Source organism: Mycolicibacterium brisbanense (assembly GCF_001570425.1).
GTDB classification, from domain to species: domain Bacteria; phylum Actinomycetota; class Actinomycetes; order Mycobacteriales; family Mycobacteriaceae; genus Mycobacterium; species Mycobacterium brisbanense.
This window is the reverse complement of the sequence record NZ_BCSX01000021.1, coordinates 1-56281: the sequence shown is the minus strand read 5'-3', so window position 1 is coordinate 56281 and position 56281 is coordinate 1. Positions and strand designations below refer to the sequence as shown.

Annotated in this window: 57 protein-coding genes and 2 pseudogenes (1 of these 59 cut by a window edge); 17 read left to right on the top strand and 42 right to left on the bottom strand. The window is 67.3% G+C overall.

The annotated features are described in order from the left end of the window. The 10 genes from RMCB_RS10215 to dxr all read right to left on the bottom strand — a co-directional run. On the bottom strand, positions 1–294 hold the 5' portion of the coding sequence (locus RMCB_RS10215) for an alpha/beta fold hydrolase (RefSeq protein WP_029373327.1). Its footprint begins 270 nt before the window's first position; only the first 294 of its 564 coding nucleotides appear in the window; its start codon is at positions 292–294; its stop codon lies off the left edge, out of view. Between the two features lie 87 nt (positions 295–381). Then, positions 382–1044: a hypothetical protein gene (locus tag RMCB_RS10210; protein WP_029373326.1), complete on the bottom strand. Its 663-nt coding sequence runs from the start codon at positions 1042–1044 to the stop codon at positions 382–384. A gap of 9 nt (positions 1045–1053) precedes the next feature. After that, positions 1054–2553, bottom strand: a complete 1500-nt coding sequence (locus RMCB_RS10205; protein ID WP_062828694.1) for a cobyric acid synthase — start codon at positions 2551–2553, stop codon at positions 1054–1056. 79 nt (positions 2554–2632) lie between these two features. Further along, the gene (gene map / locus RMCB_RS10200; protein ID WP_062828693.1) at positions 2633–3490 is read right to left on the bottom strand and encodes a type I methionyl aminopeptidase; all 858 of its coding nucleotides are present in this window, start codon (positions 3488–3490) and stop codon (positions 2633–2635) included. A 29-nt stretch (positions 3491–3519) separates the two neighbouring features. Beyond that, positions 3520–4107, bottom strand: a complete 588-nt coding sequence (locus tag RMCB_RS10195; RefSeq protein ID WP_029373323.1) for a DUF1707 SHOCT-like domain-containing protein — start codon at positions 4105–4107, stop codon at positions 3520–3522. 46 nt (positions 4108–4153) lie between these two features. Then, entirely contained in the window at positions 4154–5974 is a 1821-nt protein-coding gene (locus RMCB_RS10190; RefSeq protein WP_062828692.1) for a penicillin-binding transpeptidase domain-containing protein, read from the bottom strand. A gap of 137 nt (positions 5975–6111) precedes the next feature. Then, positions 6112–6966: a GNAT family N-acetyltransferase gene (locus RMCB_RS10185; protein ID WP_029373321.1), complete on the bottom strand. Its 855-nt coding sequence runs from the start codon at positions 6964–6966 to the stop codon at positions 6112–6114. 55 nt (positions 6967–7021) lie between these two features. After that, on the bottom strand, positions 7022–8155 hold the full coding sequence (gene ispG, locus RMCB_RS10180; RefSeq protein ID WP_062828691.1) for a flavodoxin-dependent (E)-4-hydroxy-3-methylbut-2-enyl-diphosphate synthase: 1134 nt from the start codon (positions 8153–8155) through the stop codon (positions 7022–7024). Positions 8156–8186: 31 nt separating this feature from the next. After that, the gene (locus RMCB_RS10175; RefSeq protein ID WP_062828690.1) at positions 8187–9413 is read right to left on the bottom strand and encodes a M50 family metallopeptidase; all 1227 of its coding nucleotides are present in this window, start codon (positions 9411–9413) and stop codon (positions 8187–8189) included. Then, entirely contained in the window at positions 9410–10621 is a 1212-nt protein-coding gene (gene dxr / locus RMCB_RS10170; protein WP_062828689.1) for a 1-deoxy-D-xylulose-5-phosphate reductoisomerase, read from the bottom strand. The genes RMCB_RS10175 and dxr overlap by 4 nt, the downstream gene beginning before the upstream one ends. Positions 10622–10739: 118 nt before the next feature. Here dxr and RMCB_RS10165 point away from each other — a divergent pair, with 118 nt between their 5' ends. Continuing rightward, positions 10740–11480: a GNAT family N-acetyltransferase gene (locus RMCB_RS10165; RefSeq protein WP_201028277.1), complete on the top strand. Its 741-nt coding sequence runs from the start codon at positions 10740–10742 to the stop codon at positions 11478–11480. Here RMCB_RS10165 and sigI read toward each other — a convergent pair. Then, positions 11471–12343, bottom strand: a complete 873-nt coding sequence (gene sigI / locus RMCB_RS10160) for an RNA polymerase sigma factor SigI (RefSeq protein WP_062828687.1) — start codon at positions 12341–12343, stop codon at positions 11471–11473. The two genes, RMCB_RS10165 and sigI, sit on opposite strands and share 10 nt — an antisense overlap. An 81-nt stretch (positions 12344–12424) precedes the next feature. On the opposite strand from sigI, the gene RMCB_RS10155 reads away from it, so the two are divergent. Both RMCB_RS10155 and RMCB_RS10150 read left to right on the top strand, forming a co-directional pair. Beyond that, positions 12425–13270, top strand: coding sequence for an NmrA family NAD(P)-binding protein (locus tag RMCB_RS10155; RefSeq protein ID WP_062828686.1), 846 nt, complete (start codon positions 12425–12427; stop codon positions 13268–13270). Between the two features lie 11 nt (positions 13271–13281). Beyond that, the gene (locus RMCB_RS10150) at positions 13282–13722 is read left to right on the top strand and encodes a nitroreductase family deazaflavin-dependent oxidoreductase (RefSeq protein WP_062828685.1); all 441 of its coding nucleotides are present in this window, start codon (positions 13282–13284) and stop codon (positions 13720–13722) included. Between the two features lie 8 nt (positions 13723–13730). On the opposite strand, the gene RMCB_RS10145 is transcribed toward RMCB_RS10150, so the two are convergent. Then, positions 13731–14534: a DUF4097 family beta strand repeat-containing protein gene (locus RMCB_RS10145; protein WP_062828684.1), complete on the bottom strand. Its 804-nt coding sequence runs from the start codon at positions 14532–14534 to the stop codon at positions 13731–13733. Between the two features lie 23 nt (positions 14535–14557). Next, positions 14558–15037: a hypothetical protein gene (locus RMCB_RS10140; RefSeq protein ID WP_062828683.1), complete on the bottom strand. Its 480-nt coding sequence runs from the start codon at positions 15035–15037 to the stop codon at positions 14558–14560. 101 nt (positions 15038–15138) lie between these two features. Between RMCB_RS10140 and RMCB_RS10135 the strand changes: the two genes are divergently transcribed. Next, positions 15139–16461, top strand: a complete 1323-nt coding sequence (locus RMCB_RS10135) for a cryptochrome/photolyase family protein (RefSeq protein WP_062828682.1) — start codon at positions 15139–15141, stop codon at positions 16459–16461. A 76-nt stretch (positions 16462–16537) separates the two neighbouring features. Then, the gene (locus RMCB_RS10130; RefSeq protein ID WP_029373311.1) at positions 16538–16792 is read left to right on the top strand and encodes a DUF2631 domain-containing protein; all 255 of its coding nucleotides are present in this window, start codon (positions 16538–16540) and stop codon (positions 16790–16792) included. Positions 16793–16834: 42 nt separating this feature from the next. Here RMCB_RS10130 and RMCB_RS10125 read toward each other — a convergent pair whose 3' ends face one another. After that, complete coding sequence (locus RMCB_RS10125) at positions 16835–17401, bottom strand: hypothetical protein (protein ID WP_063979601.1); 567 nt, start codon at positions 17399–17401, stop codon at positions 16835–16837. 132 nt (positions 17402–17533) lie between these two features. Here RMCB_RS10125 and RMCB_RS10120 point away from each other — a divergent pair, with 132 nt between their 5' ends. Further along, the gene (locus RMCB_RS10120) at positions 17534–18241 is read left to right on the top strand and encodes a DUF427 domain-containing protein (protein ID WP_062828911.1); all 708 of its coding nucleotides are present in this window, start codon (positions 17534–17536) and stop codon (positions 18239–18241) included. Between the two features lie 32 nt (positions 18242–18273). Beyond that, positions 18274–18570, top strand: a pseudogene (locus RMCB_RS10115) (hypothetical protein). On the opposite strand, the gene RMCB_RS10110 reads toward RMCB_RS10115, so the two are convergent. After that, positions 18567–19820 carry a MinD/ParA family ATP-binding protein gene (locus RMCB_RS10110; RefSeq protein WP_072278443.1) on the bottom strand — a complete coding sequence of 418 codons (1254 nt, stop codon included), beginning with the start codon at positions 19818–19820 and terminating at the stop codon, positions 18567–18569. The pseudogene RMCB_RS10115 and the gene RMCB_RS10110 overlap by 4 nt on opposite strands. Positions 19821–19942: 122 nt before the next feature. Then, positions 19943–20140: pseudogene (locus tag RMCB_RS36490) on the bottom strand (alpha/beta hydrolase fold domain-containing protein); the annotation flags it as partial. An 83-nt stretch (positions 20141–20223) separates the two neighbouring features. Here RMCB_RS36490 and RMCB_RS10100 point away from each other — a divergent pair. Continuing rightward, positions 20224–21111, top strand: a complete 888-nt coding sequence (locus RMCB_RS10100; protein WP_062828680.1) for an SMP-30/gluconolactonase/LRE family protein — start codon at positions 20224–20226, stop codon at positions 21109–21111. Between the two features lie 99 nt (positions 21112–21210). On the opposite strand, the gene RMCB_RS10095 is transcribed toward RMCB_RS10100, so the two are convergent. The 3 genes from RMCB_RS10095 to RMCB_RS10085 form a co-directional block, all read right to left on the bottom strand. Continuing rightward, positions 21211–22467, bottom strand: coding sequence for a cytochrome P450 (locus RMCB_RS10095; protein ID WP_062828679.1), 1257 nt, complete (start codon positions 22465–22467; stop codon positions 21211–21213). A gap of 86 nt (positions 22468–22553) precedes the next feature. Continuing rightward, complete coding sequence (locus RMCB_RS10090; protein ID WP_029373305.1) at positions 22554–23501, bottom strand: carbohydrate kinase family protein; 948 nt, start codon at positions 23499–23501, stop codon at positions 22554–22556. After that, complete coding sequence (locus RMCB_RS10085; RefSeq protein ID WP_062828678.1) at positions 23501–24898, bottom strand: sugar porter family MFS transporter; 1398 nt, start codon at positions 24896–24898, stop codon at positions 23501–23503. Before RMCB_RS10085 ends, RMCB_RS10090 begins: the two co-directional genes overlap by 1 nt. Before the next feature lie 323 nt (positions 24899–25221). Between RMCB_RS10085 and glgC the strand changes: the two genes are divergently transcribed. From glgC to RMCB_RS10070, 4 genes are all read left to right on the top strand, one after another. Continuing rightward, positions 25222–26460 (top strand): glucose-1-phosphate adenylyltransferase, encoded by a 1239-nt coding sequence (gene glgC / locus RMCB_RS10080; RefSeq protein ID WP_062828677.1) that lies wholly within the window; start codon positions 25222–25224, stop codon positions 26458–26460. Between the two features lie 21 nt (positions 26461–26481). After that, positions 26482–28680: a glycoside hydrolase family 3 C-terminal domain-containing protein gene (locus tag RMCB_RS10075; protein ID WP_062828676.1), complete on the top strand. Its 2199-nt coding sequence runs from the start codon at positions 26482–26484 to the stop codon at positions 28678–28680. Between the two features lie 134 nt (positions 28681–28814). After that, positions 28815–28961, top strand: a complete 147-nt coding sequence (locus RMCB_RS36010; protein WP_165606271.1) for a hypothetical protein — start codon at positions 28815–28817, stop codon at positions 28959–28961. Then, the gene (locus RMCB_RS10070; RefSeq protein WP_029373301.1) at positions 28954–29505 is read left to right on the top strand and encodes a TetR/AcrR family transcriptional regulator; all 552 of its coding nucleotides are present in this window, start codon (positions 28954–28956) and stop codon (positions 29503–29505) included. Before RMCB_RS36010 ends, RMCB_RS10070 begins: the two co-directional genes overlap by 8 nt. A gap of 87 nt (positions 29506–29592) precedes the next feature. On the opposite strand, the gene rlmN is transcribed toward RMCB_RS10070, so the two are convergent. Beyond that, positions 29593–30690: a dual-specificity RNA methyltransferase RlmN gene (gene rlmN, locus RMCB_RS10065; protein WP_062828675.1), complete on the bottom strand. Its 1098-nt coding sequence runs from the start codon at positions 30688–30690 to the stop codon at positions 29593–29595. Positions 30691–30768: 78 nt separating this feature from the next. Between rlmN and RMCB_RS10060 the strand changes: the two genes are divergently transcribed. Continuing rightward, positions 30769–31674, top strand: coding sequence for a DMT family transporter (locus RMCB_RS10060; RefSeq protein ID WP_201028265.1), 906 nt, complete (start codon positions 30769–30771; stop codon positions 31672–31674). Here RMCB_RS10060 and RMCB_RS10055 read toward each other — a convergent pair. The 4 genes from RMCB_RS10055 to RMCB_RS10040 form a co-directional block, all read right to left on the bottom strand. Further along, positions 31633–32523, bottom strand: a complete 891-nt coding sequence (locus tag RMCB_RS10055; RefSeq protein ID WP_062828674.1) for a phosphatidate cytidylyltransferase — start codon at positions 32521–32523, stop codon at positions 31633–31635. The two genes, RMCB_RS10060 and RMCB_RS10055, sit on opposite strands and share 42 nt — an antisense overlap. Further along, positions 32523–33080 (bottom strand): ribosome recycling factor, encoded by a 558-nt coding sequence (gene frr, locus RMCB_RS10050; RefSeq protein ID WP_029373297.1) that lies wholly within the window; start codon positions 33078–33080, stop codon positions 32523–32525. Before frr ends, RMCB_RS10055 begins: the two co-directional genes overlap by 1 nt. A gap of 29 nt (positions 33081–33109) precedes the next feature. Then, positions 33110–33859 (bottom strand): UMP kinase, encoded by a 750-nt coding sequence (gene pyrH / locus RMCB_RS10045; RefSeq protein WP_029373296.1) that lies wholly within the window; start codon positions 33857–33859, stop codon positions 33110–33112. Positions 33860–34000: 141 nt separating this feature from the next. Continuing rightward, positions 34001–34690 (bottom strand): class I SAM-dependent methyltransferase, encoded by a 690-nt coding sequence (locus RMCB_RS10040; RefSeq protein WP_029373295.1) that lies wholly within the window; start codon positions 34688–34690, stop codon positions 34001–34003. A 45-nt stretch (positions 34691–34735) separates the two neighbouring features. Here RMCB_RS10040 and RMCB_RS10035 point away from each other — a divergent pair, with 45 nt between their 5' ends. Continuing rightward, positions 34736–35155, top strand: coding sequence for a MarR family winged helix-turn-helix transcriptional regulator (locus RMCB_RS10035; protein WP_029373294.1), 420 nt, complete (start codon positions 34736–34738; stop codon positions 35153–35155). Between the two features lie 19 nt (positions 35156–35174). Then, a complete protein-coding gene (locus RMCB_RS10030; protein ID WP_062828673.1) occupies positions 35175–36302 on the top strand; it encodes a glycerate kinase in 1128 nt (375 codons plus the stop codon). A 76-nt stretch (positions 36303–36378) separates the two neighbouring features. Here RMCB_RS10030 and RMCB_RS10025 read toward each other — a convergent pair whose 3' ends face one another. The 11 genes from RMCB_RS10025 to rpsB all read right to left on the bottom strand — a co-directional run bounded on the left by RMCB_RS10025 (position 36379) and on the right by rpsB (position 48138). Continuing rightward, the gene (locus RMCB_RS10025) at positions 36379–36840 is read right to left on the bottom strand and encodes a DUF350 domain-containing protein (protein WP_051244169.1); all 462 of its coding nucleotides are present in this window, start codon (positions 36838–36840) and stop codon (positions 36379–36381) included. Positions 36841–36860: 20 nt separating this feature from the next. Beyond that, complete coding sequence (locus RMCB_RS10020; RefSeq protein ID WP_062828672.1) at positions 36861–38024, bottom strand: glutathionylspermidine synthase family protein; 1164 nt, start codon at positions 38022–38024, stop codon at positions 36861–36863. Continuing rightward, entirely contained in the window at positions 38024–38554 is a 531-nt protein-coding gene (locus RMCB_RS10015) for a hypothetical protein (RefSeq protein WP_072278453.1), read from the bottom strand. The genes RMCB_RS10020 and RMCB_RS10015 overlap by 1 nt, the downstream gene beginning before the upstream one ends. A 276-nt stretch (positions 38555–38830) precedes the next feature. Next, entirely contained in the window at positions 38831–40813 is a 1983-nt protein-coding gene (locus RMCB_RS10010; RefSeq protein WP_062828671.1) for a primary-amine oxidase, read from the bottom strand. Then, positions 40810–42315, bottom strand: coding sequence for an APC family permease (locus tag RMCB_RS10005; RefSeq protein ID WP_062828670.1), 1506 nt, complete (start codon positions 42313–42315; stop codon positions 40810–40812). Before RMCB_RS10005 ends, RMCB_RS10010 begins: the two co-directional genes overlap by 4 nt. 25 nt (positions 42316–42340) lie before the next feature. Next, complete coding sequence (locus tag RMCB_RS10000) at positions 42341–43066, bottom strand: ABC transporter ATP-binding protein (RefSeq protein WP_062828669.1); 726 nt, start codon at positions 43064–43066, stop codon at positions 42341–42343. A gap of 6 nt (positions 43067–43072) precedes the next feature. Then, a complete protein-coding gene (locus RMCB_RS09995) occupies positions 43073–43639 on the bottom strand; it encodes an ABC transporter permease (RefSeq protein ID WP_062828668.1) in 567 nt (188 codons plus the stop codon). Further along, on the bottom strand, positions 43636–44817 hold the full coding sequence (locus RMCB_RS09990) for an ABC transporter permease (protein ID WP_062828667.1): 1182 nt from the start codon (positions 44815–44817) through the stop codon (positions 43636–43638). Before RMCB_RS09990 ends, RMCB_RS09995 begins: the two co-directional genes overlap by 4 nt. Before the next feature lie 145 nt (positions 44818–44962). Further along, positions 44963–46411, bottom strand: a complete 1449-nt coding sequence (locus RMCB_RS09985) for an amidase (protein ID WP_062828666.1) — start codon at positions 46409–46411, stop codon at positions 44963–44965. A 50-nt stretch (positions 46412–46461) separates the two neighbouring features. Further along, complete coding sequence (tsf, locus tag RMCB_RS09980; RefSeq protein ID WP_029372033.1) at positions 46462–47277, bottom strand: translation elongation factor Ts; 816 nt, start codon at positions 47275–47277, stop codon at positions 46462–46464. A 27-nt stretch (positions 47278–47304) separates the two neighbouring features. Beyond that, entirely contained in the window at positions 47305–48138 is an 834-nt protein-coding gene (gene rpsB / locus RMCB_RS09975) for a 30S ribosomal protein S2 (protein WP_029372034.1), read from the bottom strand. A 325-nt stretch (positions 48139–48463) separates the two neighbouring features. On the opposite strand from rpsB, the gene RMCB_RS09970 reads away from it, so the two are divergent. Both RMCB_RS09970 and RMCB_RS09965 read left to right on the top strand, forming a co-directional pair. Continuing rightward, the gene (locus tag RMCB_RS09970; RefSeq protein ID WP_062828665.1) at positions 48464–48958 is read left to right on the top strand and encodes a M23 family metallopeptidase; all 495 of its coding nucleotides are present in this window, start codon (positions 48464–48466) and stop codon (positions 48956–48958) included. Between the two features lie 94 nt (positions 48959–49052). Then, positions 49053–50018 (top strand): LLM class F420-dependent oxidoreductase, encoded by a 966-nt coding sequence (locus tag RMCB_RS09965; RefSeq protein ID WP_062828664.1) that lies wholly within the window; start codon positions 49053–49055, stop codon positions 50016–50018. Here RMCB_RS09965 and RMCB_RS09960 read toward each other — a convergent pair. The 7 genes from RMCB_RS09960 to RMCB_RS09930 form a co-directional block, all read right to left on the bottom strand. Further along, positions 50002–50880, bottom strand: coding sequence for an alpha/beta fold hydrolase (locus tag RMCB_RS09960; protein WP_062828663.1), 879 nt, complete (start codon positions 50878–50880; stop codon positions 50002–50004). The genes RMCB_RS09965 and RMCB_RS09960 overlap by 17 nt on opposite strands. Then, positions 50877–51764, bottom strand: a complete 888-nt coding sequence (locus RMCB_RS09955) for a tyrosine recombinase XerC (protein ID WP_062828662.1) — start codon at positions 51762–51764, stop codon at positions 50877–50879. Before RMCB_RS09955 ends, RMCB_RS09960 begins: the two co-directional genes overlap by 4 nt. Positions 51765–51854: 90 nt before the next feature. Further along, the gene (locus tag RMCB_RS09950) at positions 51855–52901 is read right to left on the bottom strand and encodes an oxygenase MpaB family protein (protein WP_062828661.1); all 1047 of its coding nucleotides are present in this window, start codon (positions 52899–52901) and stop codon (positions 51855–51857) included. Positions 52902–52925: 24 nt separating this feature from the next. Continuing rightward, positions 52926–53549 (bottom strand): TetR/AcrR family transcriptional regulator, encoded by a 624-nt coding sequence (locus RMCB_RS09945; protein ID WP_072278442.1) that lies wholly within the window; start codon positions 53547–53549, stop codon positions 52926–52928. Between the two features lie 68 nt (positions 53550–53617). Then, the gene (locus tag RMCB_RS09940) at positions 53618–54427 is read right to left on the bottom strand and encodes a DUF5995 family protein (RefSeq protein ID WP_062828659.1); all 810 of its coding nucleotides are present in this window, start codon (positions 54425–54427) and stop codon (positions 53618–53620) included. A gap of 45 nt (positions 54428–54472) precedes the next feature. Further along, positions 54473–55633 (bottom strand): lactate 2-monooxygenase, encoded by a 1161-nt coding sequence (locus RMCB_RS09935; protein ID WP_062828658.1) that lies wholly within the window; start codon positions 55631–55633, stop codon positions 54473–54475. 24 nt (positions 55634–55657) lie between these two features. Next, the coding region (locus tag RMCB_RS09930; protein ID WP_062828657.1) for a siderophore-interacting protein at positions 55658–56281 on the bottom strand (624 nt) is incomplete at its 5' end.

The window sequence follows — 56281 nt, the reverse complement described above, 5'->3', positions numbered from 1 at the left end:
CCGTGTTGCTGCCAATTCCCACGCCAGCTCGCCGCCGAGCCGGTCGCCGACCAGCACCGACCATTTGACGTCCACGGCATCGAGGATGCCGACGACCGATTTGGCGGTCAGCCGGGGATCGGGCGCGATGATGACGGTTCGCAGTGATGCCGTGTGCAGCCGTTGGCATACCGCGCCATATGCCGCGGGACCGTGATGGCCGGCACCGAGCAGCACGACTACCGAACCCTTGTCGGGGCCTGCCACGTCGACGGGCACCGAGAACCCATCGATCGTCGGCACGGTGGTCAGCATTGGGACAACCTACCGCCCGCATGCGCCGAGCGGGCGGAAATCAGCGGGTCCTTGACGCGAGCGTAAACGCTTCTCTCAGCAGTGATGTCACCGCGCTTGGATGCGGTGCACCTGCTGGTCGAACGCGTCGAGGAAGGTCTGCGGCAGCGTCGCTTTGACGGGTATGGAGGGGTTCTGCGTCGGGAAGGTCACTCCGAACACCGACCACGAGCCGATGTTCTCGAACGCGAAGTAGGCGCTGCTGTCCGACCCGCTCAACTGCATCGTCTGCTGGTAGACCAACTCCGCGGGCCGTTGCGCTTCCAGCTTGGTGGTGGTGATCGGAATGCCTGCGTCGCCCGGGTCGAAGAACGTGCGGAATTGCGCGCAGCGCTGCGCGGTCGCATCCAGCTGGTCCAACGGTAGCGGCGAGGTCAGCACGGTGATGACCATGCGGGCACCGTCGTAGGACAGCACGTATTTGCCTGCACTGCCGGGGCCGCGTTCGGCCGAGCGAGCGATCACCCGGGTGAGCCCGTCGGAGCAGCCCTCCGGATTCGACAGCATCGACGGCGGCGCACCCGTCCCGTCGGGCTGGCCGGGTTTTTCGACGATGCGGTCGTACTGCACGCCGGCCGGGAAATCGGCGGCGGTCAGCAGCACCTTCTCCAGGGTGGCGCCCGGCCAGGTCGGCGTCCCGGACACAACGGACGCACACCCGGTGAGCAGCAGCAGGGCCAGCAACGGCACACCCACCCGAGCCCCGATCATGGGCCCAGGCTACCCAGTCGGCCCGTCCAGTGCCGTCCTCATGGTGGGTCGGCTCGGCGGCCCGTGGGCGAGCAGGTCCATGACGGCGTCGGTGTCGAGATGCTCCGCCAACAGATCGGCCATCAGATCCAGCTGCGCGTCGCGCCGCGCGGCCACGTCGACATCGTCGGCGACGACGAATCCGGCGCGCCCTGCGGCCCGCGCAACCTCGGTGAGCCAGGACCTGCGGACCGCGTCGTTGTCGAGCAGTCCGTGCCAGTGCGTGCCGTAGACGGCACCGCGCCGGACGCCCACGCCCAGCCAATCCTGTTCCTCGCACCCGACGACCCGGCCGTGATGGATCTCGTAGCCATACAGCGGAGCGTCCCAGCGGCGCAACGTCTTCTCGGGATCGAACACGATGTCGGCGGCCAACAGCCCGAGGGCCGCGACACTGCCTGCCCGGGACTCCACAGAGTCGTCGATCCGGCGGCACAGCATCTGGAATCCCCCGCACACGCCGAGCACCGCGCGGCCCTGCGCGGCGTGCGTGCGAATCGCCTCGGCGAGGCCACGCTCGGTCAGCCAGGCGAGGTCACTGACCGTGGCCTTGCTGCCGGGGATCACCACGACGTCGGCGCCGGCGAGGTCGGCCGCGTCGGCCACCCACCGCACGTCGACTCCGGGCTCGCAGGCCAGCGCCTCGACGTCGGTGGAGTTGGAGATGCGGGGCAGCCGGATGGCCGCGACCGTCAAGGTCTGCTCACCGCGTGGTGGCTGCGGCGGCCCGACGAGTCCGCCCGCCCGCACCGACACCGAATCCTCGGTGTCGAGCCAGATGCCGTCGTGAAACGGGATCACGCCGTAGGTCGGCCGGCCGGTCAGTGCGTGCAATTGCCGCAGGCCGGGTTCGAGCAGCGCCGGGTCGCCGCGAAACTTGTTGACGACGAATCCGGCGATGAGGGCCTGGTCGGCGGGTTCGAGGACCGCGACGGTGCCGTGCAGGTGCGCCAGCAGCCCGCCGCGGTCGATGTCCCCGACCAGGACCACCGGGAGCTGCGCTGCGCGCGCCAGCCCCATGTTGGCCAGATCTGTTGCGCGCAGGTTGATCTCGGCGGGCGACCCGGCGCCCTCGCAGATCACCACATCGAATTCGGCTCGCAGTGAGGACAATTCATCGGCCACCACGGCGGCGAGCCGCTCCCGGTGGGTGAAGTAGTCACCTGCGCACACTGATCCGGCGACGCGGCCGCGGAGCACCAGCTGAGAGGTGCGGTCGGACCCGGGCTTGAGCAGGATGGGGTTGAACCGGGTGTGCGGCGCCAGGCCCGCCGCGCGGGCCTGCATGGCCTGGGCTCGGCCGATCTCGCCGCCGTCGACGGTCACCGCCGAGTTGTTGGACATGTTCTGCGCCTTGAACGGCGCGACGCGCACTCCCCTGCGCGCCAACAGCCGGCACAGGCCGGCGACAACCATCGACTTGCCCGCGTCGGAGGTCGTGCCGGCGACGAGCAGTGCGCCGCCGCTCACTTTTCTTCGGCGAGCAGACACTTAGGTACCCGAATCCCGGGCGTGTCGGGTACTTTCACGTCTGCTCGCGGGAGAAGTCTCACGGCAAGGTCAGGATGTCGGCGCCGTCCTCGGTGACCACCAGCGTGTGCTCGAACTGCGCGGTCCACTTGCCGTCCTTGGTGGCCACGGTCCAGTCGTCGTCCCAGATCTCGTAGTCGAGGCCGCCGAGGTTGATCATCGGTTCGATGGTGAAGGTCATGCCCGGCTCCAGCACGGTCTCCACAGCAGGCTGGTCGTAGTGCAGCACCACCAGACCGTTGTGGAAGGTGGTGCCGATGCCGTGGCCGGTGAAATCGCGAACCACGTTGTAGCCGAACCGGTTTGCGTACGACTCGATCACCCGACCGACGATGGACAGGGCGCGTCCCGGTTTGACGGCCTTGATGGCGCGCATGGTGGCCTCGTGGGTGCGCTCGACGAGCAACCGGTGCTCCTCGGAGACGTCGCCTGCCAGGAAGGTGGCGTTGGTGTCGCCGTGCACGCCGTCGATGTAGGCGGTGACGTCGATGTTGACGATGTCACCGTCCTCGATCACGGTCGAATCCGGGATGCCGTGGCAGATGATCTCATTGAGCGACGTGCAGCATGATTTCGGAAATCCCTTGTAGCCCAACGTCGATGGGTAGGCACCGTGGTCGATCATGTATTCGTGGGCGATCCGGTCGAGCGCGTCGGTGGTCACCCCGGGCGCGACGGCCTTGCCCGCCTCGGCCAACGCCTGGGCCGCGATGCGCCCGGCGACCCGCATCTTCTCGATCACCTCGGGCGTCTGGACCCACGGTTCGCTGCCTTCTTGCACCGTCGGCTTCCAGGCGTACTCGGGACGCGGGATCGACTTGGGCACCGGCAGGGTGGGTGACAGCACGCCGGGACGCAGGGCAGAACGAACAGACATACGCGTCAGGGTACCGGTGTCGGCCCGCGTCAACTCTTGGTGCCGCGGCCGAACCACCCCTTGCGCGGGCCGCGGATGTCGACCGACCCGCACACCACCCGGCCGGTGAGGATCACGTGCGGAGTCCCGTCGGCCGGTGCGTCGCGTCGGCGATCGGTGGCACTGCCGACGATCACCTCGACATCGTCGATGGAGGCGCTGGCCCCGTCGGGCAGGCGCATCTCCAGCGAGCCGAATTTCAGGTCGAGCTCGACGACCACGATGGGTCCTGCGAAGCGAGCCCGGGTCAGGTCGAGTTCCACCGACCCCATCCGGCGCACGAGCGCGAGGCGCGTCGGGACCGTCCATTCGCCGTGGCGTTTGAGCGAGCCCATGACGCCGCGAAGCTCGACGCGGTCGGCCGCGGAGGCGACGATGGCACCCGGGCCGGGAAGGTCACCGACCAGCGCGTCGAGGTCGGCCTGCAGCCGCGCCCGGGACACCAGCGCGGACCGCTCCTCGAACTCGTCGATGGCGATGAGCCCGAGCGCGACGGCGTTGTGCAGCCGCCGCAACGTGCCGTTGCGGTCGGCGTCGGAGACGCGCAGCTCCACCGATTGCTCATTGATCCCGGTCATGACCTGTCCAGGTTACCGGGATTGGTGCTACCGCAGGTACCGCAGATCACGCCAGATAGTCGGGCGGCAGACCCTGGAACATCGTCTTGCACATCCGCACCGCGTACTCCGAGCTGCCACCGCCCACGATCAGGGCCGCGAAGGCCAGGTCGCCTCGGTATCCGGCGAACCAGGCGTGGGACCCGCCGTCGTATTCGGCCTCACCGGTCTTCCCGCGCACGTCGCCGAACCCGTTGATGTCCTTGGCGGTGCCGTTGGTCACCACCAGCTGCATCATCGGGCGCAGCCCGTCGATCATCTTCTGCGAGATCGGGGCGCCCGCGTCGTCGATGGTCGTCTGGTGCCCTTCGATCAACTGCGGCACCGGCGTCTTGCCCGCCGCGACCGTCGCGGCCGCGAGCGCCATGCCGAACGGACTGACCAGCACCTTGCCCTGACCGAAACCGTCCTCGGTGCGTTCGGCGAGGCTCACGGTCGGAGGTACCGAGCCGGACACCGTGCTGATGCCGTCGACGTGGTAGTCGGGGCCGATGCCGTACTGCTTGGCGGCCTCATTGAGCGCCCGCGGCGGCATCTTGCTGGCCAGCTCGGCAAAGGTGGTGTTGCACGAATTGGCGAAGGCCCGTGACATCGGCACCACACCGAGGTCGAACGCGTCGTAGTTGGTGACGATGCGGTGCCCGATCTCCAGCGTGCCGGGGCAGCCGAGCAGGGTGTTCGGGTTGGCCATGTCGCGGTCGATGGCGCCACCCGCGGTGATGATCTTGAAGGTCGACCCTGGCGGAAACAGGCCGGTGGTGGCGATGGGCCCGTCGGCGTCGGCGGCCGCGTTCTGCGCGACGGCCAGGATCTCTCCGGTCGACGGCTTGATCGCGACGATCATGGCCTTGCGCCCGGTGGTGTTCACCGCGTTCTGCGCGGCGTTCTGCACGGCCCGGTCGAGGCTGATGGTGACCGACGGTGCCGGGTTGCCGGGTACCTCGTTGAGCACGTCGACGTCGACGCCGTTCTGGTTGACGGTGACGACGCGCCAGCCGGCCTGCCCCGCGAGGTCGTCGACCACGGCCTTCTTGACCTCGTTGACGATCGCGGGCGCGAACGTCTCGTCGGTGGGCAACATCTCGTCCTGCGGCGTGACGACGACGCCGGGCAGTGCGGCGATCGCCGGGGCCACGCGGTCATGGTCGGATTGGCGCAGCGTGATCAGGCTCAACGGCTGAGCCGACGAGCTCGCCTGTTCGGCCAACTGCTGGGCATCCAAGGTCGGGTCGAACGGACGCAGCGCGTCGGCCACCGCCTTGGCCGTCGACATCAGCGCGACGCCTGCGGATCGTGCGTCGAGCCCGTAGTGGTAGAGGTAGCCCGGCACCAGCACGTCGGTGCCGCCGTGCTCGTTGACCGACGCGCGGCGCGGCTGGTCGGCGCGCAGGGCGAAGGTCTGGTGTTCACCCAGCCGAGGGTGCAATCCTGTTGCGCTCCAACGGACTTCCCAGTGCCCCTCTTCGCGCACCATGTTGAGCTGGCCGTCGTAGGTCCAGGTGCGGTTCTTCGGCAGATGCCAGGTGTAGCGGTAATTCACGCTGCCGGTGTCTTGCGAGTACTTCGATCCGAGGATCTGCGCGTCGAGCCGGGTGGCCTGCAGTCCGGACCAGGCCTCGGTCAGTGCGGTCTTGGCCTCGGCCGGTTTGTCCGACAGTGCCGCCGCCGCCGCGGCGTCGCCGGTGGCCAGTGCTGCGAAGAACTTCTCGGCGGCCGGTTCAGGTCCGTCCGGTCGCGGCGTACACCCGCTGAGCGCAACGGCCGCCAGAACCGTTGCCACGGTCAGCAGGCCTGCGGTCCGTGTTACTGATGATGTTCGCGTTGCCATTGAGGCTGATGTTATGAACGTGCACACCGGAATGGTTGGAGGCGCACCGTAATCGAACCGAGACGCGCATGTGAGCCCACCGTTGCGACTGCCAAGTCGGGCGTGCCGCGGCTGGGACAGGTTGGAGCGCCCGCAACTCAGTCCATCAAGACGGTCGCGAAAACGCCGACCTGGTCGAAACCGATCCGCGCATAGGTAGCGCGCGCGACCGTGTTGTAGTCGTTGACGTAGAGGCTCGCAATGCGACCCGAGGCGACCACCGCTGCCGCCAACGCCGCTGTGCCCGCGGTACCCAGGCCGTGACCGCGCCAGTCCGGGCGCACCCAGACACCCTGGATCTGACCGACACCTGGTGACTGCGAACCGATTTCGGCCTTGAATACCACTTCACCGCGTTCGAACCGGGCCCAGGCGCGACCCGCGGCGATCAGCCCCGCGATGCGACGGCGATAACCGCGGCCACCGTCGCCCAACCGCGGATCGACGCCGACCTCACCGATGAACATGTCGACCGCAGCCACCAGATAGGCGTCGAGCTCGTCCATCCGCACGGGCCGCACCGCCGGGTCGATCCGGCACTGCGGCATGGCGGTCAATGCCAGTAACGGCTGCTGCTCGCGCACGTCGCGCGCAGTACCCCACACCGATTCCAACCGCTGCCACATCGGCAACACCAGCTGCGCGTGGCCCACCAACGACGAGCACCGGCGCGGCACACTCATCGCCTTGTCGGAGAACGCTTTGAGATCGTCGAGGCTGCCCCGCAACGGGATCAGGTTGGGGCCTGCGTAACAGAGTGATTCGGTGACGTGCCGCCGTGTCCACAGCTCGCCGCCGATCGCGCCCGGTTCGAGACCGAACTCAGCGACGCGGGAGGCCACCATGCACGATCCGACCGGGTCTTCGTCGAGCACCTGCAGCACGGCGGCGGCGTCGCGCGCCACCGATACCCGTCGCTCGTCGACAAGGCGGAAAATTGGCGGAGCCGACATCGGTGATTCTCTCTGCTCAACCCGGGCGGTGGTGACCCTGCTCACAAGGTCACGTTCAGCTTACGGTCACCACCGGGGAACCGCTCGCATCACCCGAACCCTGTTGCTCGGCAAGTCGCATCGCCTCTTCGATCAGCGTCTCGACGATCTGTGCCTCGGGCACGGTCTTGATGACCTCGCCCTTGACGAAGATCTGGCCCTTGCCGTTGCCGGACGCCACCCCCAGGTCGGCCTCGCGCGCCTCGCCGGGGCCGTTGACGACACATCCCATCACGGCCACCCGCAGCGGCACCTCGAGCCCGTCCAGGCCCGCGCTCACCGCGTTGGCCAGCGTGTACACGTCGACCTGCGCCCGCCCGCACGACGGGCACGACACGATCTCCAGGCCGCGCGGCCGCAGGTTCAGCGACTCCAGGATCTGATTGCCGACCTTGACCTCTTCGGCAGGCGGAGCCGACAGCGACACGCGGATGGTGTCGCCGATGCCTTCGCTGAGCAGCGCCCCGAACGCCACCGCGCTCTTGATGGTGCCCTGGAACGCCGGGCCCGCCTCGGTGACCCCGAGGTGCAGCGGGTAATCGCACTGCGCCGCCAGCTGCCGGTAGGCCTCCACCATGATCACCGGGTCGTTGTGCTTGACCGAGATCTTGATGTCGCCGTAGCCGTGTTCCTCGAACAACGAGGCTTCCCACAGCGCGGATTCGACCAGGGCCTCCGGGGTGGCCTTGCCGTATTTCTTCAGCAACCGCGGGTCGAGTGAGCCTGCGTTGACCCCGATGCGGATCGGGATGCCCGCATCGCCGGCCGCCTTGGCGACCTCCTTGACCCGGCCGTCGAACTCCTTGATGTTGCCCGGGTTGACGCGGACGGCCGCACAGCCCGCGTCGATCGCGGCGAAGATGTACTTGGGCTGGAAGTGGATGTCGGCGATCACCGGGATCTGGCTGTGCCGGGCGATCTCGGCGAGTGCGTCGGCGTCCTCTTGCCGGGGGCAGGCCACCCGCACGATGTCGCAGCCCGACGCGGTCAGCTCGGCGATCTGCTGCAGCGTCGAGTTGACGTCATGGGTCTTGGTGGTGCACATGGACTGCACGGCGATCGGGTGATCGCTCCCGACGCCGACGTTGCCCACCATCAGCTGGCGGGTCTTGCGCCGGGGCGCGAGCACGGGCGGCAGCGGGGCAGGCATACCCAAACCGATGGATGTCACAGTGCCTCTCCTACTGGAAGATGCTGAGCGGGTTGACCAGGTCGGCGGTCACGGTCAGCAGCATGTAGCCGACCACGACCGCGAGCACCACGTACGTGGCGGGCATGAGCTTGAGGTAATTGACCGGCCCGGCGGCGACCTTGCCGCGAGCCGAACGGATCATGTTGCGGAGCTTCTCGTAGGTGGCGACCGCGATGTGGCCGCCGTCGAATGGCAGCAGCGGCACCAGGTTCACCGCGCCCAGCACGAAGTTCAGCTGGGCCAGGAAGAACCAGAACGCCACCCACAGGCCCGCCTCGACGGTTTCACCGCCGATGATGCTCGCGCCGACGACGCTGATGGGCGTTTCGGGATCGCGTTGTCCGCCGCCGATGGAGTGCACGAGCGCGCCGACCTTGGTCGGGATCTTCGCCAGTGACTTGCCGAGCTCGACCGAGAGGTCGCCGGTGAAGGTGAACGTCGCCGGCACGGCCGTCAGCGCGTTGTAGTGCGTGGGTCCGAACTGGGCGGCGCTCACGCCGATGGCCCCGACCTGGGCCGGCGTGGCCTCACTCGAGCCGTCCTTGGCGATGAAGCGCTGAGTCTGGGCGACGTCGACGGTGGTGGTGAACGGCTTGCCGTCGCGTTCCACGGTGATCTGCGTGGGGCCGGTGGCCTTGCGCACGGCGGCCGCCATCTCCGCGAAGGTCTTCACGTCCTGGTCGCCGACCTTGACCACGGTGTCGCCGGGCTTGATACCCGCCTGCGCGGCCGGGCTCGGACCGATGCACGGTCCCTGCTGACCCTTGCTGACTTCGCTTGTCAGACAGCCGGTTTCACCGACGACGGCACCGGTTGGCGCGTGCAGGTTGGGCAGGCCCCAGACCACCGCGATGCCGTAGATCAGAACCAGTCCGATGATGAAGTTCATGGCGGGCCCGGCGAAAAGAACCGCGACGCGCTTCCACACCTTCTGCCGGTACATCGCGTACGGCCGGTCCTCGGGCGCGATCTCGTCCATGGACGTCATACCGGCGATATCGCAGAATCCGCCAAGCGGGATGGCTTTGATGCCGTATTCCGTCTCGCCCAGCGCGTTGGGCCGCTTGGTCGACCACAGCGTGGGGCCGAAGCCGACGAAGTACCGCCGGACCTTCATGCCGGTGGCCCGCGCGATCCACATGTGGCCGCATTCGTGCAGGGCCACCGAGACCAGGATGGCCAGCGCGAACGCCGCGATACCCAGTGCGAACATCATTTGTTGACGAGACCTCTTCTGGTGAATTCCCGCTCGACGGCCCGCTGCGCCTGCTCCCTGGCCCAGCGTTGTGCGTCGAGTACGTCTTCCACGGTAGCGGGTTCGGCGGCCCACTGGTCGGCAGCGTGCAACACGTCACCGACGGTTTGCACGATCGCCGGGAACCGGATACGTCCGTCGAGGAATGCCTCGGCCGCCTCTTCGTTCGCCGCGTTGTAGACAGCGGTCAGGCAGCCACCGCCTTTGCCCGCTTGCCGCGCGAGGTCCACGGCGGGGAACACCTGGTTGTCCAGCGGCAGGAACTCCCAGGTCGATGCGGTGGTGAAATCGCAGGCGGACGCCGCGCCGGGGACTCGGGCCGGCCAGCCGAGGGCCAGCGCGATCGGCAGTTTCATGTCCGGCGGGCTGGCCTGGGCCAAGGTGGAACCGTCGGTGAATGTCGCCATCGAGTGCACGATCGACTGCGGGTGCACCACCACCTCGATGCGGTCGTAGTCGATGCCGAACAGCAGGTGGGTCTCGATGAGTTCCAGGCCTTTGTTGACCAGGGTCGCCGAGTTGAGTGTATTCATCGGCCCCATCGACCAGGTCGGATGCTTGCCGGCCTGTTCGGGGGTCACGCCGTCGAGGTCGGTCGCCGACCAGCCGAGGAACGGACCGCCCGACGCGGTGAGCACGATCTTGGCGACCTCTTCAGGTGTTCCGCCACGCAGGCACTGCGCCATCGCCGAATGTTCGGAGTCGACCGGCACGATCTGGCCCGGCGCGGCCGCCTTGAGAACCAGCGGACCGCCCGCCACCAGCGACTCCTTGTTGGCCAGCGCCAGGCGGGCGCCGGTAGCCAACGCGGCCAGCGTGGGTTTCAGCCCGAGCGCCCCGACCAGGGCGTTGAGGACGACGTCGGCCTCGGTGTTCTCGACCAGGCGGGTGACGGCGTCGGGCCCGGTGTAGGTGACGTCACCGATCTGCGCCGCCGCACCCGGATCGGCCACGGCGACGCTGGTGACGCCGGTTTCGGCGCGCTGCGCCGCGAACAACTCCGGGTTGCCGCCGCCTGCGGCCAGTCCCACCACTTCGAAGCGGTCGGGGTTGGCGGCTATGACCTCCAGCGCCTGGGTGCCGATGGACCCGGTACTGCCGAGGATCAACACACGCTGCCGCGCCGTCTTCCCCTGGTCGCTTCGCTCCTGCCCGCCGGATTCCGTCACCGCTACATTGTGCCGCTCTGCAGGCGGCTCCCCCCAACGAGTCAGCCAAAATTCGCTTGCCACCCCGCTTAGGTTCGAGAAGTCCTGCTGCCTCTTCTCCGAATCGAGCATGTCCACGTTGCCCGCGTTCTCAGCCACCGTCACCGACTACTGGCGGTCATGTTTCACCGGAGACGTCCTGTATCGGGATGACGACCTGACGGTCGTCACCAACCCCGGTCTGGAGGACGACACTCCCGTCATGGTGCTCAAACCGGGCGACGGCGGCCTGCGGGCCGTCTTGACGCCCGAGCTCGCCGAGCTGGCCGCGCTGCGTGGCCGCACCTCGCTGTCGGAGTCGGACTTCAGAGGTAGCCTCGCGGCCGCGGGGATCACTCTCAACGGCGCCGACTACGTGTTCTACTTCCCGCCGTCGGCGGGTCACTCGTTGACCGAGGAGCGCCCGGACGTACGCCGTTTGACCGAGCACGACAGCGCGGTGTTCGCGGAGTTCGAGTCGGCGGCCTCCGAACGGGATCGGGACGACGCGTACGTGGAACTCGATCACTGGGCCGTGTTCGGGGCCTTCGAGCAGAACAAGCTGGTGTGCGCGGCGAGCGCGTATCCGTGGGGCGATGCCCGCATCGCTGACCTTGGCGTGTTGACCCTTCCGGCATTCCGCGGAAAGGGGCACGCCCGCAACGTGGTTCGCGCGATCAGTAGGTACGCCTTCGAGCAGGGATACGAACCGCAGTACCGCTGCCAGCTCGACAACGCCGGATCGGTGGCGGTGGCCGATGCGCTCGGCTTGCAGGCGTTCGGCACGTGGGAGGCGTTGTCTCCGGACTGCGAGATCGGGTTCGATTCGGGTCAGGGCTGACCTGCCGCGAGTGCCGACGGGTCGGCCGTCGCGTCGATCTTGAGTACCAGGCCGTTCCTGATTGTCAGGACGACCACGGCGAACAGTCGGCGCCGGGCGTACGCGAGCAGCACGGGCTCGCCCGCGGCGCCGCCGACCAGTGTGGCGCCCGGCCCGAGGTAGCGCAGCAGGTTGGTGGCAACGGCGTCGCGACCGTGGTTGATCTGCTGCGGCGGCGCAGGATCGGCCAGTACGGTGCCGACGCCCCACACGCTGGGATCGAGCACGGCGCCGAGCGCCAGGACGTCGCCGGTGGCGCACGCGGCGATGAACTTCTCCAGGACCACGCGATGTTCGTCGGCCGTGACACCGCCCGTCTCCGCGTCGTTGTCGACCCGGTGTGGCGTGAGACCGGCGAACTTGATCCGGGCCCGCCGGGCCAGTTGCCTGCACGTGCCGACCGGCCTGCCGACAGTCTCGGCGATCTCGTCGAACGGCACCGCGAACACGTCGTGCAGCACGAACGCGACCCGCTCCCCCGGGCTGAGCCGGTTGAGGACCTCGAACAACGCCGTGCGCACCTGGTCGTCGAGCGTGGCCCGGTCGGCCGGGTCGGGCTCCGAGGATGCCGTCGTCTCGACCGTCCCCGGCTGCTCGAGGCGCGCCCGCGCCGAGCGCACCTGGTCCAGGCACAGTCGTCCGGCGACCACGGTCAGCCATGCGCGGATGTCGTCGAGCTGGCCGGCGTCGGTGCGCGCCAGTCGCAGAAACGCTTCCTGCGCAACGTCTTCGGCCTCACCGATGTCGCCGAGCATCTGATAGCAGAGATTGATCAGGTACGGACGGTGCTCTCGCCACGCCGCTTCGACCACTGCGTCGTTCATGCCGTTACGACGAAATAGCGCGCCGGAAAGTTACGGGCGCTCCGCGGTAACTTTTCGGCGGGCCGCCCCGTCCTTGATCGCATGAACACCACAATTCTCGTCACGGGCGCCACCGGCAACGTCGGGCGTCCACTCGTGTCCGAACTCCTCAGCGCGGGCGCACGGGTCCGCGCTGTCAGCAGGCATCCCGACACCGCGGACTTTCCCGCCGAGGTCGAGGTGGTGCCGACGGCGGCGGCCGGGTTGTCCGGGGCCGACGCGGTCTTCCTCAATTCCCGCGCACTGGGCGCCGAGCTCGCCGCGACGGTCGAACAGGCCCGCTCCGCCGGGGTACGCCGACTGGTCGCGCTGTCGGCGATCAATGCCGATGACGACGATGCCCGCCAGCCGTCGCGGGTGCGCGGCGACCGCAACCGCGAGTGCGAACAGCTGGCGGTGGCGTCGGGCCTGGAGTGGGTGAGCCTGCGGCCGACGATCTTCGCGTCCAATTTCGCGGGTATGTGGGCGCCGCAGCTCGCCGCAGGGGATGTGGTGAGCGGGCCCTATGCCGACGCGTCGATGGCGGTGATCGCCGACGCCGACATCGCAGCCGTGGCAGCGGTCGCCCTGCGCACCGACGACCTTGTCGGGCAACGCGTTCCACTTACCGGGCCGCAGGCGCTGACCAACACCGAACTGGTCGCGGCCCTCGGCACGGCGCTGGGCCGGCCGCTGCGTTACCAGGAGGTGCCGCCGGCCGCGGTGCGCGAGCGGTTCCGCGCGGTCGGATTCCCCGCCGCGTTCGCCGACGCGTATCTGGCGCTGCTGGCCGACACCGTCGGCAGGCCGGCACTGGTCACCCACGAGGTGGACAAGGTGCTCGGCCGTCCCGCAACGCCTTTCGTCAGATGGGCCGCGGACCACCGCGACCGGTTCAGCACCGAGTAGAGGAGCGAACGATGTCCGAACCCACCCCACCCCGTTGGCTCAAGCCGATGAACAAGGTGATGATGGCGGTGCAACGCCTGGGGATTCCGACCGGGCCCGCCATGGTGCTGACCGTGCCGGGGCGCCGCAGCGGACAACCCCGCAGTACTCCGATGACCCCGTTCGACCACGACGGAGGCCTGTACACCGTGGCCGGCTACCCGGGGTCGGATTGGGCGGCCAACGCCCGGGCCGCCGGGGCAGGCACCCTCACGAGGGGACGACGGTCGCGCCGGGTCCGCATCGTCGAGCTCAGCCCCGAGGAGTCCCGCCCGATCCTGCGCACGTTCGCGGTGAAGGTGCCGGTCGGCGTCGGTTTCGCCAAGCGCAGCGGCCTGGTGGTCGACGGCACACCTGACGAATTCGAGGCGCTGGCAGGACGATTGACGGTGTTTCGGTTCGACCCCGACTAGGGGTTGAGTCAGGCAGGCGCGGACGTCGCACGGCGGATCGAGATGTCACCGGAGCCGGTGCGGGCGTGCACCATCAGGGTTTCATCGCCGGCGGCCGGTCCGTCGGATGTTTCCAGCCGGTTGTCGACGGCACCGGATCCGGTGGTGAGTTCCAGGCGGGCGGCGGTGCCCTCCGGGATGCCGACTTCGACCTCGCCGCTGCTGGTGTGCGCGTCGAGCGCACCGGCGGCGGCGACGGCGACAGTCACCGATCCCGAAGCCGCGCGGACCTTCAGATTGCCGCGCAACGTTCCGACGCCGAGGTTGCCGCTGGCCGCCTGGAATGTCACGTCACCCTCGACATGGTCGACGCGCGCATCGCCCGACGCTGTGGCGATGCGGGCGTCACCTACCAGTCTGCCGATTGCGATGTCACCGGATGCGCTGTCCGCCTTGATGTTCCCGGTCACGGTTCCGACGCGCACGTCGCCGGAGGCGGTGGCGAACCGGCAGTCGGCGTAACTACCGTCGGCCTCGATGTCGGCCGACGCCGCGGATACCTTCAGCCGGGACCCGGCGGGCAGTGCTATGTCGATGCGCACAGCTCCGCCGCGCCCGAGCGACAGGATTCGGCGGCCCGCGCTGACGCTCAGAGCGCCGTCGCGGTAGTCGACCCGTGCCTGTTCGGCGATCCGGACGTCGGAGGGCCGACTCGGGTCGCGGGGCGCCACCTCGACGATGGTGTCGTCACGGTCCGAGGCACGCACGTGGACGACGCCGGCCACCACCTCGACGTCGGCCGATATGGGTTCGGGTGTGTGAAATGTGGTCATTTCGATCTCCTATCGGGTCGGATTCAGCGGACCCACCCGCTGAAAGATCTGCCGCCACTGCGGGTTCGGCCGGTGGACCCGCCGAGCCCCGCGCTCACCGAGCGCACCAGCCACGCGTTCACCGAGATGCCCTCGCCGCGCGCCGCGGCCTCGACACCGGCGCGCAGATTCTCGGGAAGCCGCAGTGTCACGCGCCAGGTGCCGCCCGCGTCGTCGTCGGCTGCGTCGCCGACCGAGGGCACCGACGGCATGGCCGTGGGTTCGGGGACTTCGACTGTGAATTCCGGATCCCTGCCGTTGAGCCGGACGTGTACGGCTCCGGGCGCGAGTTCCCGGGTGATCTGTTCGGCGGCCTCGGAGAGCGCTTCGAGTAGCGCAAGCCGCAGGGCCGAGTCCAGCGGCGCGGTCAGCCGTTGCGCGAGCGCCTCGGCGTCGGCGCCGCCGGCGGCGGCCGCGACAGCCAATTCATGCCGGACGGCCTCCACATAGGGCTGCAAATCCATGGTGTCATGGTGACATCATTATGACGTCACCACAAGTGTCACATTGGTGCGCGGGGGCGGCGTACCTCTCCAGACGATTCGGTTCGGGCACCATCGGGGGCATGCCCACCTTGCTGTGGTTCCGGCGCGATCTGCGCCTGTCCGACCACCCTGCTCTGCTGGCCGCTGCACAGGACGACGCTCAGGTGCTTGCCTGCTACGTGCTCGACCCGCGGTTGATCGCATCAGCGGGGACCCGTCGCCTGGGCTATCTATACCGGTCGCTACACGAACTGCGGGAGCGCCTGGATGGCAAGTTTCTGGTGGTGCAGGGCAGGCCCGAGGAGCAGATCCCCCGCCTCGCCCGGGCTGTCGGGGCGGCCTCGGTGCACATTTCGCAGGACTACTCCCCGTTCGGGCGTCGTCGCGACGACGCCGTCCGAACCGCCCTCGACGATGTGCCGCTGTGTGCGACGGGTTCGCCCTACCTGGTGTCGCCGGAGCGCATCGGCAAACAGGACGGGACGCCGTATCAGGTCTTCACTCCGTACTACCGGGCCTGGCGCGACCACGGCTGGCGCGCCCCTGCCGCCTCGGGGCCCGATTCGGCGCGGTGGATCGACCCCGCCGGGCTGCCCGGCGCCACCGAGATCCCGGACATCACAGGTCAATCGGACGCCCCGGCGGGTGAGCGCGCGGCCATGGCGCAATGGCGGGCGTTCGTCGAGACGTGGCTGCCGAACTACGCCACCGACCGTGACCGCCCCGACCTCGACACCACCAGCCGGATGTCGGCTCATCTCAAGTTCGGCACCATCCACCCGCGCACCATGGCGGTCGATCTCGGCGCCGACGCCGACGCGTATCTGCGGGAGTTGGCTTTTCGCGACTTCTACGCCACGGTGCTGCACCACTGGCCCGAAAGTGCCTGGCAGAGCTGGAGCCCGGGCATGGCCTCGATCGAGGTGGATGACGGCCCTGACGCGCAGCGGATGTTCGACGCCTGGACTGCCGGGATGACGGGCTTCCCGATCGTCGACGCCGGAATGCGCCAGCTCTCCCAGACCGGGTTCATGCACAACCGGGTCAGGATGATCGCCGCCTCGTTTCTGGTCAAAGATCTTCACCTGCCGTGGCAGTGGGGCGCGCGATGGTTTCTCGACCAGCTCACCGACGGTGATGTCGCCAACAATCAGCACGGCTGGCAATGGGTCGCGGGGTGCGGCACCGACGCCGCGCCGTACTTCCGGGTGTTCAACCCGACGACTCAGGGCGCGAAGTTCGATCCCGCCGGGGACTACATCCGGCGTTGGGTGCCCGAGCTCGCCGAGGTCGCCGACGTGCACAAGCTCGACGCGGGACGCCCGGCGGGCTACCCGGACCCGATCGTCGACCACGCCGAGGAGCGGCGGGAGGCGCTGCGCCGATACCAGCAGTTGAGATGACCGGTGCCGGTCGACATACGACGCAGTGTCGTATGCCAGAATGTCTGCAGTCCCTGCCCGACTGTGAGGAGCAACCGTGGCCAGCACCGAAGTGGAGCGACACAACGGCGTCGACGTCGAGGACGTCCCGTCTGCGGCATGGGGCTGGTCCAAGGAGAACATCAAGGTCATCCACATCGGTGGGGTGCTCTCCGCACTCTTCCTGCTGGTGATGATGCGGGGCAACCACGTCGGTCACGTCGAAGACTGGTTCCTCATCGGGTTCGCCGCGCTGATCCTGCTCCTGGTCGGTCGCGACTGGTGGCTGCGCCGCCGCGGCTGGATCCGCTGACCTGACGTCGCGCGGCGGCATAGCGCCGCGTCGAGACCGTCTTCAGCAGACCGGGACCATATCTTCGGCGAGCAGGCCTGACGATCGGCCGCCCAGCAGCAGTGTCTCCTCCGCGCCACTGGCTGTGATCGAATCGCCCACTGCGGCAAGGGCATGCGCTTTGAATGCCTGCGCGGCCACGCTGAGCCGGTACGGCGTGGCGCGTACCCCTCCGCCGAACAGACCAGGTGCACCGGACCCCCAGAACGCGACCTCGCCGTCACCGCGCCGCATGGCCGTCAAGACCCGGGAGCGCATGTCACTGTCCGCGTCGAACAGCTCCGCCTCGACCACCGTCGTCACGATCCGCTCATGCCTGGTCGAGGGCCATACTCCGTCCGGCTCAACAACTTTGACGCCGAGAATGCGCAGCGCACGCTCGTCGCGATGATCCAGCAGCGCAACGGTGACGCCCCAGCCTGCCATTCGCCGGTCGAACAGCCAGCCGCCGATGCTCGCGACGACGTCGGCGGCATCACGGGCCAGCACGTTCAGTTCGTATCGCAGCGCCTGGGCAGCTCGCGCCCGTGGCCGGGACCTGGTAGCGATCGGCGTATCGAACAGCGTCATGGTCTCACCGTCATTCGTCACTCCGGCTGTGTCACCCGTCATCCAACAGCGGGACATTTCTTCATAATTCTGTAAAGCTCCTATCGTCTCTGCCATCGTGTGCGGAGCGATGCCCGCATCGGAGGTGGCGCGGTGAGTCTTGTGGCAGGACATGGCCCGTTGGGCACACGGCCCGCCGGGTGGTGCACTCCCCCACTCCCCGGCGCGGTGGTCTACATCGAGCCGCATCCCCGCCGGATCGAGGCGTTCGTCGGTGGCGACACCCTGATCGACACCGAGCGCGCGTTGCTGGTGCACCGCGCGGGCCACGCACTGAGCTACGCGTTCCCGCACGAGGAGGTCGGCGAACTGCCGAGCCATCCGGTTGCCGAAGCGCCCGGGTATGTGGCAGTGGCGTGGGACGCCGTCGACGCATGGTTCGAGGAAGGCCGCCGGCTGGTCAACTATCCACCGAACCCGTACCACCGCATCGACTGCCTACGGACCAGACGCCGGCTGCGGGTTACGGCCGATGAGACCGTCATTGTCGACACCGACGACACTGTGATTCTCTTCGAAACCGCTTTGGCACCAAGGCTTTACGTCAACCCGGCACTCGTGCGCACAGATCTGTTGCACCGCAGCCAGACCACCGGCTATTGCAATTACAAGGGCGCCGCCACTTACTGGTCGGTGACACTCGGCGGTACCGTGATCGCCGACGCGGCCTGGAGTTATCCCGATCCGCCACCGGAGTCGTTGCCCGTCAAAGGATTTCTGTGCTTCGACCCCACCAAGGTGCGGGTACTCGCCGAGCTCCCGGGAGCGAGCGAAACCACGGCGCGCGGATGCGAACCCTGACAAGGCGTCGCCGACAGGGGGAAGGCAGACACTTGGGCATCGTGACCACCAGCTCCGAGACGATCTTTCGGCAGTCCGCGGAGACCGTGTACGACTTCGTGACCAATCCGGCCAACTGGACCAGGACCTATCGCCGATCTCATCTTCACCTGGCAACTCGGCGTCGCGGCCCGCCCGTGGCGGTGGATGTTCACGTCGGTCGGGCGGCTCGGCGTCGACAGCAACGGTGACGGCGGGCTGGACGGTCGCATGACGGTTTCTTCCGGATCGTGAACCCGGCTCACATCGATGCCTACCACGCCGCGGTGGCGCGGGAACTCGCCGGTTAAGTGGCGACGGGTCCGTCGAAATCGTCCGACAGCGCGGCGGCGAGCTCCAGGATCCGCCGCTGGAACCGCCGTCGAAGCAGGTCGAGGTGGATCTCGGTGCCGCCGGCGATGTGCTTGTCCCAGGGCAGCACGAACACCCGGCCGGGAGGCAGATGCTTCTGAAACTGCGTCACGAGCGCACCGGTGTCGACGTTGGGCCGGCGCGAGCCGACGTGATTGACCACCACGCACGTCCTGTTCAGCAGGTCACGGTGGCCGTTCTGCCACAGCCAGTCGAGCGTCACGGCGGCCTGGCGGGCGCCGTCGATCGAGGCGCTCGCCACGATCACCGCCCCCGAGACGGTGCTCAGCACGGCCCGGGCCGCGGGCTGGAACATGTCCGCGGCGCAGTCGGCGACCACCAGGTTGTAGTGCTGCGACACGATGTCGGTGGCCGCTTTCCAGTCGGCGTCGTTGAACGCGCGGGACGCGGCGCTGTACTCGAGACCGGACAGCACCTCGAGCTTCGATTCGTTCATGCTGGTGAATCCGCGGATGTCGTTGTAGCGCGACAAGTCTTTGGCGGCGAGCAGATCCGACACGGTCGCCGCCGACTGCCGCCCAACCCGGTCCGCGAGGTTGCCGCTGGCTGGGTCGGCATCGATGGCAAGGATCCGGTCACCGCGCACCTTGCTCAGCGTCGAACCCAGGGCGACCGTGACAGCCGTTTTCCCGACGCCGCCTTTGAGGCCGAAGACGCCGATCTGGTACGAGTCCCTGGCGTTACGACGGATGCGGGCATACAGGTCGAGTTCGTAGAGTTCGTCGCGGGAAAGCCCCAGATTCAGCCGGGTGGTGCGGTACAGCAGCCCGCGCCAGCCGCGCTGGGAGTGCATCTTGACCGTCGGACGCACGCCGACGCGCGCGAGATTGTCGACCGCGCGGTGCTCGCTCAAACCAACTCCGGTGTTGGGGCTTGCCCAGCCGTCGACCGACTGCAGCCCGTCCTGCAGGGGCCACGGCGGCCGCGGCGGGATCGGCTGGAGCTTGGCGGTGATCTCGGCCTCTGTCGGGTCCGGCGCCACGACCGAAAGCGCAGGTGCCTGGATCACCGGCGGGGCTCCCGTCGGCACGTCACCATGCCGGGACCCGCTGTTGGTCAGCGACGTGACGGATCCACCGAACAGGGCGTCGGCCTGGCCGTACGGCGCAGGTTCCCTGGCGTGTTTGGGGTCGCGGGAGTACACGAGCCGGTCGTTGTCGGCCGACATAGCTACCTCTCAATCGGTCAAACGCGCTGACGCGCCAAACACATCGTCCCACGGTGTAGTTGACACATTATTGTCCAGCCCGTTAACCGGACGCCACCTCAAGACAGGCCGCGCGGGCGAGATCACGACCGCCCGCGCGTCGGTGCGACGCCCTGCATGGTGTGCAGGTCCCGGCTCGTCTCCCAGTGCGGCAAAAGCGAATCGAAGCCGTGACAGGTGCCCGCAAACACGTGCAGTTCCGTGCTCACTCCGGCGGCCGGCAAACGTCGTGCGCAGTCGAGCGCCTCGTCGCGCAGCAGATCGGGTTCCGAGCAGGCGATCGCCGAATTCCGGCCCAGCCGCGGTTGACAGCAGCACCCCGCGGGCGTGACACTCAGGGTGGATTTTGTAAAGGTAGGTGGCGATGACGGTTGAAGCCGTACCGGTACGGACGACACAACTGGCCGACGGATTCTGCTTCGGCGAGGGTCCGCGCTGGTTCGAGGGGCTGTTGTGGTTCTCCGACATGCTCGGCCAGGCCGTGCACACGGTAACCCTGGGCGGCGCGTTGACGACGCTACCGCTGCCCGGACATGCCCCGTCCGGCTTGGGTTTTCGGCCTGACGGCGCCCTGCTGATCGTCTCCACCGAGCGCCGTCAGGTGCTGGTCTACGACGGTGACACCGTGGAGCTGTTGGCCAACCTGAGCTCCGTGGCCCCGGCCGCGCTCGGTGACATGGTGATCGACGCGCACGGCCGTGCATACGTCGGCTCGCAGGCTCGCCTCGGGGGCGAGCGCAGCGACGGGGAGTGTTCCGGCGGTGTCATCGTGCGCATCGACGGCGATCGCACGGTGCACGTCGTCGCCGATGCCCTCGACTTTCCCAACGGCATGGCCATCACACCCGATGGCAGCACCCTCGTCGTCGCGGAATCCACCGGGCGCCGGCTGACCGCGTTCACCATCGACGCCGAGGGCGGGCTCAGCGGCCGCCGGGTGTTCGCCGACGGGCTGGACGGCCCGCCGGACGGGATCGCGATCGACGCCGAAGGCGGGGTGTGGACCGCGTTGACGCTCGCGCACGAGTTCCAGCGCATCGTCGAGGGTGGCGCCGTCACCGACCGTGTCGACGTCGGAGAGCGCACCGCGATCGCGTGCACGCTCGGCGGCCCCGAGGGACGCACCCTCTTCCTGGTCACCACCACCGACGCTTACCCGCAGCGGTTGATCGGCACCAAGCTCTCGCGTGTCGAGGCGCTCATGGTCGATGTGCCCGCGCCGGGCGAGCACGAGCACGGCCACCACCACTGACAAGGCGCCCCCCTTCTCAGCGCGAGCAGACGTCAAAGTTCGCGACACGCCGCGTTTCGCGAACTTTGACGTCTGCTCGCCGGGAAAAGGCGAGGGGTCCTACCGGATGTGCGCGGGCACACGCTTGATGCCGTGGACGAAGCTGCTGTAGAGCAGCTCGGGTTCGCCGAACTCGATGCTCTTGATGCGGGTCAGCAACTCGCGGAACAGGTTTCGCAGCTCAGTCTTGGCGAGTTGATTGCCCAGGCAGAAGTGCGGCCCGCCGCCGCCGAAGCCGATCTGCGGGTTCGGCGACCGGCTCAGGTCGAACCGGTGCGGATCGGTGAACACCGACTCGTCCCGGTTGGCCGAACAGTAGAACAAGCCGACTTTGTCCCCGGCACCGATTGTCTGGCCTGCGATCTCGACATCCGCGGTCGCGAACCGCGCGAACTGCAGCACCGGCGTCGACCACCGGACGAACTCCTCGACCGCGAGCCCGATCCGGCCGTCGAAATCCTCCAGCAGCCAAGCCTTTTGATCCGGATGGGCGGCCAGGGCCATCATGGCGTGCGTCGTGGTCTGCTTGGTGGTGTCGTTGCCCGCCGAGGCGAGCAGGATGAGAAACGCGCCGATCTCCTCATCGGTGAGCCGATGACCATCCACTTCGGCGTTGACGATGCTGGTCATCAGGTCATCACCCGGATTGGCCCGGCGGAACTTCGCCAGTTCGACGCCCGTCGACGAGATCAACATGATCTCGTTGATCGTGTCCATGGCACGTTCTTCGATGCTGGAGTACTCGTCGTCGCTCATGCTGAACAACTTCTCGGCGGCCTTGGCGAGTGCGGGTTGGTCGGCCGCGGGTACCCCGAGCATGTCCGAAATGGTCTTCATCGGCAGCTGCGCCGAGCAGGCCTCGACGAAGTCCACCTCCCCCACCCCGATCAGGTCGTCGACCACCGCCGCGGCATTGCGATGAATCTGCTCCTCGATCCGGCGGACGTTGCGGGGCGTGAACGCCGAGCTGATCAATCGGCGGTAGGTGGTGTGCTCGGGCGGGTCCATCGCCAGGAAGAACGACGCGAACTTCTGCACGTCGGCAGGCATAGGGTCCAGCGCCACGCCGTGCGTGGAGGTAAACAGCTCCGGGTGCTGACTGGCGAACTGGATGTCGGCGCGGCGGGTCAGTGCCCAGAATCCGGGTTCTGAGACGTCGAAAAGCGTCGAAAGCGGCTGGTGCCAACTCAATCCGTCACGCGCTCGCAGTCGGGCGAAGGTGTGGTCACGTTCGGCGAACGGTCGGCTCCAGAAGTCGTGGGACGTGATGTCGAATGGACTGTATGCGCGTGCCTGCGGCGAGCCGACAACGGTCACGTGGATTCCTTCCGCCGGGGCGAGAACGAAATTCAGCGTGACAGTTGGTAGATATTTTGTAAAGGTGCGCGGTGCCGGCGATCAGGTCAGCGCAGCATCGGATCCGCGTCCTGAACTGCCTGCACCTCGGCCATCACCGGTGCGTATGCCCCGGAATGACTGACGGTCAACGCGCTGGTGATGATGGCGCGGTGCAGCGCGGGCTGGACGTCGGACCAGCTCACTGCGGCCAGTCGCTGTCGTGCGGAAGACGAGCCGAGCAGGCGGGCATCCATCAGCCCGGAGATCAACCCCGCCATGAAGGAGTCCCCGGCGCCGACAGAGTCGCCGACCTCGACGGTCAGCTGATCGAGGTGCAGCATGTCCCGGTTGTTGGCCAGCAGCGCGTAGGCGCCCCAGGGTCCGCGGGTGACCACCACCATCGCCGGGCCGCTGGTGACCCACCTGCGCATGACGTCTTCGACCGGTGTCTGCGGATACAGCCACGCCAGGTCCTCATCGCTGGCCTTGACCACGTCCGACAGCGCGACCATCCGCTCGACGCGATCCATCACCGCATCGGGCGATTTCATCAGCGCCGGACGGATATTCGGGTCATAGGACACGGTGCAGCTCCCCTGCATCCGGGCGGCGACATCGACGACCGCCGAACCTCCCGGTTCCAGGGTGACCGCGATGCTGCCGGTGTGCAGATGCCCGAACGACGACAGGTCCGGCAGCGGCGGCACCTCCCAGGTCAGATCGAAATCGTAAGTGGCATGGCCATGTTCGTCGACGTGCGCGAACGCGACCGGCGTCTTGTCCGCCGAGTCGGTGCCTGTGACGACCTCCAGGCCGGCGGCCTGCGCGCGGCGGCGCAGCATGTCACCGCGGTCGTCGGCGCCCCAATGGGCGCAGATGCTCGCCGGGTGACCGAGGGTGGCGATACCGACCGCGACGTTGAGCGGACTGCCACCAACGTGTTCCTCGATCGATTCGGGCCGGATGACGACGTCGATCAACGCCTCACCGAGACTGAGCACTCGGCCGGTCATCAGTGCCCCCTCGCCGTGAGCGGACCACCGGGTTCATGGGTGAGGCCGAGCTTGGCCTCCATCTCCTCCAGCGGCACACCCTTGGTTTCAGGCATGACCTTCAGCACCCACGCCAGCTGGCCGAGCATCGCGACGAAGAAGATGCTGAACGCGACACCCCCGCCGAACGCCCCGATGATCGGCGGAAACGCGAACGACGTGATCGCGGCGAACACCCAGTGCGTCAGGCTGCCCAGCGACTGGCCGCGGCCACGGATCCGGTTCGGGAAGATCTCGGAGATGAACACCCAGATCACCGAGCCCTGCCCGAACGCATGCGCGGCGATGAACACCATCAACCCGGCCAGCACCAGTACCGACGAGGTGGTGGTGAACTCGCCGCCACGAGCGTCCTCGTAGTAGAACATCACCCCCGCCAAGAACCCCAGCGAGATGAGATAGCCGATCGAGCCGACGATCATGAGCCTGCGCCTGCCGATCTTGTCGATCACGGTCAACGCGGCCATGGTCGCAACAAGATTCATCGCGCCCACGGCCACACTCATCCAGTACGCGGCACTGGTGCTCGCGCCGGCCTGCTGCATGACGCGCGGCGCGTAGTACAGGATCGCGTTGATGCCCGACATCTGATTGAAGAACGCGATCGCGACCGCGAGCAGGATGACTTTGCGGTGCCCGGGAGTGAAGAACGGTACCGACGGCGCATTCTCGGCGGCCGCCAGCGACGCCCGGATCTCGGCCATTTCGAAGCCGGCCTCCTCCGGTGTCGAGCACAGCCGGTTGCACGTCGCGGTGGCCTCATCCCACCGGCCCGCCGTCGCCAGCCACCGCGGGGTTTCCGGCACCGTCGGCAATAGAAGCAGGAACACCGCCGCGGGCAGCACCATCACGCCCAGCATCCAGCGCCACGCATGCTCGCCGTCGGCGAGTGCGCGGACCACGGCGTTGGACGCATAGGCCAGCAGAATGCCGAGCACGATGTTGAACTGCACCAAACCGACCAACCGCCCACGATGGGCGGCAGGGGCCACTTCCGCGGTATAGATCGGGGCGCACACACTGGCTGCGCCGACACCGAGACCGCCGAGGAACCGGAAGGCCATCAGCGTCTCCACATTGGTTGCCAGGGCCGAGCCCAACGCACCCAACACGTAGAAGACGCCGATCGCGTAGAGCACCTTCTTGCGGCCGTACCGGTCAGCGGGACGCCCCGCCGTCAAAGCCCCCACGATCGTCCCGATCAGCGCAGTCGTCACCGTGAAGCCCAACTTCGCATCACTGAGCGCGAAAACGTGCTGGATCTGCTCCTCCGCACCGGAGATGACCGCGGTGTCAAACCCGAAAATCAGGCCACCGAGCGCAGCGACAACGGCACTGCGAATCACCAGAGGTTTCATGAATGCTCAAACTAGAACCCTGCGTAGCGTGTTCGCAGGGCAATTGCGGAGTCTAGACCAATTTTTCGCATTTACGTGGCAATGCGTGTGGTTTCCGTTGTGTTCGGTTGGCTTTCGGCGTGCCGATCCGAATTACGCACGCGCGCAATCATCCCCGATCTTGTTCGACTAAAACGTGTTCGTCTGCGGTTGTCTGGGATTGCCTGCGAAAAAATCCTCGCGTGTTGATTTCGCCGACCCCGGCACAAATGTCGAGTTGCGCCTTTACGATTCAGTGTCCGCACGGAATTGGGCGCGGCGTTGTCGTTCGGAGGAGTTCTGAGATGGCCGATCCAAAAGTTCTCGGCATCGTCCTGGCCGGCGGTGAGGGCAAGCGCCTATCACCTCTGACACTGGACCGGGCCAAACCCGCGGTGCCGTTCGCCGGACTGTACCGATTGATCGACTTCGCGTTGTCCAACCTGGTCAACGCCGGGGTGCTGCGCATCGCGGTGCTCACCCAATACAAGAGCCACAGCCTGGACCGCCACATCACCACCACCTGGCGGATGAGCAGCATGCTCGGCAACTACGTGACCCCGGTGCCCGCCCAGCAACGGCTCGGCCCACAGTGGTATACGGGTTCGGCCAACGCGATATATCAGTCGCTGAACCTCATCTACGACGAAAAGCCGGACCTGGTAATCGTTTTCGGCGCCGACCACGTCTATCGCATGGACCCGCGCCAGATGATCGCCCAACACCTCGATGGTGGCGCGGCCGCGACAGTCGCCGGCATTCGCGTGCCCCGCAGCGAGGCCAGCGCCTTCGGCGTGATCAAGACCGGCCCTGACGGCCGTCAAGTCGAGGCATTCCTGGAGAAGCCGTCAGATCCGCCAGGGCTGCACGACTCCCCCGACGAAACCTTCGTCTCCATGGGCAACTATCTGTTCTCCACCGACGTCCTGCTCGATGCCTTGCGCACCGACGCCGAAGACTCCTCCAGCAAGCACGACATGGGCGGCAACATCATGCCGATGATGGTCGATCAGGGGCTCGCTCAGGTTTACGACTTCCAGAGCAACGAGGTCCCCGGCGCAGCACCCACCGATACCGGCTATTGGCGCGACGTCGGAACCCTCGACTCCTACTACGACGCCCACATGGACCTGTGCGCCCTCGTGCCGGCCTTCAATCTGTACAACCACGAATGGCCCATCCTCACTCACATTCCGCCGCACCCCCCGGCGAAATTCGTCCATGAAGACGACGGCCGCGTGGGCCGCGCCGTCAACAGCGTGGTGTCCAACGGCGTCATCGTCTCCGGCGCCCTCGTGCGTGAGTCGGTGCTGTCCCCAGGGGTCCGGGTGGAGGAGCACGCCCTCGTCGAACGCTCGGTGATCATGGACAACACGGTGATCGGGCCACACGCCGTGGTACGCAACGCGATCATCGACAAGGGCGTCGTGATACCCGCCGGAGTCCAGATCGGCGTCGACAAAGACCACGACCGCGCCCGCGGATTCGTGGTGTCCGACGGCGGCGTCACTGTGCTGGGCAAGTTCCAGAAGGTCACCGACTGAGGCGTCGATAGCCTGGGAGGCATGGCTGACATCTCCGCCCTGCCGTTGCAGCAGCGGGCCGCGCTGGGTAGCGGGGCCACCTTCTGGACCACCAAGGCCGTTGACGGCGTCCCGTCGATCGTGCTGACCGACGGGCCGCACGGCGTACGTAGGCAATCCGGTAGTGCGACAGATCATCTCGGCGTCGGCGCCAGCGAGCCTGCGACATGTTTCCCGCCCGCGGTCGGGCTGGCCCAGACCTGGGATCCCGCTCTGGTGGAGCGCGTCGGTGCCGCGCTCGGAGACGAATCCCGTTCTCTGGGAGTGCAGGTGCTGCTCGGACCGGGCGTCAACATCAAGCGGGATCCGCGCTGTGGACGCAATTTCGAGTATTACTCCGAGGATCCGCTGCTGGCCGGTGCGCTCGGGGCCGCATGGGTGCGGGGCGTGCAGAGCCGGGGCGTGGGCGCATCGGTGAAGCACTTCGCGCTCAACAATGCCGAATACGACCGGATGCGGGCCAGTTCCGACGTCGACGACCGAACGTTGCGCGAGATCTATCTGAGGGCGTTCGAGCAGGTGGTGCGCGAAGCGCAGCCGTGGACGGTGATGTGTTCGTACAACCGCATCAACGGCATCTACGCCACCGAGAACGCCTGGCTGCTCACGGGTGTGCTGCGTGACGAGTGGGGCTTCGACGGAGTCGTGGTCAGCGACTGGGGTGCGGTGCGCGACCGGGTCGCCGCGGTGGCGGCCGGGCTGGATCTGGAGATGCCGACCACCGGCGGGGTCACCGACGCCGACGTCGTCGCGGCGGTGCAGGCTGGAGCGCTCGACGAGGCAGTGGTGACCCAGGCCGCCCAGCGCGTGGCACAGCTGGTACAGCGCACCACCGAAAAGCCCTCCAGCGATGGATCTTTCGATGCCGAAGCACACCACCGCCTGGCACGCGAGGCCGCAGCAGCGGCCGTCGTACTGCTCAAGAACGACGGTGATGTGCTGCCGCTTGCCCCGTCGCGCTTGGCCGTCATCGGGCCGTTCGCGCAGACGCCGCGGTATCAGGGCGGCGGTAGCTCGCACGTGAACGCGACACGGTTGGACATCCCGCTCGACGAGATCCGTCGGCTCGCCGGGCCGCACGAGGTGACCTTCGCCGCGGGTGGGCCCGGCCCCGACGCGGTGGCCGCGGCCGTCGCGGCCGCCGCTGCCGCCGACACCGCAGTGCTGTTCCTCGGGCTGACCGCCGAGGAGGAGTCGGAGGGCTTCGACCGTGCCCACATCGACCTTCCTGACGAGCAGCTCCGATTGCTGCGCGAGGTCGTCGCGGTCCAGCCACGCACGGTGGTGGTGCTCGCCCACGGCGGTGTGGTCCGCCTCGATGCGGTGGCCGAGCTGGCCCCGGCGATCCTCGACGGTGCACTGCTCGGGCAGGCCGGCGGCGGCGCCGTCGCCGACGTGCTGTTCGGCGTGGTCAACCCGTCGGGTCGGCTCGCCGAAACGGTGCCGCTGCGGCTGCAGGACACGCCTTCGTATCTGAACTTCCCGTCCGAGCGCGGACATACGCTCTACGGCGAACGGATATTCGTCGGCTACCGCTGGTATGACGCGCGAGGCCTGGATGTCGCGTTCCCGTTCGGCCACGGGCTGTCCTACACGCACTTCGAGTACTCGCAGCTTCAGGTCGACGACGGCCTCGCGAAGGTGCGCGTGAGTGTGACCAACACCGGCGAGCGGGCGGGCCGGGAAGTCGTCCAGGCCTATGCCGCGCTGCCGGCGTCGGAGGTGAGCCGACCTCCGCGGTGGCTGATCGGATTCGCCGGCGTGACGCTGGCTCCGGGCGAGTGCCAGGTTGTCGAAATACGGGTCCGGCGAACCGATCTCGCGTACTGGAACGACGGCTGGCTGGTCGAGGGTGGTGACTACCGAGTGTCGGTCGGCGCGTCGAGCCGCAACCTACGGGTTGAGGCAACGGTCCACGTCGAGGGCGACGCGGTGACGACGCCGTTCACCGGTGAGTCGACGCTGGGTGAGTTGCTGGCCGATCCGTTCGCGGCCCCGGTGGTGATGGCCGCCGTCGCCGAGGTCATGCCCGCGGGCGGCAGCGCACCGGGGCTCAGAGTGGATCTGCTCCGGATGGCCGCATCCATCCCGATCGAGCGAATGATCGGGTTCTCTGGCGGAAAAGTCAGCCGAGCCCAACTCGACCAACTGCTGGCCACCATCAACTCTCAGCGGTCCTGACCGCCCGCGGGCATACCCCGGACTGCCCGAAATCCATTTACGGTATGGACACAATTTGTAAACTTGACGAATGCCCGCCACAGTCCGTCGGCCCGCCCCTGCCGTCGGCCTGGCGACCCCCATGGGTGGGTGGCTTGCAGACCGAGGACATCGCGCTGGACGACACCCTGCGCGCGGTGGCGGCGCTTGCCGACCGCGATACTGTGGCATTACTCAAGAAATTGCTGTGCTGGCCCTACCATTTGGGAAACCATCGTCGACCGAGGCTTGGAAGTGAATGAACCAGTACCCGCTCAGCGGGACGTCGAGGACACGTCGACGCGTCACCGGATCCTGGTGGCGACCGCCGAGGTGCTCGCCCGCAGCGGCCAGACCAAGCTGAGCCTGTCGGAGGTAGCTCTGCAGGCCGGGGTTTCCCGTCCGACGCTTTACCGCTGGTTTGCCGACAAACAGGAATTGCTCGACGCCTTCGGTCAATTCGAGCGCGAAATGTTCGACTCCGGCATCGGCGGCGCGACAGCAGGGCTGCGCGGAACCGAAAAGCTGGATGCCGCATTGCGATTCATCGTCTCCTACCAGCAGTCTTATTCGGGCGTGCGGTTGGTGGACATCGAACCTGAGGTCGTCATCGCGCAACTCGACCACATCATCCCGGTGATGCGGGCCCGCCTGCAGCGGCTGCTGTCCGGCCCGAACGCTGCCGTGAAGGCCGCGACCGCGATCAGGGTGGCTGTCTCGCACTACATCGTGCGCAGTGACGACGGCGACCAGTTCCTCGCACAGTTGCGGCACGCCGTCGGGATCAAACAGGCCGACGCGAACTAGCCTCACGCCCCTTGCCTGCCGACACTACGGTTTGTGGTTGGAAACCGCGGAAATCCCGGCATAAACCGTAGTCTCGGCGAGGAATGCTCAGCCCTCGGCCGCCAGCTGCCCGCAGGCCGCTGCGATCTCGCGCCCACGGGTATCCCGCACCGTGCACGAGACGCCCTTGGCCTGAACGCGTTTGACGAACTCCCGCTCGACCGGCTTGGGACTGGCGTCCCACTTGCTGCCGGGTGTGGGATTGAGCGGGATGAGGTTCACATGTACCAGCGGCCCCAGCTTGCTGTGCAGCTTCTTACCCAAAAGGTCAGCGCGCCAAGGCTGGTCGTTGACATCGCGGATCAATGCGTATTCGACGGACACCCGGCGGCCGGTGACGTCGGCGTAATAGCGTGCGGCGTCGAGGACTTCGTCGACCTTCCACCGGTTGTTCACCGGGACCAGGGTGTCGCGCAGCTCGTCATCCGGGGTGTGCAGGGACAGCGCCAGCGTGACGCCGAGGCGCTCGTCGGCCAGCTTGCGGATGGCCGGCGCCAGCCCGACCGTCGACACGGTCACCGACCGCGCACTGATGCCGAAACCGTTGGGTGATGATGCAGTGATTCTACGGACGGCGGCCACTACCCGGTTGTAGTTGGCCAGCGGCTCGCCCATGCCCATGAAGACGATGTTCGACAGCCGACCGTCATGTTCGTCACGCATGGCCGACGATGCGGCACGCACCTGTTCGAGGATCTCGGCGGTCGACAGATTGCGCTTGAGGCCGCCCTGCCCCGTCGCGCAAAACGGGCAGGCCATACCGCAACCCGCCTGTGACGAGATACACACGGTGTTGCGCTGCGGATACCGCATCAGCACCGACTCGAACGTCGTCCCGTCGCCCGCGCGCCACAGTGTCTTACGCGTCTCGCCGGCATCGCACTGGATCTGCTTGACCGGGTCGATGAGCCTCGGGAACAACGCCTCGGCGACCTGATCACGCACGGCGGCGGGCAGGTCGGTCATCTTCTGCGGGTCGGCGATGAGCCGGCCGTAGTACTGGTTGGCCAGCTGTTTTGCCCGGAATTTCGGTAGCCCCAGCTCGGCGACGGCGGCGGCGCGGCCCTCCTCGTCGAGGTCGGCGAGATGCCGCGGCGGCATGGCGCGTCGCGGTGCGTCGAAGACAAGCGGCAGGGATCCGGTCATGATTCTTTGTCAGTATCTCATCCCAACGTGGCCGAAATTGATTGGACGAGCACCGCAGTGCGTCAGCACCATGGCGTTATGGCCACAGCGAGCGCGCCCAGCCCCATGCCGTTGCGGACCGCGTCGACCCTGACGTTCTTCTACGCGTTGGGCTATCCGATTGGGGCACTGGCAGTTTCGGCCATGTCGCCGATGGCGGTGCTGGTGTTCCGGTTCGGTGTGGCCGGCGCGATCCTGAGCGGTTGGGCGGTGGCGGCACGGGTGAGCTGGCCCACAGGACGCACGCTCGTACATGTGCTGATCAGCGGCTTGCTGGCGCAGGGCGTGTTGTTCGGCTGCCTGTACCTGGCGCTGCTGCACGGTGCCCCGGCGGTGCTGGGCGCGGTGATCATCTCGATGAATCCGGTGGTGACGGCACTGCTGGCGGCGGCGTTCCTGGGTGAAGGGCTCACGTGGCGACGCGTGGGAGCGCTCACGCTGGGGGTGCTGGCGGTGCTGCTGGCGTGTGCCGGCCGGCTCGTGATGGTCGGCGGCGTGGACCCGGTGGTGCTTCTGCTGCTGGTGTCACTGGTGTCGGTGGCGGCAGGCGGCGTGTATCAGCAACGGTTCTGCTCAGGAGTGGACTTCCGGGCCACTGCGGCGCTGCAGAACGTGGTGTGCGTGGTGCCGGTGGCACTGCTCGCGGCGACGCTGCCGTTTACCGTGACCGATCCGTGGAAGGCCGCCGGGGCGGTGGCCGCGGTGGTGGTCTCGAACGCGCTGCTGGGGATGACGATCTACGTGCGGGCCGTCAACGACCACGGCGCGGCGGCGGTGGCGATGCTGTTCAGCGTCATCCCCGCGGTCGCGGGCCTGCTGTCGTGGGTGATGCTGGGTCAGCGGCCCGATGCCGGGATCGTGGCGGGCCTGGCGGTCGGCGCGGTCGCGTGCTGGCTGAATGTGTCAGGCCAACAGCGTCAAAACGATCCAGGTGGCGACGGCTGAGGGAAGCACCGAGTCGATGCGGTCCATCAGGCCGCCGTGGCCGGGCAGCAGCGTGCCCATGTCCTTGATGCCGAGGTCGCGTTTGACCTGGGATTCCACCAGGTCGCCGAGCGTGCCGGTGATGACGAGCATGATGCCGAGCGGCACGCCCACCCAGGCCGGTTTGTCGAGCAGGAACCGCACGGCCAGCACCGAGACGACGATGCCGAGCACGAGCGAGCCGGCCAGCCCCTCCCAGGATTTCTTCGGGCTGATGGCAGGCACCATCGGGTGCTTACCGAACAGCACTCCCGCGGTGTAGCCGCCGATGTCGGAGGCCACCACGCCCAGCATCAGGCAGAACACTCGGCCCGCGCCGTCGGGCGGGTAGATCAGCAGCACGCCGAACGCGCCGAACAAGGGCATCCACGCGGCCAGGAAGATCGTCACCGAGACGTCGCGGGTGTAGTTGGCCGGCGCCGCGGACAGGCCGCCGGACAGCAACCGCCAGATGAGGCACAGCACCACCGTGCCGCCGAATCCGCCCAGGGCGCCTGCCGCACCGAACGGCCAGGTCAACCAGACCATGGCCTGCCCGCCGATCAGCAGCGGCACGACGGGTACCGAGTAACCGCCTTCCCGCAGTCGCCGGACCACCTCGTGGGTGGCCACCGCCATCGCCGCGGCGACGACGCCGACCCAGACCTTGGGGGCGAACAGCAGAATGGCGATGACGGAACCGCCGAGGCCGACGCCGACGGCGATCGCTGCCGGCAAGTTACGCCCGGCGCGCCCCGCCTTTTTCACGGCCTCGTTCGTCGGCTCTGAAGCCGGTGTGTTTGCCACGGAACCCGCCTGCTGATCGGTCACTAGACCTCCAGCAGTTCGCCTTCTTTGTGCTTGACCAGGTCGTCGATCTGGGCGGTATAGGTGTGGGTGGACTTGTCGAGGTCCTTCTCGGCGCGTGCGACCTCGTCCTCGCCGGCCTCGCCGTCCTTCTTGATGCGGCTCAGCTCTTCCATCGCCTTGCGGCGGATGTTGCGCACCGACACCTTGGCGTCCTCGCCCTTGCTCTTGGCCTGTTTCACCAGGTCGCGACGACGCTCCTCGGTCAGCTGCGGAATCGAGATGCGGATGACGCTGCCGTCGTTGCTGGGGTTGACGCCCAGGTCCGAGTTGCGGATCGCGTCCTCGATCGGCTTGAGCTGCGAGGCCTCATACGGCTTGATGACCACCAGTCGTGCCTCGGGCACGTTGATGCTCGACAGCTGGGTGATCGGTGTCATCGAGCCGTAGTAGTCGATGTTGATCCGGGAGAACATGCCAGGGTTGGCGCGCCCGGTTCGGATCGACGCGAGATCGTCGCGCGCGACCGTCACGGCCTTTTCCATCTTCTCTTCGGCGTCGAAGAGAGTCTCGTCGATCACTTTGGGTTCTCCCGTCGCTGTCGCACCTGTCAGGTGGTGACCAGTGTTCCGATCTTCTCACCCGCCACCGCACGAGCGATATTGCCGTCGGTGAGGAGGTTGAACACGAGAATCGGCATGCGGTTGTCCATGCACAGGCTGAATGCTGTCGCATCCGCCACTTTGAGTCCGCGGTCGATGACCTCACGGTGGCTGATGGCGGTGATGAGCTCGGCGTCCGGGTTGGTGCGCGGATCGTCGGTGTACACGCCGTCGACCGCCTTGGCCATCAAGACCACCTCGGCCCCGATCTCCAGTGCGCGCTGGGCGGCCGTGGTGTCGGTCGAGAAGTACGGCAGGCCCATGCCGGCGCCGAAGATGACCACGCGGCCCTTCTCCAGGTGCCGCACGGCGCGCAGCGGGATGTAGGGCTCGGCGACCTGGCCCATGGTGATGGCCGTCTGCACGCGGGTGTCGATGCCTTCCTTTTCCAGGAAGTCCTGCAGGGCAAGGCTGTTCATCACGGTGCCGAGCATGCCCATGTAGTCCGAGCGGGTGCGCTCCATGCCGCGCTGTTGCAGCTGTGCGCCACGGAAGAAGTTGCCCCCGCCGATGACGACCGCGACCTGGGCGCCGGCGCGAACGATCTCGGCGATCTGGCGGGCCACCTGATGCACGACGTCAGGGTCGAGCCCGACCTGGCCGCCGCCGAACATCTCACCGCCGAGCTTCAGCAGAACCCGCGTGTAGAGGGGGCGAATAGGTGCTGCGGCCTGGCCGGCGACATTCGGATCCGCCATCGGTTTCCTCGGCACTCCTCGCATTAGAGAGCCATCCGGGGATACCCCAGGACGGCAAACCCATCCTGCCTTATCGAGGGCTGCGAGCGAAGTCCGGGTCAGATCTGGGGGCGAGCAGGTGTGTCGCCGGCCGGGCGATTGTCAGCCCAGGTGCGCCTGCAGCAGCCACGCGGCAACAGACTTGCGGTCGCCGCCTTCGTCACGGATGTCGGTGCCCGCGAAATCGGCGAAGCCGGCGAATGCGGCAGGAACGTTGGCGTGGATACGGGCCGGGCGGACGTCGTCGATCACCCAGTACTTGCCGACGATCTCGCGCAGCTCGTCTTCGGTGACCGGATTGGCCGGGCCGGTGTCACCCATGGTGGCCTTGTCGAAAACCAGCACGAAGTACGACGCGCCCGGTGCGGCGGCCCGCACGATCGACTGCTGGTATCCCTCGCGCAGCTCGACGGGCATCGAGTGGAACAGCGTGCTGTCGACAATGGTCCCGAAGCGGCCGTCGTAGCCGGTGAACGAGCTGATGTCGGCGACCTCGAAGGTCGCGTTGGTCAGGCCGCGCTTGGCCGCTTCAGCGCGGGCCAGTTCGATGGCGGTCGGCGACTGGTCGAGCCCCACCGTGGTGAAACCCTGCTCGGCGAGGTAGAGCGCGGTGGCCGCCTCGCCGCATCCGGCGTCGAGCACATCGCCGTGGAACTTGCCCTCGGCGATCAGTGCCGCGATCTCCGGCTGCGGCTCACCGATGCTCCACGGCGGGCGGACGCCCGCGAACTCGGGGGCTTCCCCGCGATAGGCGGATTCGAATACTTCTTGGGCTTCTTGTGATGAGGTCATAGGTCCGGTATATCAACGTGGTTGATATGTGTCAATATCATTGACATGGGTGACATCCTCGCCGACCAGCCGCTCGGTTTCCTGATCTACCGCGTGACCGCGGTGCTGCAGCCGATCGTGGCCGCGCGGCTGCAGCCCCTGGGATTGACCCTGCCCGAATTCGTCTGCCTTCGAGTGCTCTCCACAGCCCCCGGGCAGTCCAACGCCGAGCTGGCCCGCCACATCAACGTCTCGCCGCAGGCGATGAACAACGTGCTGCGAGGACTTCAGGAACGCGGCGTGGTGCGGCGGCCTGCCAGCGTGGCCTCCGGGCGCGCGCTGCCGGCCGAGCTGACGCCCGACGGCGCCGCGCTGCTCAAGCAGGCCGAGGCCGTCGTCCATGCCGCCGACGTAGCGGCGCTGGCCAATCTCAGCGCCGACGAACTGCACGAACTCAAGCACCTGCTTGCGCGCGCCGTCGACTGACGCTGATTATCCTCACGCAATGAAAATTGTCCTGGCCCCGGACTCCTTCAAGGAATCGATGACCGCGTCGCGGGCGGTCGCCGCGATGCGCGACGGTGTGCTGGCGGTATGGCCGTCCGCCGAATGCGTCGGAGTGCCGATGGCCGACGGCGGCGAGGGCACGGTCGACGCCGTCGTCGACGCCCTCGACGGTCAGCGCATCGGGGTCGAGGTCCGCGACGCGTTGGGCCGACCGACCCTCGCGCACTACGGCTACGTCGCGGACCAGGGGCTGGCGGTGATCGAGATGGCTGCGGCGTCAGGCCTGGAACTCATCGCACCCGCCGAGCGGGACGTCTTGGGCGCCAGCACCTTCGGCGTCGGACAGCTCATCGCCTCGGCACTCGATCACGGCGCCACCGACCTGCTGATCGGGCTCGGCGGCTCCGCGACCAACGACGGCGGTACCGGGATGCTCTCAGCGCTGGGCGCGGTGTTCTACGACCCGGACGACACTCCCCTGCCGCCAGGGGGCGCGGCGCTGGCCCGGTTGCAGCGCATCGACCTGTCCGGCCTCGACCCTCGGCTGGCCGAGGTCCGGATCAGGATCGCCTCTGACGTCACCGCTCCCCTGCTCGGCCCTGGTGGTGCCAGCGCGGTGTTCGGGCCGCAGAAGGGCGCCACCGCAGCCGATGTCGATGCGCTGGAGCACGGGTTGAGCCGCCTGGTCGCAGTGACCGAGTCGACGCTCGGCGCGGCCCATCCCGAGCGGGCCGGTGCCGGCGCGGCGGGAGGACTGGGCTTCGGACTGATGGATTTTCTCGGCGCCGAATGCCGCCCGGGCGTCGAGATGATCGCCGAGACCGTGCGGCTGGATCAGGCACTGGCCGGCGCGGACTGGGTGTTCACCGGCGAGGGCAGCGTCGACGCCCAGACGATGCTGGGCAAGACGCCGTTCGGGGTGGCCCGCGCCGCGGCCCGGGCCGGCGCCAAGGTGGTGATCTTCGCGGGACGGGTGGCGCCCGATGCCGACGTGCTGCTCGCCAACGGTGTGGACCGTATCGTCGGAATCACCGCTGCGGCAACGCCGATCGTACAGGCGCTGCGCGAGGGCCCGCAATCGCTCACCCGCGCGACGGCCGCCGTGTGCCGGGACATCGCGGGCTGATTTTCCCCGCGAGCAGACGCGAAACCCCCTATTTTTCGCCGAAAATGGGGGGTTTCGCGTCTGCTCGCGGGAAGAACTAGAGGATGGCGGCGGCGACGATCAGGCCGAACGCCAGGTACGAGGCCGTGACCACCAGCACCTCGGGGGTGAACTTCTCCTCGGCCAGCACGCGGCCGATGTCCACGCCCTTGGCGAACTCGATGAGCCGCACCGAAACCGCTTGTGCCGCAATGCCCAGCAGACCGAAGACGAGCGTGGTGATGAGGCCCTGGATCAGATCACCCGACGAGCTGTAGATCGCCAGCACGACGATCAGCGCCATCGAGATGACCCCCGACGCGGTGATCGCCGCCGCGTTGGGGCGCCCGGCCTGCACCAGAGCGCGCAGCGGACCCGGTGTGGTCCAGTCGATCACGAAGAAGCCGAGCACCATCAGCGCAATCCCCACGATGGTGTAGAGCACGATCGCGGCCGCGCCGTGGCCGACGACCGACCAGTAGTCACGGCTGAGCGCGACGACGGACACATCAGGGGTCATCAAGAGATTTCCTTCCGGAGTCACTGCGGAATTCGGTGTGGCACAAAGGCTGCGCCGTCATCGGTGACCAGCCCCGAGGTCTCGCGGATGCCGAGGCCGGCGGACTCGTCGCCGACGATCCAGGCACCCAGCGCGGGGCGCATGTCGTCGAACTGCGGTAGCGGGTCCAGCAATTGGTAGACGTAGCCTTCTTCGCCGTACACACCGCCGGTCTCGGTTTCGTAGCCGGCGCCCACGATGTTGATGTTGGCGCCTTCTCTGCCGAGCTTGGGTTTGCGCACGTACTCGGTCAGCTCGTGCGGGTCATCGATATAGGCGGGCAACAGATTTGGGTGGCCGGGGAACATCTCCCACAACACGGCCAGGATCGCCTTGTTGCTCAGCAGGGTCTTCCACAGCGGTTCCACCCACATGGTGGCGGGCAGCAGGTCGACCGCCTTCTGCCCGAAATCGTCGTCGAGCAGCCATTCCCAGGGATACAGCTTGAAGATCGAGGACATCGGGGCTTCCTCGAGGTCGACGAACCGGTGCAGGTCCTCGTCGTAGCCGATGTCCTCGATCGCCAGGCCGACGGTGTTCATGCCCGCCTCGGCAGCGCACTCCTGGATGTAGGCCAACGTGACGTTGTCTTCTCCCGAGGCGTCCGCCGAAGACCAGGTGAAGTGGGTCTCGCTGCCGGGCAACAAGTCCCGGATCTTGCCCCAGCGCTCAACCAGCTTCTCGTGCAACGAGTTCCACTGATCGTCTTCGGGAAACACGTCGGTCTTCCAGTACCACTGCAAGATCGACGCCTCCAGCAGGGTGGTCGGCGTATCGGCGTTGTATTCCAACAGAACTGGAGGCCGGCGTCCGTCGTAACGCAGGTCGAAGCGCCCATACAGATGGGGATCGCTTCGGCGCCAGGACTTTTCGACGTGCTCCCAGCTCCACTCCGGCAGCCCGAAGTCGCGGTAGCGCTCCATCAGAACCACCTGCTCGACGGCTTGCAGACACATCGAGTGCAACACCTCGACGCTGGCCTCCAGCGACAGCACCTCGTCCATGTCGAACACGTAGTGCACCGACTCGTCCCAGTACGGTCGGGCGGCGCCGGACCCGTCGCGCGCCGGGGTGCCGAAACACATTCCCTGAGCGGCGACAATGCCTTCCCAGCCCTGCCGCGGGGCGTGTCTTTCCCTGCGCATCAGCTACCTGAACTTCCGCTGCTCTTGGAACCGAAGCCGCCGCGGCTCACCGACGAACCCGACTTCGTGATCGACTGACCGGAACTGGTCCTCGCCGTCGTGCCCTTGGGGATCTCGATGGTCCCGCCACGGGCGATGCTGCCGATACCACCGCTGCTGCCACCGTAGTAGTAGCGGTACGGCGATCCGGCGTAGATGAATGTGCTGTGCGAGCCGGCATACCCGTCGCTGCAGTACGAGTCGGGTACCACTTCGTTGGTACCGTCCTTGACGCAGGTGGCAGAGACCTCGTTGGCCTGATCCTGATGCAGCAGGTAGTAGCCGAGCGCGACGGCGCCGACGACACCCACCACCGCGACCGAACCGATGAACACCTTGCGGCCGTGGGCCTGGCGCTCCTCGCGCTTCTGCTCCTGCAGCGCGGCCCACTGTTCGGCCGCCTCGCGGGCCTTGCGCGCCTTGTCACGCTGACGGGCCTCGGCGACGGTGGGTGGCCGCGGTTTTGTGACGCCCGGCTCCTGCCAGCGGATCGAGCCCTGCTGGGGCGGGCCGGAGTGAATGGGCTCGCCCGGCAGGACGACGTGGCCCGGCTGATAGTCCTCACCCGGCTGGAAGTCCTCACCTGGCTGGTTGTCCGGACCCGGACCCATGCACATCCCCCCGTTTCGGCGACACTCGCCGGTCATCATAGGAGGACACAGTCCGCGGTGTACCTCCACTCAGAAAAAGCATAGGGCGCACGGAGGTGACGCGCCGACACCGATCATCTGCCCGATCGGCGACTTGTGGGCGAAGCTGGTCGCGGTTCAGTGGTGGTGGCAGGCCGCCGGCGGTGACGGCGGCACATCCAGCGCCGGGTTCCCGTCGAAGAAGCCGACCGGCTTGAGCTTGAAGCCCGTGTAGTGACACGGCATGACCGGCCAGTCCTCGGGGCACACGACGTGATGCGCGCCGACGGTGTACCACAGCACGATGTCGGTGTCGGCGAGCGGTGCGTCGTCAGCCACGTACTGCGGCAGTCCTTGGGCCTCGGCGCACTGGTACATGTAGTCACCCGCCGCGTACAACTCCTTCGGGTGGTAGCGAGTGACCCACAGGTTGTGCTGGACGAACCGGGCCCTGTCGTAGATCACCGAGCCCTCATGCACCATGACCGGCACGATGTCCTTCGGCATCAGCTTGTATCCCACCGGGGCGCCGAACTCGTTGAGCTTGGACGGGTTTACCACTTTCCAGTACCGGCCGGTGGCGTACTCCCAGTCCCGGGCGCCTTCCGACTCCGAGGCCACCAGCGTGTCCCGGGTGATCCAGGCATTGTGGTGCGGGTTGAGCGCAGCATCGGGTTCGGGTATCGAATCCACTTCGTAGACGCTGTTCCCCGGCCCGTCGACGCTCATGTCCATCCGGAAGTTGAAGAAATGCTGGTGGTTGGGCCCGTACATGCCGGGCGCCACCATCTTGCCCCAGCGCGGCGTCTCGCCCTCGGCGATCGACCCGGTGGTCAGCACGCCCGTGAGCTTGACTTCCATCTCGATGGACGCGTCGTTGTAGAAGTACCAGAAGAACCCGTACTCGTAGTTGCCCACCGTACAGATCATCGAGATCACCAACCGGCGGGAACGCCGCACCTCGACCTCACCGGTTCGGAAGTCCGTGTGCTTCCAGGAGATTCCGTAGTCCTCCTCGTGCATGCAGATCGCATTGGGGATGGTGACGGCGTGGCCGTCGGAGTCGTTGACCGTGCCGTCGAAGTAGAAGATCTCGCCGAGACAGTCACAGCCGAGGGTCAGCGGGTTGGCGGAGAAACCCATACCCACCTCCCCCATGTCGAAGACGTTCTTGTTCCAGTGCGTCGGCGACGAATCACCGTACGGGACAACCATTTCCGACAGCGCCGCCCGATACATGACGGGCCGGACCCGACCACGGTCGTCGTACGTCACCTCATGCAGCACCAGGCCCTCCCGCGGGTTGAACCCGACGCGCAGCGACCACTTCTGCCATTTCACGTTCCATCCGTCGACGGTGAAGCTGGGGCCGTCGGGCTGGGTGATCTCGATGGTCTTGACGTCATCGCGGAATCCGGCGAACGCAGGCCGGTTGTCCGGCGAGAACATGAACTGCTCGGAGTAGTTGCCGCCCTTGCTCGGTAGCGCCACCACGCCGTGATCCTCGACGTCGATCACCGTCATCGAATCGAGGTCGAAGGTGACGATCAACCCTTCGACGGGCCGGGCGTAACCGTTCTCCGACGGCGCGGCACGCATGAACGTCAACGGGCGGCAGATCAACGGGGAGTTCTCGTAGTGATCCTGGGCCCCGTAGTAACCGGCGGGCCACGGATCGATCATGGCCAGGCTGAAATCCGTGACGCCCCGCTTCCGCATGCCCTCCTGCCACCGCGGGTCTTCGCGGACCCTCTCCTCCACCCCGGTCATGTGCTCGACGAGGTAGGACGGAAACCGTCCCGGGATCGGGGTCCACGAGTCGATCACCCGGGCATCGATGTCGACGACGGCTTCGTAGATCAGCTTGACCGCCGCGTCGTACATGATCACGAAGGCCTGGCGCGGCACCGGTAGGTCCGTGTCGAAGGTCAGCGTCGCGGTCTTCTCCGGTTCCGCCAGCTGGATCATCACGAATTTCAATGTGGGGCTGGCATATTCCGATCCCGTGATGACCGCCGCCGCTGCCTCGACCTCGGCTCCGGTGAGCGGATCGAGTGGATAGCGGACCGCGTCGGGGACACCGGGGCCAGGTGCGCTCAGCACAACGCTGTCCATGCTCATTTGGCGGTCTCCTCTTTCGTGAGGTCGAGAACGGCCAGGTGCGCCAGTGCGTCCTCCGCGCTGGTCTTGTGCGCCGCCCTGCGGCCGAAGATGTAGACGACGCCGCCCAGGGCGAACATGCCGACCGCGATGCTGCCCGTCCACGCCATCCAGGTGCCATCGGGCACATCGTGGATCCACGATTTGGCGAACGAGTAGTAGATGCCACCGATGGTGCCCAACGTTCCGACGACGACAGTGCTCCACACCCCGACCGAGCCGCCGGGAATACGCCAGAACTGTTCGTTGGCATAGCGATCCGCGTACTTGCGGCGCGCGATCACCACGGGGATCAGGAAGAAGAATCCGGAGATCAGCCACGCGATCGACAGACCGCCCTGCAGGAACACGGTGACATTCGCCATGCTGCTCTGCGAGTACAACCCGACGATGAGCAACGAGGAGAGCACACCCTGGATCAGCACCGCGGTCACGGGGTTGCGGGTACGCGGGTTGAGGTGGGTGAAGATGCGGGGCAGGTGCCGCTCCAGACCGGAGACGAAGATCAGCCGAGAGTAGGTCACCTGGTAGGACATCAACGCGACGAACACGATGCACGCCAACACGATTGCGGCGACCTCCATGACGCCCTTGGGTGCGGCCGTCCCGAGCATCCCGATGACGCCGGTCACCGGATCGATTTGGTCCGACGGCAGCACCATGATGGTGCCCAGAGTGGTCAGCAGGTAGATGATCACCAGGGCCACCGAGCCCCACACCACCATCCTCGGACCGCTTTTGCGCACCGACAGGAACTCCGCACCCATGTTGTAGGGGGTCTCGACACCGACCAGGTACAGCAACACCGTGCCGTAGAGGAAACCGGCACCGGCGAAGTCGGGCACCAGCGCGGCGTGGGCGGTGAACGGAGTGGCGGACCCGTGCCGCACCGCATACACCACGCCCGAGATGAAGATGACCGCGGTGAGCACCCAGTAGACGACGAAGACGGTGTTCATGATCCGCTGGTTGGCGGCCAATTTGGCCAACGCCAGACCCACGACCGCCCACAACAGCACCAGCTGGAGAATGATGGTCAGGGTCAAGCCGAGTTTGGCGTGGAAGGCCAGCAACAGGAACTGCAGGATGATCGCCGGCGATGATGCGGAGTTCAGCACCACCGGGATCCACGACAGATAACCGCCTATGAATCCCCAGGTTTCGCCCATGGTGCGGGTGGCCCAGATGTAGACGCCGCCTTCGCCGGGCCACAGGTTGCCCAGCTCGGCGACCGCCATCGCGGCAGGCACCAGGAACGTCGCGATGCCCAACACCCACATTGGGATCGCCGTCCAGCCGCCGGCCGCCATGATCGACGAGCCGGTGATCCAGCAGATGATGAACACATACGTGGCCACGAGCCCGAACGTGGTCATCACCTTGGGCAGTACCTGTTCGGGGACCAGCTCGGTGGTCAACAGTTTGTCGCGCTCGCTGGTGCGCGCCTCGAGTTCTTGGGTCATGACGTCTCTCCCGAAGGTTGTGGTGTCATTCGACGATCTGTCCGTCTCTCATCCGGACGACACGGCTCGCTTCGTCGGCCACCGTGGGGTCGTGGGTGCTCGCCACCACCGTGACGCCCAGCGTCGTGCACAGGTCGCGCAACATGCGAACCACCGTCTCCCCGGTGCGGTGGTCGAGGTTGGCGGTCGGCTCGTCGGCGAGCACCAGGGTCGGGCTGCTGATCAGCGACCGCGCGATCGCGGTGCGCTGCTGTTCCCCACCGGACATCTTGGTGGGTTGGTGGTGCACCCGATGCCCGAGGCCGACTAGCTCGAGAAGCTCGATTGCTCTCTTCCGTAACGACTTTCGGTCGTACGGCTCGAACATCAACGGCAGTTCGACGTTCTCGACGGCCGACAGGAACGGGATCAGGTTGTAGCTCTGGAAGATGAACCCGATGGTGTCGTGGCGCAGTGCCGCGAACTGGCTCTCGGTCAGTTGTGCGGTGTCGCGGCCGCCGATCTTCACCGTGCCCTTGGTCGGGCGGTCCAGCCCGCCGATGATGTTGAGCAGGGTCGACTTTCCGCTTCCGCTCGGCCCCATCAGACACACGAATTCCCCTGGCATGACCTGAAGTTCGGCCGCCACGACCGCCTTGACGACCTCATCGCCGACTTGGTGCAGTTTCCAGACATCGCTGATCTCGATGACGGGTTTCTCGGCCGCGACGTCGGAGGGCGCGATGGCCTGGACGTCTTCCAGTGCAGTCATTGTCGGTTAACCTTCCGCGGTCAGTGATCGGATCGGTGGACGAGACGCGGCGTTGTAGGTGGGTGCGAAGCTCGTGGCGACGGCGGCGACGACACTGATGCCGAACGCGATCAGTGCGCCGATCGCCAATCCCCCGAACGAGATTCCGGTGGGCGCCAAGCGGGTCATGGCCACCACGATCGCGGTCAGCGTCGCACCTGCCGCCCCGACGAGTGCGCCGAGCACTGCCGCGACAACCGGTTCGACGAGCAGCGCGGCCACCACCGGTCCGCGGGCGATGCCGTTGGCGCCGAGCACGCCGAGTTCGCGGGTGCGGTGGGCCACGGTGCGGGTGGTCGCGACCGCCACTTCCACCACCCCGACGAGCAGCACGGTCACCGCGATGAGCACGACCGCGCGGTTGATCTCGTCGGCATGCCCGAGCGCGGCCGACTGCGCACGAATCCCGGCGGCCATCGCAAAGACGAGCACCACCAGGAACGTTCCGGTGGCGGTGGTCACCACGGGCAGCACCATCTCGCGTAGCCGCCTGCGGGCGGACAGGACGCCGTAGGCCAGCCCCTTGCTGATCATCGGGCTCCCAACAGGTCGACGGGTCGTTGTTGCAGCAGGCGGTGCACCGGCACGAGCGCGCCGACGATGGCCATCGCGGGCAGGAACGCGGCGACCATGCCTGCGGCCTGACCCCACGCCGTCAGCGTCGCGATACCCGGAATCGTCAGCGCCACAGCCGCACCCGCTCCCAGAACGCCGAGCAGATAGGCGGCCAGGAAGACGATGGCCGATTCGACCAGGAAGAAGTAGAGCACTTCGTCGGCAAGGCCGATGCTGCTCATGATGCCGAACTCACGTTTGCGTTCGGCCACCGCCGCCAGGAACGACGACACCGCGATGACGAAGCCGAGTGCGAGGCCGACGGTCGAGATGAGTCCCAGGGTGGAGCTGGTCACCTTCCCGGAGAACAGGGCGGAGAATTTCTGTTCGAAGGTCAGCGGACCGGATCCGCCGACGGTGTCGTAGATCAGTCCGCCACCTCGCGGGTCGGGCCGCACCGACGGATCGGTCGCGGACGGCAAACCGACTGCCGCACCGAATCTCTCGCCGAGGCCGCGATGCTTCTCGTCGCCCGGCGGGGCATGCACCGTCCACCATCCGTTGTCACCGACCAGCACATGGGCCAGGTCGGTGGACACTGTCACCGACTCGCCGGAGCCCGATACCGTCGCGGTGAGCGTGCGGCCACCGACGACCACCGCGGCGCCGGGCGTGATTCCCAAGCGGGCGGCGAGATCTGGAGCGAAAACTGCTTGTCCAGAAGGTATTTCCGAGCTACTACGCAGCGAGACACCGGTGTCGCCGACCGTGGCGACACCCGAGAGGATTCGTTGCGCCCGCCACCCGGCAGGCACTGTGATCACCGGAGCGGTACCATCGGCCACCAACGCCCGCACGTCATTGTCGTAGTGCACGCCTGCGGCCGGTACCACCCACAACTGGGCATCACCGACGACGTCTTCGACCGAATCCGCGCCCGTGATGGCAAGACTCGACGCGATCGTCCGGACGACTGTCACACACGCGATCGCCAGTGCGATGCCCAGTACCGACAACACGAACCGTTCTGGCCGCCGGCGGATGTTGGCGAGGGCGAACCGAATCAGACAGCCAAACGTGTTGCCGGTCGTTGTCTGGATCTCCGGGGCCCGACGGGTTGGGGACGTTTGCGTCGGTGCCGAAGTGGCGGTTTCCACAATGACAGATGCTGCGAGCCATGTGTTTCACCGACGACCATGCGCAGTATCGGGTGGGTTAACAGGACCGGGTCGAGGTTACGTCGTGATGTCACCACCACAACGGAATCCGTAGCCGATCAGCCCAGGTGAGTGCTGAATCCGCTCACTCGGCCGCTCTTCTGCCGCGTTTTCGTCGTACCGGGGCCGGATCCTGGATCCGCCGCCACGGCTGCGCCTCCTCCAGTTCGTAGGCCAGCTCCAGCAGGCGCGCCTCGCGGCCGAGGGTGGCCGAGAACATCATGCCGACCGGCAGCCCGTCGGCCGTCTGGGCCAAGGGCAGGGAGATGGCCGGGTCGCCTGTGGCGTTCTGCAGGGGCGTGAAAGCCACCCAGTCGATGAGCCGGTCGATGATCTGTTGATAGTCGGCCGTCGGGTCGAGGTGACCGATCGGCAGCGTGGTCTCGGCCAGCGTCGGCATGAGGACCACGTCGTAGCTGTTCGACAGCCGCTCGGTGATCCGGCGGGAGCGCACCAACCGGGTGATCGCCAGCGGCAGCTTGTAGAGATGGCTGCCGGCAAGGTGTTCGAGCCCGAGCGTCAGATTGTCCAGCCGGTCACGGTCGAAGCTCGGTCCGAAGCTCCGCTTGCCGCCACGCACCAAGGCATACGCCAAAAACGCCCAATACAAGAGGAAGTCGTCCTTGAACTGGGCGGGCACGGGATTGCCTATGGGCGTGACCCGGTGGCCGAGTTCTTCGAGCAGCGTCGCCGTCTTGAGGGTGTGCTCGCACATCTCCGGGCTGGCGTCGCGGGCGACGGACTGCGTGCAGACCGCGATACGGAGCCGTTGCTTGCCGGGACGGCTGACATCTCCGATCGGCGGCAGCTTGGGGTTGCGGTACACCCGCTCCATCTCCCGGTAGAACGCCGCGGTGTCCCGTACAGAGCGGGTTTCGACACCGTCGGAGACGATCCGCAGCGGCATGCGGCGGAACTCGGCGTCCTGGGGCAGCCGGCCGCGGGACGGCTTGAGCCCCACCAGACCGTTGCAGGCGGCCGGGATCCGGATCGACCCGCCGCCGTCGTTGGCGTGCGCGATGGGCACCACCCCGGCAGCGACGAAAGCCGCCGAACCCGACGACGACGCCCCGGCGGTGTAGTCGGGATTCCACGGGTTGCGTACCGGCCCGAGCCGCGGGTGCTCGGCCGACGCGCTGAAGCCGAACTCCGACAACTGCGTCTTGCCAAGGGGTACAAGGCCTGTCGCGAGGTAGGCACGCGCAAAGTCGCCGTTGGCGCGCTGCGGTCGCGGTTCCCACGCGTCGGTGCCCTGCATGGTGGGCATGCCCTCGACCGCGACGTTGTCCTTGATGAAGCTGGGCACCCCGTCGAAGTAGCCGCCGTACCGGCTGGGAGCGGTCACCCGGGTACGGGCGCGATCGAACGCTTCGAACGCCAGCCCGTTGAGGGTCGGGTTCACGGCTTCGGTGCGGGCGATGGCGGCCTCGACGAGTTCGGCGGCCGAGACCCGGCCGGCCCGCAGTTCTTCGACGAGTCCGACCGCGTCGTGCTCACCGAGGGCATCGTCGCCAAAGGCGCTGAAACGACTCATGGGCCGACGGTACCAAGTGGTACCGCCGGCCCATGAGAGCGACTACGTTGCTAGGCCTGACCGACCTCGAAGCGGGCGAACCGGGTCACGGTCACGCCGGCCTCGTCGAGCAGAGCCTTGACGGTCTTCTTGTTGTCGGACACCGACGGCTGATCCAGCAGCACGACGTCCTTGTAGAAGCCCGTGACGCGACCCTCGACGATCTTGGGCAGCGCCTGCTCGGGCTTGCCTTCGTTGCGGGCGGTCTCCTCGGCGATGCGGCGCTCGTTGGCCACCACGTCCTCCGGCACGTCCTCACGGGTGAGGTACTTGGCCTTCAGCGCGGCGATCTGCAGCGCGACGGCGTGCGCCGCCTCTTTGTCATCACCGGTGAACTCGACGAGCACACCCACGGCGGGCGGCAGGTCAGCCGCACGCTTGTGCAGGTAGGGCTCGACGGTTCCGTCGAAGTAGGCGACGCGGCGCAGTTCGAGCTTCTCACCGATCTTGGCCGAAAGGTCCGCGATGGCCTGCTCGACGGTGGTGTCACCGGCCGGGGCGGCCTTGAGCGTCTCGACGTCGGTGGCCTTCGACGCGGCTGCGGCCGCGACGACCAGATCGGCCAGCGCCTGGAACTCGGCGTTCTTGGCGACGAAGTCGGTCTCGGAGTTGAGCTCGATCAGGGCGCCGTCCTTGGCGGCGACCAGGCCCTCGGCGGTGGCACGCTCAGCGCGCTTGCCGACGTCCTTGGCGCCCTTGATACGCAGCAGTTCGACGGCCTTGTCGAAATCGCCCTCGGCCTCGACCAGTGCGTTCTTGGAGTCGAGCATGCCGGCACCGGTCAGCTCCCGAAGCCGCTTGACGTCGGCAGCGGTGTAATTAGCCATGTAGCAGTCCTCCCTGGACCGAAGAAATCAAGAAGCGTCAGTGGATGATTCAGATGCGGAAGCACCTTCGGCACCGCCCTCGGCGGGGCCCGCGGTCGCTCCGGCGAGCAGTTCCTGCTCCCACTCGGCGAGCGGCTCGGCGCCTTCGGCGTCCTGCTTGGCGCCACCCTGGCCGGCGCGGGCCTGCAGGCCTTCGGCAACCGCGGAGGCGATCACCTTGGTCAGCAGCGCCGCCGAACGGATCGCATCGTCGTTACCCGGGATCGGGTAGTTGACCTGGTCGGGGTCGCAGTTGGTGTCGAGGATCGCGATGACCGGGATGCCCAGCTTGATGGCCTCGTTGACCGCCAGGTGCTCCTTGTTGGTGTCGACGACCCAGATGGCCGAAGGCACCTTCTGCATGTCCCGGATACCGCCGAGGCTGCGCTCAAGCTTGTTCTTCTCACGCGTGAGCATGAGGATTTCCTTCTTGGTGCGACCCTCGAAGCCACCGGTCTGCTCCATGGCCTCGAGCTCCTTGAGGCGCTGGAGGCGCTTGTGCACGGTGGAGAAGTTGGTGAGCATGCCGCCCAGCCAGCGCTGGTTCACGTACGGCATGCCGACGCGGGTGGCCTCATCGGCGATGGACTCCTGCGCCTGCTTCTTGGTGCCGACGAACAGCACGCTGCCACCGTGGGCGACGGTTTCCTTGACGAACTCGTACGCCTTGTCGATGTAGGTCAGCGTCTGCTGCAGGTCGATGATGTAGATGCCGTTGCGGTCGGTGAAGATGAACCGCTTCATCTTGGGGTTCCAGCGGCGGGTCTGGTGCCCGAAGTGTGCGCCGCTGTCGAGCAGCTGCTTCATGGTTACAACAGCCATAGTGAGCCGATGTCCTTTTATTGTCGGTTGTCGCCCGGTATCGGTGATGCCGGGCCCTGGTGTCCACTGGTTGCCGGGCCCGCCCTGGAATCCCAGGTCAGGACCGCCGGCATCCGGTTACGACCCCCACTGCGGCGGTCGTGGCGCGAACACGCGAAGTCAGCCCGCTCGGCGAGCTGCGGGTAGAAGTTTACACGTTGCGACGGGGTGCTCTGTCCCTGCGCAACCAGGGCTTGGCGGCACACGGCTCATTCACCGTCGAGGTTATCCACAGGCCGGTGACGGCGGGGTTCCCTCGGGCTGGCTGCCGCGCTGAACTGATCGGATGAAGACGCTGGCTGCCGCGCTGGTGGTGACGGCACTCGCCTGGCCGGTGACCGCGCGCGCCGAAGGCGGACGGCTGCAGTGGCCGGTGACACCGCAACCCACGGTGACGCGGGCGTTCGACGCACCGTCGCCGAACTGGAACCGCGGTCACCGCGGTGTCGACCTCGCCGCCACGCCGGGACAACCGGTCTACGCCGCGGGGCCCGGGACCGTGGTGTTCGCGGGGATCCTCGCCGGGCGTCCCCTGGTGTCCATCGCGCATGCCGGCGGCCTGCACACCAGCTATGAACCGGTGCGGGCCACGGTGCGCCGCGGCCAAGTGGTCGCCGCCGGGCAGCTGATCGGCGAGTTGGTAGCGGGCCACCCGGGCTGCCCCGTGGCCGCGTGCCTGCATTGGGGCGCGATGTGGGGGCCGGCCGCCCGCGCCGATTACGTCGATCCGCTCGGGCTGCTGGGCGAGACCCCGATTCGCCTCAAACCGGTGACCGGTTGAGGCGAGCGTGCGTGTCTGTTGCTCGGCACGCCGTCGAACGTCAGCAGTTTGCGCACCGTCACCGCCGCGACCGGAGCGGCCTATCGTCAGAACCATGACCGCCGCGTCGGAATCCCACCGCAACCGGCCCATGCGTTTCGGCCTGCACACAGCGCTCCCCCGAGGCCGTGACTTCACCGAATTCGCCGTCGCCGTCGAACAATCCGGCTTCGACGTCCTGACGATTCCCGACCATCTGGTCGCGTCGATGTCGCCCTTCGTCGGCGCCGCGACGGCCTGCGCGGTGACCTCGTCACTGCACACCGGCACGCTCGTGCTCAACAACGACCTGCGCCACCCGGTCGACACCGCGCGGGAAACCGCAAGCCTGGCAGCTCTTTCCGGCGGCCGGTTCGAGCTCGGTCTGGGCGCGGGCCACATGAAATCCGAATATGACGCAGCCGGGCTGAGATTCGATCCCGGCGCCACCCGAGTGGATCGGCTGATCGAGTCCGTCGAGGTGATCCGTCCACTTCTCGCGGGCGAGGCCGTGGACGTCGATGGCGCGCACTACTGTGTGCGGGCCGACGCAGGCGAACTCGTCGCGCCGCCGGAAGTCGAGGTGCCCTTGCTGATCGGCGGAAACGGCACACGCGTACTGCAATTGGCGGGCCGGGCAGCCGACATCGCCGGCTTCGCGGGGTTCAGTCACAACCACGACGCCACCGAGGTGCGGCTGACCCACTTCGACCCGACCGGCCTGCTGGACCGGATCGGCGTCGTGCGCGACGCCGCGGGCGACCGCTTCGACGCCATCGAACTCAATGCGCTGGTGCAATTCGTCGTGCACACCGAGGACCCCGCCGCGGTCGCAGCCGAGTTGGCCGGGCCGTTCGGCGTTGCGCCTGAGCTGCTGCTGCAATCCCCGTTCGCTCTGCTCGGCAGCTACGAGCAGATGGCCGAGGCGCTGACGGACCGGCAACGCCGCTTCGGCATCAGTTACTGGACCGTGTTCGACGCGTGGCAAGGCCGCGAATCGGCGCTTGGGCACCTGACCGAGGTGATCAAGCTGTTGCGTTAGCGCCCAAGAACTCGATCATCGTGTCGAGCACGGCGTCGGGCCGGTCACGCTGCACCCAATGCCCGGCGCCCGCAATCACTTTCAAACGTGCGTTCGGGATCAGCGCAGCGGCCGCGCGGGCCCGGGCGACCGGCACGCCGGGGTCGCGATCGCCGTGGACGATCAGCACCGGGCACGCCAGTGACGGCAACCGCCGGGTGTAATCCGTGCGCAGACGATTCCACTTGACCTGGTCGCGCTGCCACTGTGCGAATGCCTCGAATCCGCCCGGTCGGCCGGCAGCCGCCATGACCTCGTCCATCAACTCGTCGGTGAGCTGCCGGGGGTCTGTGATCAGCGCCTGCATGCTGCGGGCCATCGCACGGCGGCTGCCGCCCACCCACGTGGTCGCGGCGCCCAGCAGTCCGGTGCGCAGCGCCGCCCACGTGACCACATGGCGCACGGCCGACAACGGCCCGTCCGACAGCCGAGGCATCACGCCGTAGCTGCCGAGCAGCATTGCGGCGGTCACCCGATCGGGCCGGTCGAGCACATGGCCGATGGTCATGGCGCCGCCGAGTGACAGACCACCGATCGCGTAACGCTGTAGACCGAGCGCGTCGACCAACTCCCCTACGTAGGCGACCAGCCGCTCCTGCGTCGCCGGTAGCCGCGCGGGTGCGCTGTACCCGTAGCCGGGATGGTCGGGGGCAATGACGCGATAGCCGGCCTGTGCGAGGCGAGGACCGATGCCGCCCCACGACAACGACGCGTTGTCCACTCCGCCGCCGTGCAACAGCACGACCGTCGGCGCCGGACCTTCCGGCGCCCAGGTGAGATAGGAGACCGGTCCGGAAGGAAGGTCTACGACCGACCGGGTCATGCCCTCGGGTGGGCCTGATCGTGCACCGCACGCAGTCGCGCCACGGTCACGTGGGTGTAGAGCTGCGTGGTGGCCAGTGTCGTGTGGCCGAGCAGCTCCTGCACGACCCGCAGGTCGGCGCCGCCCTCCAACAGATGTGTGGCGGCGCTGTGCCGCAGTCCGTGCGGGCCGATGTCCGGCGCGCCGTCGACCGCGGACACCGTCTGGTGCACCACGGTGCGAGCCTGCCGCGGGTCGAGGCGCCCACCGCGTGCACCCAGCAGCAGCGCCGGTCCGGATTCTGCCGTGGCGACCGCAGGCCTCCCGTCGGACAGCCACGAGGTCAGCGCGTGCTGGGCTGGTTCACCGAACGGCACTGTGCGCTGCTTGTTGCCCTTGCCGAGGACCCGCAATACGCGTCGTTCGCGGTCGACGTCGTCGATGTCCAACCCGCACAACTCGCTCACCCGGATGCCCGTGGCGTAGAGCATCTCGACGATCAGCCGGTCGCGTAACGCAAGCGGATCTCCTTGCTGCGCACCAGAGTTCAGCGCTGCCATGGCGTCAAGCGCCTGGTCCTGACGCAGCACCGCCGGTAGGGTACGACGCGATCTGGGTGTCTGCAGCCGCGCCGCGGGATCGCTGGCAAGCAACCCGCGCCGATGAGCCCACGCGGTGAACGTCTTGACCGACGACGTGCGGCGGGCCAGCGTGGTGCGCGCCGCCCCGGCCGCGGACTGCGCAGCCAGCCAAGATCGCAGCGTCGGCAGGGTGAGCGTCTCCAGCCCGCCGCCGGTGTAGTCGAACAACGACCGCAGGTCGCCGCGGTAGGCCCGACGCGTGTGCTCAGAGCGGCCCCGCTGCAGCGCGAGAAACTCATCGAACTCGTCAAGTACGGCCTGCATATCCCTACCGTGACAGACGCCCGAACCTCACGCAGCCGACGCGCCGCGGCCGGGCATCACGGCTTCATCTCGTAGCGGTGCAGCGGGTGGTCACGCAAGGCTCCCGAGGTAGGGCTGTGATTCGATGAGACCTTCATCGCTGGGTGGTCGCCCCTGCCCGAACACCCGCTCGTGCTGGCGGGCGCGCAGGTCTTTGTGCGCGTCAGCAGGTTTGACGTAGCCGTAGCGGCGACGCCCCTCTTCGGGTGTGAGCACTTCGGCCGAGCGCGGTGGTATGCCCATGATGTAGGGGCCCGCGATCGGCACCACCGAGGGCGCGATGACCTTGGCCACCAACAACTTCAGCAGCGGAATGCGGTTGACCACAGCGAAGCCGAGCTTGAGCACTGGGCGCACGGCGACGTCGATCACACGCGGCTGGTCGAATCCGCTGAGCCGGCGCATCCAGCGTGGCATGGTCGCGATGGTGCCGGCCCGCAGGAACCAGTTGAGAACCTCGACGGCGGGTCTGGCGATCCATGGCGCGGGCGGCAGGACGACCTTGGCGTTGAGCAGATGGTCCATCATGGCGCGGGCAGCTTCGCTGACGGCGAGGTGTGGCCGCATCTGCTCGAAATACTCGTTGACGCCAGCACGGGTGCGGGGCACGTCGAGCGGATCGCACGTCTGGAACTGTGCGGCCGTCGCACAGTCCTGCCAGTAGCAGGCCTCCTCCTCGGCGGAGAGCTTGCCGCCACCGTAGAGCTCGTAGGCCTTGAGCACCGAGTGCCAGCCGGTCAGCAGGATCCACAGCTGTGAATGAGGATCGTTGGCGTCGTAGGGATTACCGCTGACCGGTTCGGTACCGATGGCTTTCGAATGCACCTTCACCAGGACGTCGGCCGCCTTGAGCACCGACTCGCTGTCGGCGAAGGCGACCATGGCGAAGTAGCGCACGGTCCGGTCGTACCGCGTCCGGGGGCGGTCGTAGTTCGCGCCCGTGGTGTCCACCGCCGCGATCAGCGCGGGGTCGAGTTCCTCCACCACCACCGCGCGTTGCAGTCCGATGATCGGGGTGGTCGCGTGCCCCCAGACCTTCCAGGTCACCGAATCCGGCCCGAAGAAACCGTAGTCAGCCATCGGCTGCACATCGGACATGGGCGAACTCCTTTGTTCGTACGGTCAGGCGGTGCGGAACGCCCGGTAGGTGGCCGCTCCGATGAAGGCACCCAATGTGTCTGGGGTCCAGTCTTTTCCGTCGTCGTGTAGCAATGTCCGCACCGCGGCTTCACACGTGGACACGAACTGTTCGACGAGGACCGGCAGCTTCTTGTCGGCGTCGGCGGTGCCCCACCGCTGCAGCGTCGGCGCCAACCGCCGGGAAACCTTGGCCACCAGCACTGCGCGGCCATTGCGAAAGTGGGCGGCGACGGCAGGATCGGGGTCGGCGCTCATCACCAACCGCCAGGACTCCGGCCGTCTCGCCACCGTGTGCAGCAGCGCCTGAAATCCCTCGACGAACACCGTCTCGTCGGCATCAGCCTTGCCGTAGGGCAGCGCTTCGATCGCGTCTTTGAGCAGTATCTCCAGCTCGCGTTCGAGCAGTGTGCGGATCAGCTCGACGCGGTCGGGAAAGCACGAGTAGACCACCGGCCTGGTGACCTTGAGTTGCTTGGCGACCGCTCCGATCGTCACGGCCGCGACGCCCTGCTCCATCACGACCGCCAGTGCGGCGTCGAGCACCTGGGGACGGCGCCGTTCCGGCCCCAGGTGTGCCGCGCGCTCGCGGACTGTTCCTACAGTCATGAAGGAAAATGCTACATGAGTGAATAATCTGGGTCCAGCGGTAGTTGCCTGCCGTTTCCCGTCAGTCGTCAGAGCGCAGCGGGCATGGGTGCGGGGTTTGCGGCGATCTCGTCGAGTACGCGGATGTTGCCGACGATGTCGCGGCTCTCCCGCGTCGCGATCGCGGCCTGGATGAGCCCGACGAGGCCGGGCGGGTCATAGACGAGCGCGCCTTGTCCGGCGACGGTGACGTCGCGCACGCGGATGGTGATGGGCCGCAGGAAGCCCGGCTCGAGCGCAAGCACCGTCGCGAATCGCCAAGCGTCGTCACGGAAGTCGGTCACCGCCTGGTCGATCAGAAAGATCTCGTTCTTCATCAGCACTGCATAGACGTCGGCCAGGGCCGGTGACAGCTCGTCGATGTCAGCGATGATGCCGCTGACCTGACTGGCCAGGACCGCGTTGATCCGATCGAAGTCGGTCTTCATGTCACGGGTCTCGGTATCGACGGCTTGCGCCACGATGCCGAGGTCGAGGCCGATGTGCGCGTTGATTCCGGCAAGCATGTGCTGCAGCATGATCGGCTCCCGCCGGCCCGCCGCGTCGAAGGTCAGCCGCCACGACCGCGTCGGTTTGGCGTACCTGCCCGGATGGAAGTAGCCGTTCAGCGCATCGAAGTAGCGATTGGCGAATGCGACGTCCAGTCGCGCCAGCCGGGGACCGTCCTCGAAAACCCCATCGGACACCGCGTTCTTCACGGCCACGGTGATCCGCTTGTACAGGGCGGCGAAATAGCCGAGTCGGCTCGACGCTTCGACCGACCAGCCGATCACAGCGTCGATGTTGGCGACGACCTCATCGAGAGTCGTTGCGGGTTGCAGTGGCGCAAGCGATGGCATCACATCATGGTGGCCGCGCCGGCGCCCGCGGACACGAGTAGCGGACTACTCGACTCGGCGCAACGCCTCGGGCGTGAGATCGGCCAGCGTGGGATAACCGTCGACGCCCATGATCAAGTCAGCCTCGGCGAGCAGCGAACGCAGCACGTGCACAACGCCATCCACCCCTCCGAGAGCCAACCCGTACACGTAGGGCCTGCCCACCCCCACCGCGGTCGCCCCCAGCGCGAGCGCCTTGACGACATCCGCGCCGTTGCGGATACCCGAGTCGAACAACACCGGCAGCCCGTCGGCCGCCTCGACCACGCCCGGCAGACAATCGATCGCCGGGATACCGCCGTTGGCCTGGCGTCCTCCGTGATTCGAGCAGTAGATGCCGTCGACTCCCCCGTCCTTGGCCCGGCGCGCATCCTCGGGATGGCAGATGCCCTTGACGATGAGCGGCAGCGTCGTCAGCGACCGCAGCCACGGCAGGTCGTCCCAGGTCAGCGGATTGCCGAACAGACTGACCCACCGCAGGACGGTGGCCTGCGGGTTCTGTTCGGGCGGCTGGGCCAGCCCAGCGCGGAACACGGGGTCGGTGGTGTAGTTGGCCAGACACTTGCCGCGCAGTTGGGGGAAATTCGAGGTCGCCAGGTCGCGTGGGCGCCACCCGGGCACCCAGGTGTCCAGGGTGACGACGATCGCCTTGAACCCGGCGGCCTCGGCGCGTTGCACCAGACTGGCCGCCAATTCCTTGTCGGTCGGGGTGTAGAGCTGGAAAAAGCCGGGGGTGTCACCGAATTCCGCGGCGACAGCTTCCATCGGATCTTCGGTGAGCGTCGAAAGCATCAGCGGCACACCAGTTTTCGCGGCGGCGCGGGCTGCCGCGAGGTCGCCGTGCCCGTCCTGGCTGCTGATGCCGAGCACTCCTACCGGCGCCATGAACAGCGGCGACGGCAGCGTGAGGCCGAACACCTCGACGCTGAGGTCGCGTTCTTTGTGCGCGTTGAACATGCGCGGCATCAGGCCCCAACGGTCGAACGCGCTGCGATTGACCCGTTGGGTGCGTTCGTCACCGGCCCCGCCGGCCACATACGACCACACCGACGGTGGCATCGCGGCCTGCGCCTTTGTCTCCAGTCCCGCGTAGTCCATCGGCAGACCCGGCATAACTCCGGCCAGGCCCTGGAGGTAGATCTCGAGTTGGTAGTCGCCGAATGCCATGCCGGCTACCCTGCCAGTTCCACCTCAGCCCGTGGTGGCGGACTCAGCTTTTGCCAGCTCGGCCTTCCACTGCCGGAAGGTCTCCTCCGTGCGTCCGCGGCGCCAGTAGCCGGAGATCGACGCGGCCCACTTCGCCGGAACACCGCGTTCCTTGCGGATATAGGGCCGTAGGTTGTGCATGACGGCCTGGGCTTCGCCGTGGATGAACACCTGTACCTGGCCAGGTAACCAGTGCGCCGACTTGACGGCGTCGATCAGCGGAGCGTTGTCGCCGGCCCGGTCCTCACCGATGAGGTCGGCCCGTCCACCGCGGTGTATCCAAGCCACGTCAACGCCGGTGGGAGCGGTCAGGGGCACTTCGTCGTCAGGCCCGGCGACCTCGATGAAGGCCATGCCAACCGCGTCGTCGGGTAGGGCCTCCAAGGCCGCGCTGATCGCCGGCAGCCCGGCTTCGTCACCGGCCAGCAGGTGCCAGTCGGCCTCAGGATCGGGGGCGTAGGCACCGCTCGGGCCCATCAGATAGGCGGGTTGTCCTGGGACGACCGCGGCCGCCCACGGCGCTGCGACGCCCTGATCACCATGCACGACGAAGTCGATGGCGATCTCGCGACGCTCGGTGTCGACCTGCCGCACGGTGTAGGTCCGAAC

Excerpts from the sequence above, each read along its gene's own strand:
- RMCB_RS10210 (WP_029373326.1), bottom strand. The coding sequence starts at position 1,044 with ATGATCGGGGCTCGGGTGGGTGTGCCGTTGCTGGCCCTGCTGCTGCTC.
- map (WP_062828693.1), bottom strand. The coding sequence starts at position 3,490 with ATGTCTGTTCGTTCTGCCCTGCGTCCCGGCGTGCTGTCACCCACCCTG.
- RMCB_RS10195 (WP_029373323.1), bottom strand. The coding sequence starts at position 4,107 with ATGACCGGGATCAATGAGCAATCGGTGGAGCTGCGCGTCTCCGACGCC.
- RMCB_RS10190 (WP_062828692.1), bottom strand. The coding sequence starts at position 5,974 with ATGGCAACGCGAACATCATCAGTAACACGGACCGCAGGCCTGCTGACC.
- RMCB_RS10185 (WP_029373321.1), bottom strand. The coding sequence starts at position 6,966 with ATGTCGGCTCCGCCAATTTTCCGCCTTGTCGACGAGCGACGGGTATCG.
- ispG (WP_062828691.1), bottom strand. The coding sequence starts at position 8,155 with ATGCCTGCCCCGCTGCCGCCCGTGCTCGCGCCCCGGCGCAAGACCCGC.
- RMCB_RS10175 (WP_062828690.1), bottom strand. The coding sequence starts at position 9,413 with ATGATGTTCGCACTGGGTATCGCGGCGTTCGCGCTGGCCATCCTGGTC.
- sigI (WP_062828687.1), bottom strand. The coding sequence starts at position 12,343 with ATGAACGACGCAGTGGTCGAAGCGGCGTGGCGAGAGCACCGTCCGTAC.
- RMCB_RS10155 (WP_062828686.1), top strand. The coding sequence starts at position 12,425 with ATGAACACCACAATTCTCGTCACGGGCGCCACCGGCAACGTCGGGCGT.
- RMCB_RS10150 (WP_062828685.1), top strand. The coding sequence starts at position 13,282 with ATGTCCGAACCCACCCCACCCCGTTGGCTCAAGCCGATGAACAAGGTG.
- RMCB_RS10145 (WP_062828684.1), bottom strand. The coding sequence starts at position 14,534 with ATGACCACATTTCACACACCCGAACCCATATCGGCCGACGTCGAGGTG.
- RMCB_RS10140 (WP_062828683.1), bottom strand. The coding sequence starts at position 15,037 with ATGGATTTGCAGCCCTATGTGGAGGCCGTCCGGCATGAATTGGCTGTC.
- RMCB_RS10135 (WP_062828682.1), top strand. The coding sequence starts at position 15,139 with ATGCCCACCTTGCTGTGGTTCCGGCGCGATCTGCGCCTGTCCGACCAC.
- RMCB_RS10125 (WP_063979601.1), bottom strand. The coding sequence starts at position 17,401 with ATGACGCTGTTCGATACGCCGATCGCTACCAGGTCCCGGCCACGGGCG.
- RMCB_RS10110 (WP_072278443.1), bottom strand. The coding sequence starts at position 19,820 with ATGTCGGCCGACAACGACCGGCTCGTGTACTCCCGCGACCCCAAACAC.
- RMCB_RS10100 (WP_062828680.1), top strand. The coding sequence starts at position 20,224 with ATGACGGTTGAAGCCGTACCGGTACGGACGACACAACTGGCCGACGGA.
- RMCB_RS10090 (WP_029373305.1), bottom strand. The coding sequence starts at position 23,501 with ATGACCGGCCGAGTGCTCAGTCTCGGTGAGGCGTTGATCGACGTCGTC.
- RMCB_RS10085 (WP_062828678.1), bottom strand. The coding sequence starts at position 24,898 with ATGAAACCTCTGGTGATTCGCAGTGCCGTTGTCGCTGCGCTCGGTGGC.
- glgC (WP_062828677.1), top strand. The coding sequence starts at position 25,222 with ATGGCCGATCCAAAAGTTCTCGGCATCGTCCTGGCCGGCGGTGAGGGC.
- RMCB_RS10075 (WP_062828676.1), top strand. The coding sequence starts at position 26,482 with ATGGCTGACATCTCCGCCCTGCCGTTGCAGCAGCGGGCCGCGCTGGGT.
- rlmN (WP_062828675.1), bottom strand. The coding sequence starts at position 30,690 with ATGACCGGATCCCTGCCGCTTGTCTTCGACGCACCGCGACGCGCCATG.
- RMCB_RS10060 (WP_201028265.1), top strand. The coding sequence starts at position 30,769 with ATGGCCACAGCGAGCGCGCCCAGCCCCATGCCGTTGCGGACCGCGTCG.
- pyrH (WP_029373296.1), bottom strand. The coding sequence starts at position 33,859 with ATGGCGGATCCGAATGTCGCCGGCCAGGCCGCAGCACCTATTCGCCCC.
- RMCB_RS10040 (WP_029373295.1), bottom strand. The coding sequence starts at position 34,690 with ATGACCTCATCACAAGAAGCCCAAGAAGTATTCGAATCCGCCTATCGC.
- RMCB_RS10035 (WP_029373294.1), top strand. The coding sequence starts at position 34,736 with ATGGGTGACATCCTCGCCGACCAGCCGCTCGGTTTCCTGATCTACCGC.
- RMCB_RS10030 (WP_062828673.1), top strand. The coding sequence starts at position 35,175 with ATGAAAATTGTCCTGGCCCCGGACTCCTTCAAGGAATCGATGACCGCG.
- RMCB_RS10025 (WP_051244169.1), bottom strand. The coding sequence starts at position 36,840 with ATGACCCCTGATGTGTCCGTCGTCGCGCTCAGCCGTGACTACTGGTCG.
- RMCB_RS10020 (WP_062828672.1), bottom strand. The coding sequence starts at position 38,024 with ATGCGCAGGGAAAGACACGCCCCGCGGCAGGGCTGGGAAGGCATTGTC.
- RMCB_RS10010 (WP_062828671.1), bottom strand. The coding sequence starts at position 40,813 with ATGAGCATGGACAGCGTTGTGCTGAGCGCACCTGGCCCCGGTGTCCCC.
- RMCB_RS10005 (WP_062828670.1), bottom strand. The coding sequence starts at position 42,315 with ATGACCCAAGAACTCGAGGCGCGCACCAGCGAGCGCGACAAACTGTTG.
- RMCB_RS10000 (WP_062828669.1), bottom strand. The coding sequence starts at position 43,066 with ATGACTGCACTGGAAGACGTCCAGGCCATCGCGCCCTCCGACGTCGCG.
- RMCB_RS09995 (WP_062828668.1), bottom strand. The coding sequence starts at position 43,639 with ATGATCAGCAAGGGGCTGGCCTACGGCGTCCTGTCCGCCCGCAGGCGG.
- RMCB_RS09985 (WP_062828666.1), bottom strand. The coding sequence starts at position 46,411 with ATGAGTCGTTTCAGCGCCTTTGGCGACGATGCCCTCGGTGAGCACGAC.
- tsf (WP_029372033.1), bottom strand. The coding sequence starts at position 47,277 with ATGGCTAATTACACCGCTGCCGACGTCAAGCGGCTTCGGGAGCTGACC.
- rpsB (WP_029372034.1), bottom strand. The coding sequence starts at position 48,138 with ATGGCTGTTGTAACCATGAAGCAGCTGCTCGACAGCGGCGCACACTTC.
- RMCB_RS09970 (WP_062828665.1), top strand. The coding sequence starts at position 48,464 with ATGAAGACGCTGGCTGCCGCGCTGGTGGTGACGGCACTCGCCTGGCCG.
- RMCB_RS09965 (WP_062828664.1), top strand. The coding sequence starts at position 49,053 with ATGACCGCCGCGTCGGAATCCCACCGCAACCGGCCCATGCGTTTCGGC.
- RMCB_RS09960 (WP_062828663.1), bottom strand. The coding sequence starts at position 50,880 with ATGACCCGGTCGGTCGTAGACCTTCCTTCCGGACCGGTCTCCTATCTC.
- RMCB_RS09955 (WP_062828662.1), bottom strand. The coding sequence starts at position 51,764 with ATGCAGGCCGTACTTGACGAGTTCGATGAGTTTCTCGCGCTGCAGCGG.
- RMCB_RS09950 (WP_062828661.1), bottom strand. The coding sequence starts at position 52,901 with ATGTCCGATGTGCAGCCGATGGCTGACTACGGTTTCTTCGGGCCGGAT.
- RMCB_RS09945 (WP_072278442.1), bottom strand. The coding sequence starts at position 53,549 with ATGACTGTAGGAACAGTCCGCGAGCGCGCGGCACACCTGGGGCCGGAA.
- RMCB_RS09940 (WP_062828659.1), bottom strand. The coding sequence starts at position 54,427 with ATGCCATCGCTTGCGCCACTGCAACCCGCAACGACTCTCGATGAGGTC.
- RMCB_RS09935 (WP_062828658.1), bottom strand. The coding sequence starts at position 55,633 with ATGGCATTCGGCGACTACCAACTCGAGATCTACCTCCAGGGCCTGGCC.